We start from the raw sequence: 55,415 nt of genomic DNA on the forward strand, positions 1-55,415 counted from the left end.
TGAGTAGTTTGAGCCGCCATTACGATTGGTACAGGCCTTGACGGTGTCATATACCTGGGGAGCGAGTTTTTTTTCAGCCTCGCCCACACGCATCGATGCCTCATAGCAGATAAGGCCATGATTCTGTGGATTAGCATTGAGTATCTCCACGTTTCTATTTAACTCAACGTTAGAGAGCGCGCGTGGCGTTCTAGACGGATTGAGAGGCGACTCGTACAGGCTTCTGAAGTTTGAGCCGAGTATGCTATTTTTTTTCTGCCACTCGTCATTGTGATCAAAAACTTTGAATTCCAGCTTGTTGCGATCGGGGCTATGGGTTTTATACTTTGCACCTATGACCTTGTCATTAAATAATTTTTTTAAGCCACCCTCCATTGCGTCTGCACTCTTGAACTCAGCAACCCCATAGTTGGGGTCGTAAAAGTAAAAACTCTTGTCGGCGCCCTCGACTTTTACGCCTGCTGCCATCGCATGCCCAGGAGAGTCGATCATTAATGATTTTGAAACAGGGGAATCGCCCAACTCCTTTACCATGGTTTCATAGGTAACCTGTCGCGAAGGCATGCCTGCATGAAATGAACTTTGCCCGCCCACTTGGGTTTGAAGCCTGTGCAACGCATCCGCGAAGCTTTTCGAAGCGCTGTCCGTGGGAAAAGCAGCAGCGGCATACATATTTTTTATCAGCACCTGTTCTTTTCCCGACGCCATTGCGGTTGCCATGGTACGGGAGAGTGCAGCGCATTGCCCCTCGGACAGCTGGGCTGTCTTAGTCAGATAAATAACTTGCGGCATCGGCGTTACGGTGCCGAAACGAGGCTCTACGCTGTTAATAAACCGGGCGCTGCCAGCCCGACCCGCTTCATAAGCAATATCATCGTATCGTTTAACCAGTCCTCCTATTTGGGCTGATGTCAGGCTATCATTACTCGCCATTTTCATTAAATCTTCAACTTTCGTGGTGCGGGTCAGCCCTTTGCTACGCCCTAAACTTTCAATATTGTAGCCGTTGTCAAAGTCAGCCTTGTTCGGGCCATTACGATGAGTGCTCACTACCGACTTCCACTTTTTTACTATCGCTTCATCAATTTTTTTAGTGGAGTCGCTCGCGGTTGGCCATTTCTCCAGTTGGTCAGAATCCAAACGTACTGAAGGGGAGAAATCCTTGAGGGCAGGGCCATAGGGTTGGTTAGTAATTTGATCATAGGCGTACCATTTTTTGTTTTGAAGAACAGCGCTACGCTCAAGGACTTCTCCAGCATTCTTGAATGTTCCCCTGGCAACTGCATCGTACGTTTTACTCGCAGCGACAAGATCGTAATTCACGGTCGTTCCCCGCAGATGCCGCATGTCTTGAGCCGCATCGGAGATGACGCGTTTTCCGGCGCTCACCACACCACGCCCGCCCGCTCGCAATAAATCCACGGTACCGTCAAGCGGGTTCACCAGGCTGACCGCACCCAGCCCGATGGATTTTGTTATCCGTAAGGCCTTGCCTCCCGCGGAGGCGGCACTGGATGCCGCTTTCGCCACTTTACCAACCGTGCCAGCCCCGACTGTCAATACGCCAAATATATCGAGGGACAAGTCAATGATGCCTTCCCCGATATTGCCATTGATGAAGTTGTTGATAGCCGACCTGAACGGGATCAGGTTAAGCAGGATCTCACGCAGTTTTTTGTAGAACGGTATCTCGGACTCAAACGTCGTGAGACCACGGGCCTGGGCTTCGAGTGATCGCCATGTGCTGGTATGTTTGGCAACTGTTACGCCGATCAGCGTTGTTCTCAGGCTTGCGAAGCTATTCAATGCCCCTGCGCCATCCGCTGTTTCTTGCCTCAAGTCGTCGCGAATGGAAAGGGCGATGGGTTCCATGGACCTATAAGGCGTATTGGAGTTAAGTGGCACGCCGTCGTAAATACCAGGGCCGGGCTGGATGCCGGATGGAAAATCACCCAGGTCCAGGCGCTTTTCGAGCGTGTTTTTCTGAACATTGAGTTCATACGTGTGAGGGATTCCGTCGCGTATGACTTTCAACAGAACAGGCTTGCCCTCCTTAACCGGTTGTACTTTAGGCTCGTTACCCACACGTGCAATATCTTGCAGACCTCTCATCTCGCTGAAAGCAGAAATACTTCCCAACTCAATATTTTTGCGATCTTCCAGGGGCAACTGCGCAATCAAGTTTTTGACCTGGGTGACGACGCTTTTGTCCAAGGCAAGGCCAAAGGCTTTGTATTGAGTCGCAAACTCTGTGTTTATGTTCTTCAGGTTCCTGGTCTTACTCAGTACATCCTCAATCGTGAAGTTTGGCGTATTGGCCTCGGAGCGGCCACGGCCTCTGGCCGGCGGTGAATAAGAGGCGAGTCGCCAGGCGTTGGTCCCGTTGGACCTACCCCTTACCTTCGGTGCTTTTGGCGGGTTATGGAGCATGTTTTCCATGTACAGGTCCAGAAGCGAATAAGGGCCTTCACGATCCCTGTCGTATTTGTCGAGCACTATGCATTTCAATTCCAGGCGCACGTCATCCCCCAGCGCCTTGCGCAACTCTGCCAGGGCAATCTCCTTGCGGGAAGAAGGTGCAAGCGTACGTCGTGCTTCGGACGCGCTGCGCAACTCGGTTACTTGCGCGTTATAGGCATCGGTGATTGTTGCCATGTCCGCAGGCGACGTGACGCTTGTGACGATGCTGTTAGTAAGACCCCACTCCTTGAGCGCCTCGTACTGGCTTACGTATTCGATCTTGCGCTGGGCATCGGAGACGGGCGCAATGTCCCCCGACATCATCACGTCCGCATAACTCATCGTCGCCGTCGCACCAGGCGCCTGCGCCTCGATACGGGCCACCGCCGTGCTAAAACTCACATGGGCAGGAGAGCCGTGGGTGAGGGTCGGCGGAATATCCTTCACCAGTAACTCCGGCGCCGTCGAGGCCAATCGCAAATGTGCTTGAACCAGTGCTCTCTCGGGAGATGAGGCCTCACGTACGCGCAAGTACAAGTAGTCGGCCACTCGCTGGAGCGTTCCCGATAACGGCTTGCCTTTGAGTTGCTGGCCAGCGAGGTCAAAGCCCGAAATGTGCTTTTGCGGTAAGGCACGCTGGGTCAGTAGATCCCCTGCGTTCACGTTTAAGGCAGCCAATAACCAGTCGTTGATACTGCCTTTGACTGACAGTGTGTCGAACTTGGCCTGGATCGCAGTGCCCAGCGCCTGGCCCCTGGGTGACTGAATAAGCCGATCAAGCAGTTGTCGCGGCTTACGCAGTTCGGACGGATCTATGGCAACACCCTGCATCAATGCCTCCAGCACTCCACCGGTGGTCCCGACATTCAGATCGCCCACATTGCCGTGCAGCAAAAACGCCAACAATTGGCGCTGGCTGCCTGCATCAAGGGGTTGAGGCCAGGACAACGCTCCACCATAGTTGCCATTGATCGGGCTGTGGTGGGCGGGTGTCAGCAGGTACATTTTTAGGTTTTCCACCTCTTGAGCAGTCCCGGGAAGGTTGATCCCGTGGTACTCAAGTAAATCTTTAAGGGTGTTCAAGCCAGCTCCCGTGCGCCCCCAGTCTTGGGTGTATGAGGAGTCGGGATGAGCCTCGAAAGGGGTCTCACTCAAATACTGGGAAAGGGTGGAGGCTTCACGCGTGCCTGACTTCAGCTCCTCACCCAGTTCCCTTAACAACTTGGCGGCCGCGTGCCGGTCGTGAGTATTTCCCAGCAGTGTTTTCTGGCGGTTGAGCGCGTCTTCACTACGTTGCTCGTGGACACTGTAAAACGCGACCGGGTCTAGCGTAGAAAAGGACTTGTCGCGCTCCAACTCGGCAGCGCGTTGCTGGAAATCGGAAGGCTGCTCAAAATAAAAGCGCCCAACTAACCAGGCCGGTGCGTGTTCAATGTCCGTGGGAAGTGGAGGGCTGAAAGGCAGGTTTCTGCTGGAGAGTACGTTGCCAACTTCCATTAACGGCCCTCTGACCGCGCACCACTTTGAACTCTCGTCTCCAGCCACATCCAGTGTCGCGATACCTGTGCCAAGGGCCTTCGTTTGAAAAGTGATTCGCCCTGCACTCGGCAGTATCTTGATCGAACCGATCGCATTGTTGTCACGCCGCCACGCAATAAAATCCGGAGATTGCATGGCGTCACCCAACTGCTTCCACCACTGGCCGAACGTGGAGTGCGCCGGGACATCAACCATAATCGCATTGTCGTTGACGGGGACGCCTGTAAAGCCCCTCAACGCCTTGCCATAGTTTTGTGCCAGTAAACTATCGCCGTTGGCACGAGACGACCCATCGCCAGCCGGAGAGGGTACGTCTGCGCGTCTGGCTTCAGAGCGTGCTTGTGTTACAGGCGCCTCAGTATGAGTGGAGAGAGGCAACAGCGAGGTGCGCGATAAACTATTCGTAATCGTCATGGCATTTGGACTCGACCTTGGGAACTGAGGCCCACTGGGTACAGATTCTGATTACCCGTGGTAATCCTTCGTACCGCTATCCCCTTGATCGATTCCGGCCAAATGCGAAAACTCTATTACTTGTTATTGCTTTGCGCCTGCGGAGGATCTGCCTCTGTGTTGTGCGCCCGTATCATTTCCCGCACCTTCGCCGTCAACAAATCAAAGGTAAACGGCTTGGTGATCAACTGCATTCCCGGGTCCAGGAACCCACCCCGCACCGCCGCGTGTTCGGCATAACCCGTAATGAATAGCACCTTGAGGTCCGGGCGGATCTGTCGGCCTATTTCGGCGAGTTGCCGGCCGTTCATGCCAGGCAGGCCGACATCGCTGATCATCAGGTCGATGCGTTGCCCGGACTCGATGATCGGCACTGCGGTATCCGCATCGCCGGCCTCGACAAAGCCATAGCCCAACTCTTTGAGCACCGCGCTGACCAGTACCCGCACGGCGGGGTCGTCCTCGACGATCAGCACCGTTTCTCCCACATTGGCGAAAGGCAGCAGCGCCGCGTCAGCCGCGAGGTCCGCAACGATTTCCCCAATGAACCGAGGTAGAAACAGGCTGACCGTGGTGCCTTCGCCGACCTCGCTGTGGAGGGTGACATGCCCGTGGGACTGACGGGCGAAGCCATAGATCATCGACAGCCCCAGGCCGGTGCCCTGGCCGATGGGTTTGGTGGTGAAAAACGGATCGAACACACGCCCCATCAGGTGCTCGGGAATCCCGCAGCCGGTATCGCTGACGCTCAGTTCGACGTAGTCACCGGGCTTCAGGGTGCCGTAGGCGGCGGTGAACACGCTGTCGAGGTGGCGGTTGGTGGTTTCGACCACCAGCTTGCCGCCACCGGGCATGGCATCCCGCGCGTTGATCACCAGGTTGAGCAGGGCGCTTTCCAGTTGATTGGGGTCGGCTTCGGCAGTCCAGAGTTGGTCGGTCAGGCGCATGTCGAGGGCGATGCTTTCATTGATGCTGCGTTGCAACAGCTCGCCCATGGAGGTGACCAGTTGGTTGAGCGCCACGGGTTTGGAGTCCAGTGACTGGCGTCGCGAGAAAGCCAGCAAGCGGTGGGTCAGGCCAGCAGCGCGGTTGGCCGAGGTCACGCCGAGGTCGATCAGGCTGTCGAGATCGTCCAGTTTGCCGCGGGCAACGCGCCTGCGCAGCAGTTCCAGGCTGCCGATGATGCCCGTGAGCATATTGTTGAAGTCATGGGCGATGCCGCCGGTCAATTGGCCGACGGCTTCCATTTTCTGTGATTGGCGCAACGCCTCTTCGTTGCTGCGCAGTTGGGCGGTGCGCTCCTCGACCTGTTGCTCGAGGGTTTCCAGGGTGCGCTGCAGGCGCAGTTCACTTTCGCTGAGGTCGATCAGGCGGTCGCGGGCGTCGTATTGCCGTCGGCGCCCGCGCAGGGCAGCGCTCACCAGGCTGATCAGCGTCACCGGGTGGAAGGGCCGTTCCAGGAAGGTCACGTTGCCCAGCAGGCTGCTCAGATGGGATGAGCCATTCTGTTCGCTGCCGCCGTGGTGGGTCATCAGCACGATCGGCAGGTCCGACCAGGCCGGTTGCTGGTGCAGGTGCTCCAGCAACGGTTCCAGATCAACACCGCGCAGCGCTTCGGCCGCAATCACGAGCATGCCGGCGCCTTGCTCCAGCGCGTCGCAGAGCATCGTCAGGTTGCTGGCAATGATGCCGCTGTAGCCGGCCTCGTTGAGCATCATCAGCGCCAGCGACCCGTCACGACCCAATGGCGCCAGGATGATTGCACGCTCGGAGACGGGCGCAAAACCGGTCACGTTCCCTCTTCCTTGAGCAGGGGCGAGCCGCTGCCGGTGAAGGTCGGGATACCGCGCAACACGCCCTGGAAGTTATCCAGCGGCTCGCCGACGGTCATGCCCCGACTGCCGATGCGGTATTCGCGAATGGTCGACTCATGGGTGCCGGTGCGTTTCTTGATGATCGAAATGGCACGGCGCACCTTGCCCAGCGCCTCGAAGTAGCGCAGCAGAATCACCGTGTCGGCCAGGTAGGTAATGTCCACCGGTGCTTGCATGTCACCGACCAGCCCATGCTGGGCAACCGTCATGAACGTGGCGGCACCGCGACGGTTCAGGTACAGCAACAGTTCGTGCATGTGCAGGATCAGCGCGTTTTCTTCCGGCATGGCGGCCTGGTAGCCGTTGATGCTATCGATGACTACGGTCTTGATGCCGCGCTCGTCGACGCAGCGGCGTACCCGGTGGGAAAACTCGCCCGGGGACAACTCGGCGGCGTCCACTTGCTCGATCAGCAGGTTGCCGGTGGCTTGCAGCGCCGCGAGGTCGATGCCCATGTTGCGCATGCGCTCGAACAACAGCCCCAGCTCTTCATCGAAAATAAACAGCGCAGCTTTTTCACCACGGGCCACAGCAGCGGCGGCGAAGATCATCGAGATCAGCGATTTGCCGGTACCGGCCGGGCCGAGGATCAGGCTGCTGGAGCCGGTCTCGACGCCGCCGCCCATCAGCGCATCCAGTTCCGCGATGCCACTGCTCAGGGTTTCACGTACGTAGCCGCCACGATGCTCGGCCGCGACCAGGCGCGGGAATACATGAATGCCGTCGCCCATGATGGTGAAGTCGTGAAAACCGCCCCGGTATTTCTGGCCCCGGTATTTCACCACCCGAATGCGACGACGTTCGGCACCATAGTTGGGCGTCAGTTCTTCCAGGCGAATCACCCCGTGGGCCACGCTGTGCACGGTTTTATCAAGGGATTCGGTGGTCAGGTCGTCCAGCAGCAGCACGGTGGCGTCGTAGCGCACGAAGTAATGCTTGATCGCCAGGATCTGCCGACGATAGCGCAACGAACTCTGGGCAAGCAGGCGGATCTCCGAAAGGCTGTCGATCACCACGCGGGTCGGCTTGACCCGTTCGACCACTTCGAAGATCTGGCGGGTGGCTTCGCCCAGTTCCAGGTCGGAGGAGTACAGCAGGCTCTGCTGGTGCTCGGCGTTGAGCAGGCTCTCCGGTGGAGTCAGCTCGAAGATATGGATATTGTCGTCCAGGTCCCAGCCGTGGGATTTGGCGCCCTGGCGCAGCTCGCGCTCCGTTTCCGAAAGCGTGATGTACAAGGATCGTTCACCGTTTTTGGCGCCCGCCTGCAGGAAATGCAGCGCCACCGTGGTTTTGCCGGTGCCGGGTTCACCTTCCAGCAGGAACAGGTGGCTGCGCGATAGCCCTCCGGAAAGAATGTCATCAAGACCTTCGATTCCGGTGGCCGCCTTTTCACTGAACAGCTCTTTGGATGTAGACAAGAAGTGCCCTCAGGTCACGTACAAGTAGAGGGGCGCGCCACCTCAGGCGCGCCATAGACTCTTGACCGTACTGGCCTGTAGCGGTTCAACACTTCGTCATATTTGTATCGGGGCGGGCGCTTCAAAGTCCCTGTTGCAAGGCGGGATCGTCCGGGTTCTGCTGTTCAAGTTGCGCCAGCAGCACTTGAACGTTCTGCAGTTGGCCACTTTCCTTCCAATAATTGACCAGCAGAACCCGCGCCTTGCGATTGGCCGGATGGCGTTGGATGATTTCTTCCAGTTGGCGCTGGGCGGCTTCCAGTTCCTGCTGGGCATGCAGGGTGGTGGCCAGGTCGTAACGGTAATCCTGATTGTCCGGCTCCAGTTCTACCGCCTTGGACAGGCCGAGCAGGGCGTAAGGGCGTTCGCCATGGTGCAACAGCCACATGCCCAAGGCGTGTTGCAGGTAGGCCGATTCGGGATGCGCCGCCAGTTGGCGTGCCAGCAGTTGGCGGGATTCGTCGGTCTTGCCTTGTTTGTCCAGCAGTTCGATCTGCGCGACTACGGCTTGCAGGTTGTCCGGCTGCAAACGCATGGCCTGTTCCAGGGCGTTTTGCGCATCGGGCAACAGGGCGCTGTGGATGTACAGGCGCGCCAGTTGAATCCAGCCCTCTGCGGTTTCGGGCTGGGCCTTGAGCTTTTTCACGAACTCATCCAGCACCTGCTGCAAGGGCCCGAAATACAGGCCCAGCGTGTCGGGCGACAAGCCCAGCAAGGCATTCGCGGCGGCGAAGCGCACTGCTTGCTCAGGGTCATCCAGCACCGGGCCGAGCAACAGCGTGCGCTGACCGGTCGGCACCAGGCCGACAATGCTGTGGATCGCGGCCTCGCGCACCTGCGGCGAATTGCTGCTCAGGTCCTTGTCCGCAAGCTTCAAGGCCTGTGGGCTGGGGTAGTTGGGCAGCTCGGCATGCAGGGCGGCCCGGCGCTCGGGCGCCAGGTCCGGGCGACCCAGTTGCTGGTACAGCACGCGTGCGGCGCCGGGCTCACCGTTACGTGCCTGTTTCAAGGCCTTGGAGTAACCATGGGCAATGGCGGGCGGTACAGCCACCGGGGTGGAGCGGGAGAAAAACCAGGTGATCAGCACAATCAACAGCAGGGCGCACAGGCCGATGATGGAGTAACGGCGTGACTTTGACATGCAGGCGTCCGAAAGCTTGGGCAGCTAGTACAAAGCCATCAGCTTCGGTCAGACCACGGCGAGTGTCAAACCCGTGTCAGGTGAGCACGTATTCCACCGGTTCCAGCGCTGGCGGCAACTCGGTTTCGCCGAGGGCGGCGAGTACTTCGCGTTCCAGGGTGCGCAGGATGGCATTGCAGGGCAGGTCGTTCTCGTCAAAGCCGAACGGGTCCTCGAGGTCATCGCCGATTTCATCGAGGCCGAAGAAGGTGTAGCTGACGATCGCGGTGAACACTGGCGTCAACCAGCCCAGTGGCTCGGCCATGGCAAACGGCAGCAGGATGCAGAACAGGTAAATGGTGCGATGCAGCAGCAGGGTGTAGGGGAAGGGCAGCGGCGTGTGCTTGATCCGCTCGCAGGAGGCCTGCACCTGGCTCAGGCTGACCAGCCGGGTTTCCAATTGGGTGTAACGCCATTCGCTGATCACGCCTTGCTCGGCCAGCACGGAAAACCTTGCGCCCAACTGTTGCAACAGGCTGTCGGGGAGGTTCGGGTGGTGTGGCGGGACCTGGCCCCAGGGCTTGATGGCCAGGGCTTCATCCTCATGGCGCAACCGTGCGATCAGGCCATGGGCGAAGCCGCACAGGCTGCGCAGCAAGCCCGCGCGTTCGGCCGGGTCACTGAGCACCTGGGTTTCGCGAATCAACGAACGTACATCGATGATCATCTGCCCCAGTTGCTTGCGGCCTTCCCACCAACGGTCATAGCAAGCGTTGTTGCGAAAGCTCATGAAGATCGACAGCGACAGCCCGAGCAGGGTGAACGGCGTGGCATTGACCTTGGAGAAATACGCCGGGTGCAGGGTTTCCACCAGCACGATCACCGAAGCCAGCAGGGTCACCAGCAGGCTGCGCAAGGCAATGCGCTTGGCGATCGAGCCCTTGAGGGAAAACAGGATGCCCAGGAGGTTGGGCTTGGGGCGGACTATCATCGATGAGGGGCTTCTTTTCGTGGAGCAGTTGGGGTGGCGCAGGCCTACAGGTTAGAAGCCCCGGCCAGAGCCGTCCAATCGCTTGGGCTGACCGGTTGATCGGCGAGGTCGATGACTGGCCAAAACAGTCAGGCAGGTTGAAAGCTTTGACCATTGCCGCTGCTGCGCTGCGGGGCGACTATTTCGACGATTCGGACCGTTCAAGGAAACAACAATGCAGATTGAAAACAAGATCTTCCTGGTCAGCGGCGGAGCGTCGGGCCTCGGCGCGGCGACTGCCGAGATGCTGGTCGCCGCTGGCGCCAAGGTCATGCTGGTGGACCTGAATGCCGATGCCGTGGCAGCCAAGGCCAAGCAGCTCGGCGATAACGCCCGCAGTGCCGTCGCGGACATCAGCCAGGAAGCGGCTGCCGAAGCCGCCGTGCACGCTACGGTCGCCGCATTTGGTGGCCTGCATGGGCTGGTCAACTGTGCCGGCGTGGTGCGTGGCGAGAAAATCCTCGGCAAGAACGGCCCCCACGGCCTGGCGAGCTTTGCCCAAGTAATCAACGTCAACCTGATCGGCAGCTTCAACCTGCTGCGCCTGGCTGCCGCCGCCATCGCGCAAACCGAGGCGAATGCCGACGGCGAGCGTGGCGTGATCATCAACACCGCCTCCGTGGCCGCATTTGACGGGCAGATCGGCCAGGCCGCGTATTCCGCGTCCAAGGGCGCCATCGCCAGCCTCACATTGCCGGCTGCGCGCGAACTGGCCCGCTTTGGCATTCGCGTGATGACCATCGCCCCCGGCATCTTCGAGACGCCGATGATGGCGGGCATGACCCCGCAAGTGCGCGACTCCCTGGCCGCCGGCGTGCCTTTTCCGCCGCGCCTGGGCAAACCCGTCGAATACGCCGCGCTGGTGCGGCACATTATTGAAAACAGCATGCTCAATGGTGAGGTGATCCGTCTCGACGGTGCCTTGCGCATGGCGGCCAAATAAGGAGCCACCCTCATGACCGATCCGATCGTTATTGTCAGCGCCGTGCGCACGCCCATGGGCGGCTTCCAGGGCGACCTCAAGGGCCTGACGGCGCCGCAACTGGGTTCCGCCGCGATACGTGCCGCCGTCGAGCGTGCCGGTATCGCCACCGATGCCGTGGATGAAGTGTTGTTCGGTTGCGTACTGCCCGCCGGCCTCGGCCAGGCGCCGGCGCGTCAGGCCGCCCTGGGTGCCGGTCTGGACAAGGCCACACGTTGCACCACCCTCAACAAAATGTGCGGCTCTGGCATGGAAGCGGCGATCCTGGCCCATGACTCGCTGCTCGCCGGCAGCGTCGACGTGGTGATTGCCGGGGGCATGGAAAGCATGTCCAACGCGCCCTACCTGCTCGACCGTGCGCGCAGCGGCTACCGCATGGGCCACGGCAAGGTGCTCGACCACATGTTCCTCGACGGCCTGGAAGACGCCTACGACAAAGGCCGCCTGATGGGGACGTTTGCCGAAGACTGCGCTGTGCATAACGGCTTTACCCGCGAGGCCCAGGACGCGTTCGCTATCGCTTCGCTGACCCGTGCGCAAGAGGCCATTTCCCATGGCAGCTTCGCCGCTGAAATCGTCCCGGTGCAGGTCACCGTGGGCAAAGAGCAGAAAACCATCCTGCACGACGAGCAACCGCCCAAGGCCAGGCTGGACAAGATCAGCAGCCTGAAACCGGCCTTCCGCGAAGGCGGCACCGTGACAGCGGCCAACGCCAGTTCGATTTCCGACGGTGCGGCGGCCCTGTTGCTGATGCGCCAGTCAGAGGCACATAAGCGTGGGCTCAAGCCCTTGGCGGTCATCCACGGGCATGCGGCATTTGCCGATGAACCGGGACTGTTTCCGGTGGCGCCGGTGGGCGCGATTCGCAAACTGATGACCAAGACCGGCTGGAACCTCGACGAGGTCGACCTGTTCGAGATCAACGAAGCCTTTGCCGTGGTGAGCCTGGTGACCATGAGCAAACTGGAGATCCCCCACGACAAGGTCAATATCCACGGCGGCGCCTGCGCCCTGGGTCATCCGATCGGCGCCTCCGGTGCGCGGATTCTGGTGACCCTGCTCTCGGCCCTGCGCCAGAAAGGCCTCACGCGCGGTGTCGCCGCGATTTGCATCGGCGGTGGTGAAGCCACGGCCATGGCCGTCGAATGCCTGTACTAAGGAGCCCAGATGCTGCCCAATGACGAACAACTGCAAATCAGCGACGCGGCCCGGCAATTTGCCCAGGAACGCCTGAAACCCTTTGCCGCCGAATGGGACCGCGAACACCGCTTCCCCAAGGAGGCCATCGGTGAAATGGCCGAGCTGGGCTTTTTCGGCATGCTGGTGCCGGAGCAGTGGGGCGGTTGCGACACCGGTTACCTGGCCTACGCCATGGCCCTGGAAGAAATCGCGGCCGGTGACGGTGCCTGCTCTACCATCATGAGCGTGCACAACTCGGTAGGTTGCGTGCCCATTCTCACATTCGGTAACGACCAACAGAAAGCGCAATTCCTCAAGCCCCTGGCCAGCGGTGCCATGCTCGGCGCCTTTGCGCTCACCGAGCCCCAGGCCGGCTCCGATGCCAGCAGCCTGAAAACCCGTGCACGCCTTGAAGGCGACCATTACGTGCTGAACGGTTGCAAACAGTTCATCACGTCCGGGCAGAACGCCGGGATTGTGATTGTGTTTGCCGTGACCGACCCGGCGGCGGGCAAACGCGGAATCAGCGCGTTTATCGTGCCCACCGACTCGCCGGGCTACAGCGTGGCGCGGGTTGAAGACAAACTCGGCCAGCATGCGTCCGACACCTGCCAACTGTTGTTCGAAGATGTGAAGGTGCCGGTCGCCAACCGGCTGGGCGAGGAGGGCGAAGGCTACAAGATCGCGCTGGCCAACCTCGAAGGCGGCCGCGTGGGCATCGCCTCGCAATCGGTGGGCATGGCCCGCGCCGCCTTTGAAGCGGCCCGCGACTATGCCCGCGAGCGCGAAAGCTTCGGCAAGCCACTGATCGAGCACCAGGCCGTGGCCTTTCGCCTGGCGGACATGGCCACGCAGATCGCGGTCGCCCGGCAGATGGTGCATTACGCTGCCGCCCTGCGCGACAGCGGCAAGCCGGCGCTGGTGGAAGCCTCGATGGCCAAGCTGTTTGCTTCGGAAATGGCCGAGAAAGTCTGCTCGGCCGCCTTGCAAACCCTGGGCGGTTACGGTTACCTGAGCGACTTCCCCCTGGAGCGGATCTACCGCGATGTGCGGGTCTGCCAGATTTACGAAGGCACCAGCGATATTCAACGCATGGTCATCTCACGCAACCTCTAAGGAGCCGATACATGAGTTACGAAACCATTTTGCTCGACGTCCAGGGCCGCGTCGGGCTGATTACCCTCAATCGCCCACAGGCCTTGAACGCCCTGAACGCGCAACTGGTCAGCGAACTGAACCATGCCTTGGACGGCCTGGAAGCCAACCCTGAAATCGGCTGCATTGTGTTGACCGGCTCGAAAAAGGCCTTCGCCGCCGGCGCCGACATCAAGGAAATGGCCGAGCTGACCTACCCGCAGATCTACCTCGACGACCTGTTCAGCGACAGCGACCGCGTGGCCAACCGCCGCAAGCCAATCATTGCCGCAGTGAATGGCTTCGCCCTGGGCGGCGGTTGTGAACTGGCATTGATGTGCGACTTCATTCTGGCCGGTGACAGCGCCAAGTTCGGCCAGCCGGAAATCAACCTCGGCGTCCTGCCGGGCATGGGCGGTACTCAGCGCCTGACGCGTGCGGTGGGCAAGGCCAAGGCCATGGAAATGTGCCTGACCGGGCGCTTTATCGACGCCGTGGAAGCCGAGCGCTGTGGGATCGTGGCGCGTATCGTGCCGGCCGATGAGTTGCTGGAAGAAGCGCTGAAAGTCGCCACCTTGATCGCCGGTAAGTCAGTGCCTATCAGCATGATGGTCAAGGAAAGCGTGAACCGCGCGTTTGAAGTGAGCCTGTCGGAAGGCGTACGTTTTGAGCGTCGGGTGTTCCATGCGGCGTTTGCGACGCAGGATCAGAAGGAAGGCATGGCGGCGTTCGTGGCCAAGCGCGCGCCTGAGTTCAAAGACAAATAAGCACATCCTGACGGAGTCGGCTTGCCGGCGATTGCAGCACCTCGGTGCAACAGATAAACCGAGTTGGCTGCATCGCCGGCAAGCCGGCTCCTACGGGTTGGGTTTACAGCGGGTAGTTCTTCAGTTCCCGCGCAATCACCATCCGCTGAATCTCGCTGGTCCCTTCGTAAATCTGCGTGATCCGCGCATCCCGGTAATAACGCTCCACCGGGTAATCTTCCAGATACCCGTACCCACCGTGAATCTGCATCGCTGACGAGCAGACCTTCTCCGCCATTTCCGAGGCGAACAGCTTGGCCTGGGACGCTTCCGACAGGCATGGCTTGCCGGCGCTGCGCAGTCGCGCGGCGTGCAGGATCAGCAAGCGCGCAGCATTCAGTTGGGTTTGCATGTCGGCCAGCAGATTGGCGACGCTCTGGTGCTCGATGATCGCCTGGTTGAACTGCACGCGGTCGCGGGCATACGCCAACGCCGCCTCAAACGCCGCACGGGCGATTCCCAAGGCCTGGGCGGCAATGCCGATGCGGCCACCTTCCAGGTTGGACAGGGCAATCGCCAGGCCCTTGCCACGTTCGCCCAGCAGGTTGGCCTCGGGCACGCTGCACTGGTTCAAGGTCACGGCACAGGTGTCGGAAGCGCGGATGCCCATCTTGTGCTCGGTGCGATCCACCACGAACCCCGGGGTTGCCGTGGGCACCAGGAAGGCGGAGATGCCTTTCTTGCCCAGATCAGGGTCGGTGACCGCAAACACGATGGCCAGTTTGGCGCGCTTGCCGTTGCTGACAAACTGCTTGGCGCCATTGATCACCCATTGGCCGTCACGCAATTCGGCGCGGGTGCGCAGGTTATGGGCTTCGGAACCGGCCTGCGGTTCGGTCAAGCAAAAGCAGCCGATCGCCTGGCCGCTGGCGAGGTCCGCCAGCCAGGTTTGTTTTTGCTCATCTGAGCCGTAGTTGAGGATTGGCCCGCAACCCACTGAATTATGGATACTCATCAGTGCGCCAGTGGCGCCATCGCCCGCCGAAATTTCTTCCACGGCAAGGGCATAGGCGACGTAATCGACATAGGTGCCACCCCATTCTTCCGGTACCACCATACCCAGCAGGCCCAGTTCACCCATCTTCGCCACCAGGGCGTCGTCGATCCACCCGGCTTTTTCCCAGGCTTGGGCGTAGGGCGCGATTTCACCACGGGCGAAGTCACGCGCCATGTCGCGGATCATGACTTGTTCTTCTGTATATTCAATGTCTTGCATGGCTTAGTTCGCAACCTTCTCGAAGTGGTGAAAGAAACTCTCCACGTGACTGAGGGCCAGCCCATGCAGGGTTGGCGGGTTCCAGAGCGGGCTCTTGTCTTTGTCGATGATCAAGGCACGCACGCCTTCGATCAGGTCGCCGCGCTCGAACCATTGGCGGTCCAGGTGCAACTCCAGGGCGAAACATTGCTCCAGGGGCAGGTGGCGGCCGCGGCGTAACATCTCCAGGGTGACGGCCATGGCCAGGGGCGAGCGTGTCTGCATCAGGCTGGCGGTGGTGAGCGCCCATTCGTGACTGTCGGCCACGGTGACTTGCTGCAATTGCTCGACGATGCTCGGTACATCCGGCAGCGCGAAGAAGTGATCGATGGCGGGGCGCAAGGCAGCCAGGGGCGGATCGGGCAGTTGCTGCACCGCCAGCTTGGCGAGAAGGCCCTGCAGGTCCTTGAGTGGCGAGTCGTGCCATTGCAGGCGATCGAGCTTCTCGTCCAGGTCAGCGAGCTTGTGGCTGTCGAGGTACCAGTCAGCCAACCCGCAGTACAGCGCATCGGCTGCGCGGATCTGCACCCCGGTAACGCCCAGGTAGATCCCCAGTTCACCGGGGATACGCGGCAGGAAGTAGCTGCCGCCGACGTCAGGGAAGTAGCCGATGGCCACTTCCGGCATCGCCAGGCGGCTACGCTCGGTGACCACGCGCAGATCGGCGCCTTGCACCAGCCCCATGCCGCCACCCAGGACAAAACCGTCCATCAATGCCACGATCGGTTTACGGTAATGGTGGATGGCCAGGTCCAGGGCGTATTCCTCGATGAAGAAATCCTGGTGCAGGGTGTCGCCACTCTTGAAGCTGTCGTACAGCGAGCGGATATCACCGCCGGCGCAAAAGGCCTTCTCGCCGGCGCCACGCAGGACCACGGCATGCACCTGCGGGTCGTCCGCCCACGCCTGCAGCTGGGACGCCAGGCTGCGCACCATCGACAGGGTAATGGCATTCAAGCCTGCGGGGCGATTGAGGGTGAGGTGGCCGATGTGGTTGCGGACCTCGGCGAGGACTTCGTCCTGAAGCGTTCCGGCGTGGCTTGCCTCGGTTGAAACCTGAGCAGTCATCGATAACTCCCTGCTTTTATTGTTCTTTATCAAGATGTTCGCGGACGAACCATCTCGCGATCGTACCAGTGCAAATTTGCCCAGTACAACCCGGAATCATGCAGGTCGTTTTTGCATTTATGCAGGGAGTGAAAGAGCGACTCAGGGAACCCGGCTTGCCAGTACTTCGCCAATGCTACGGCGCCTGGCGTGGGTCTGCGCAGTGTGGATCAGTTGCTCCAGCGCCGTGGGTTCCACGTCGTAGAATTGCTCCATGTCGGCGAGCGCCAACTTCAAGTCGGCGGCGGTGATTGCAGGGTCGCGGCCGGCTTCAGGGTCCGCCACGATAGCCGGCGGCGCGTCAGCAGCACCTTTGGGGTAACGCGTGCGCGTGGCATTGTTGTAAGCCAGTGCGCAGCTCAACAGGGCGCCAGCGCCGAACAGCACTGCGCCCAATTCATACCAGCCCAGGGCGACGGAGGCAGGATCGGCCAATACCAGCGTCATGGCCAAGCCACCGGCCGGTGGATGCAGGCAGCGCAACCAACACATCAGCACCACCGTCATGCCCGCCGCCAGGCAGGCGCCACCCAGGGACGGCCCGAGCACGCGTGCGACCAGCAACGCCACCACACCCGCGCACAGGTAGCTGCCAATGATCGACCAGGGCTGCGCCAGGGCACCCGATGACACCGCGAACAACAACACGGCCGACGCGCCGAGAGGGCCGAGCAGGTGCAAGGCCACGTCCATGCCAAAGACCTGGGCGCATAACCAGACACTGAACAAGGTGCCCAAGGCCATGCCGATCGCGGCACGGCTCCATTCGGTGGGACGGGTGTTGATAGCAGCGGGGAACCAGCGAGCGAGCATTGACGGCGAATCCATACACAGCGGGCAAAAAAAAGGCTTGTCTGGTTGCCCGGAAAAGCCCTTTGAAAGTTCCAACATTTGGGGGAAGGAACCTCTGCAGTGTGCCCAGCTTGTTAGAGAGGCGCCAATGCATATTAATGAAGGTTGAGTACAAAAATAATGAACTGAAACGATTTTAACCGGAAAGCGAGCAGCAGATCTTGCCCAGTACGCGGTTATGGACGTCTTCATTCAGAAAGCGCCTTTGCAGGCTCTCCCGTAGTTCTGGCTCACTGGCCAGCGGTCCGTTCAACGCCACCAGGGCGTCGCGCAACCCCATCAGTCGGTCCAGCGACGGTACAGGCACGTAACCGACATGCACCTCATCACAGGCTGACGAAACAGGGGGATCAAGCGAGGCATCATCTGGCACGGCGTTCTCCTCCAACGTCCTTGTTGTCTGTGGCGGTACATGAATACCGCACCCCGGCGAGTTTACAGGCGGGTTTTGCACGCAGGAAAGGGAAAGGGCGCCAGCCATTACGTAAAGCTGTGTAGGCGTTTTCTGCGCCGGGAGCACCGGCGCAGGGCTCAGGGTTGCGAGTTCCTGGCCAGGTGCAGCAACACGTAGGGGTTACGGTCGAACTCACCGGCGAGCGTCGGGGTGATGCTGCGAAAGCGCGGGTCCTGCAAGCCTTCGTAATCTGCTTCGCTCATTACCAGCCAGGCCGGCCCTTGGATCGGCTTCAGGTCAGCCGCTTGCTGGGTGAACAACGGCACCTGGTCGCAGTCGAGGTTGACCATGTATTTGATCGCCTTGGCGTCTTTGCCCAGACCGTGCAATACCACCGGCGCCCGTTGTTGCATCACCTGTTCATGCACTTGCAGGGTAAAGGTGCGGGTGTCGTAGACACTGCGTTCCAGCGGCTCGACCACCGAAATATAGGTGGCCCATACCGCCAGTACGGCTGCCAGGGCGGGCCCGACCGGGCGCAGGCGCGCTTTGCACAGCGTCAGCAATGCCAGAACCTGTAGCGCGCCAAGCAGCGCGAAAACTACGCCGAGATGGCTCAATTGCTCCGGGTAGCGCGGACGTGCCAACAGCAACCCGGCTATCAACAACGCCGGCAACACCGTCCAGATCCCCAGCATCAGCCCACGCAGCCAGGCAAAGAACCTTCCGTGTGCAACCTGGAACGGATACGCCGCGATGATCGCCGCCATCGGCAACATCGGCAGCACATACCGGGCCTTTTTCGCCTGGGGAATCGACAGGCCCACCATCACCAGCACGCCGGCGGCCGCGCAATACCACACCAACTGCAACGCCGGCCCCGGTGCACGTCGCCCGCTGATCACCATCGCCAGCAGCACCAGCAGGGCCATCGGATAAGCCATGGCGTAGTTGCCCAGGGAACTGGTGAAGTAATACAGCACGCCGCTGGAACCTTCGCTGCCATCCATGCGGCCAAGGAACTGCATGCGGATCACGTCCTGCATGAAGCTTTCGCCGCCGCTCAGCTTGGCCATCAGCAGCAACAGGCCGACACACGCCACCAGCAACGCCAGCGCCAACAAGCCGAAGCTGAACAGTTGGCGCCATTGCCGGTTGATCAAGTAATAGCTGCACAGCACGCCGGTGGGCACCACTAGGCCGATCGGCCCGCGGACGGCAAACCCTACGATCAACAGCAGGTAAAGCCAGTGCAGGCGTTTGCCCGCCCCGAAGTGGTCATAGGCATAACCCAGGTAGAACACCGCCAGGGCAATGGCAGCCAGCATCTGGTCAAGGGACACCCCACGGGTTTCGCTGATAAAGCAACTGCTCAACAACAGCATCGCAATGCTCAGCAAGCCCCAGCGCGGGGAGTAGGGCGCCGTGAGGCGATACACCAGCATCACGATCGACGCCGAAGCCATTGCCGTGGGCAGCCAGGCGGTGAGACTGGTGACGTGGCCCAGGGGCAATGACAGCAGCCAGGTCAGCACCGTCGACGTCGCCAGGTAATCCGCGTAAGGCTGCCCATAGGTGGTGGGGAAAAACCCCGGCCCATGCCGCAGCATTTCCTGGGCGAACAGCACGAAACGTGAGTCGAAGCCAATGATCGCCTGGTGCCAGCTGCCGGCGATAAACAGCAACAGCGCCAGCAATCCCAAACCGAGGGATTGACGGCGGATCGTTGGCGTTAACAGGGGCGGTTGAGCTTTGTTCACGTATCAGGCTTCCACGACCTTTGCTGCCGGTTGGGCCACCCACTGCTGCTGGGGAATCGGCAACTGGCAGGAGTCGCCACGGCCGATCGGGTAGTACTGGAAGCCTTTGCGCGCCAGGCGCTCGCCGTCGTAGAGGTTGCGGCCGTCGAAGATCACCGGGGTTTTCAGGCGCTGGTGGATCAGGTCGAAGTCCGGCGCCTTGAATTGCTGCCATTCCGTGCAGACGATCAGCGCGTCGGCACCGCCCAGGGTGGATTCCGGCGTGCCCATCAGCATCAGCCGTGGATCATCGCCATAGATACGCTGGGTTTCCTGCATGGCTTCGGGGTCGAACGCGCGCACATTGGCGCCGGCAGCCCACAAGGCTTCCATCAGCACACGGCTGGGCGCATCACGCATGTCGTCGGTGTTGGGCTTGAACGCCAGGCCCCACAGGGCAAAGGTCTTGCCGCGCAGGTTGCCCTGGAAGAACGCATTGATCCGTTCGAACAGCTTGCTCTTCTGGCGCTGGTTGATGGCTTCCACTGCTTCAAGCAGGTCGCTGGAACAGTTGGCCTGCTTGGCGCTGTGGATCAGGGCGCGCATGTCCTTGGGGAAGCACGAACCGCCGTAGCCGCAACCGGGGTAGATAAAGTGGTAACCGATGCGCGAGTCGGCGCCGATGCCCAGGCGCACGGCTTCGATGTCCGCTCCCAGGTGTTCGGCCAGTTCGGCGATCTGGTTGATAAAGCTGATCTTGGTGGCCAGCATGCAGTTGGCGGCGTATTTGGTCAGCTCGGCACTGCGCAGGTCCATGAAGATGATGCGGTCATGGTTGCGGTTGAACGGTGCGTACAGGTCGCGCATCACATCGCGCACTTCTTCGCGCTCACAGCCGATGATGATGCGGTCCGGGCGGCGGCAGTCGGCCACGGCCGAACCTTCCTTGAGGAATTCCGGGTTGGAGACGATATCGAATTCCAAGTGCCGGCCAGCCAGGTGCAGGGCCTTTTCGATATGGGCGCGCAGGGTGTCGCCGGTACCGACGGGCACGGTGGATTTTTCCACCAGGATCACCGGTTCCTTGCGGTGACGGGCCACCGCATCGCCCACCGACAGCACGTACTTGAGGTCAGCCGAACCATCCTCGTCCGAAGGCGTGCCTACGGCGATAAACAGCACTTCACCATGCTCGACGGCCAATTGCTCATCAAAGGTGAAATGCAGGCGCCCACTCTCCAGGTTCTCCTTCACCATGGCCGCCAGCCCCGGCTCGAAGATGCTCACATGGCCTTGCTGCAGCAGCTTGACCTTGTTCTGATCGACGTCCATGCAGATGACATCGTGACCGACCTCGGCTAATACGGTGGCCTGCACCAGACCGACGTAACCACTACCAAATACACTGATTTTCATGGGGCATTCCTGGGACTTGTAGCGCTAGCACGACGAGAGTTGATTACCAGCACACCGAGGATGACAAGCGCCACCCCCAGGGTTTTTGAAACGGAGAAATCTTCGTTGAACACCGGCAGGCTGGCCGCCAGCAGGTACACCAGGGCATAGCTGATGCTCAACAGCGAATAGGCACGGCCCAGCGGCAGGTGCTTGAGCGCGCCGAGCCAGCAGAGCATCGACAGCGCGTAGGCCACGATCGCCAGGCTCACTACGCCGAGGGCGCCCAGGTCGATGCTGTTGTGGGTGAATGCGGCCAGCCATTCGCTGGGCAGCGGCAAGCGCGTCATGCTCCAGCGCATGCCCAATTGGGCAGCACTGACCAGGCCGACGCTGCCCAGGGCCAGGGCAAAGCCTTGGAGCCGGCTCATACGTGGCGCCCCAGCAGCACGACACCGGCGATGACCAGCGCCACGCCCAGCCAATGACGGTGGTCGACGGGCTCATGAAAGACAAACCGTGCCACCAGGGTGACCAGCACAAAATTCAGGCTGAGCATCGGGTAGGCAATGCCCACTTCCAGGCGCTGCAGCACCAGCAACCACACCAGCAGGCCCAGGCCCAGGCACACCAGCGCCGACCACAACCACGGCGAACGCAGCTTCAGCGCCCAGCCATCCGGGCGCTCGCGCCAGCTTTCCACGGCGAATTTCTGCGAGACCTGGCCCATGCAGGTCAACAGGCAGGCGGCCAGCAACAGCAGCAGGGTGATCATGGCGCCACCTGCGGGAAGATCAGGATCACGATATTGCCTTGCTCATAGCGCTGGCCGTCGTTGGGCAGCAACGCGAGCTCGGCGCGTTCATCGTCACCCTTGACCCGCATCACCACCCCGACCGGGCCTTGTTGACGCGCATCGCTCATCCACTGCTGGACCTGAGTGATATCCACCTTGTGATGGCCGGCATCCGGGTAGGCGAGGCCGTATTTGACTTCGCCGATGGTGTTGTAGAGCGTCACGTCCGGGCGCGCCAGGCGCCACGACAGCGCCGACGCCGCGCCCAGGTCATTGCTCAGCAAGGCGGTGGCGGGTTGCAGTTCCGGCAGGTGGTCGATGATGAATGAGTCAGGGGTCTTGTTGTAGACCACCGAGTGCGGCAAGGCCGCCGGCAACAATGCCACCATCAGCCAACTGCCGAGGACCGGCGCCGCCCACAGCCGTAACGGCTGTGCGGCCTGCAGCAGGTTGGCCAGGATCCAGCCGAACAGGAAGGTGAACACCAGCAGCAGGCTGAGGGTTTCCTGACCGTGTGCGTACACCGGTTTTTTCAGTTGGAACCAACTGAGCGCGAGCAGTACCACCACGCCGATGACCAGGTTCAACCAGCCGTTGATGCGCAAGGCCCGGTAACGGCCCTGGACCAGTTTGTCGGCCAGGGTGTTGCCCATCAGCAGGGCCAGCGGCAGCAGGCACGGCATGATGTAGGAAGGCAGCTTGCCCTTGGCCAGGCTGAAAAACGCCAGCGGCATCAGCAGCCACAGCACGACAAAGCCGATTTTTGCGTTGCGTTTGTTGTGCCAGGCCTGTTTCAAGGTGGACGGCAACAGGCCCACCCACGGCAGGCTGAAGGCAACCAGCAGCGGCAGGTAATACCAGAACGGCTCGGCGTGTTGGGCATCGTCGCCGGCAAAGCGCTGGATGTGTTCGTGCCAGAAGAAGAAGTTCCAGTAGTCAGGCTCTTGCAGGTGGACCGCCAGTGCCCATGGCAAGCTCACGGCAATCGCCACGGCCACGGCGAGCAGGCCGTAACCCAGCAGTTCACGAAAGCGCTTCTGCCAGATCGCGTAGGGCAGGGCGATCAGTACCGGCAGCAACCAGGCCAGGAACCCTTTGGTCATGAAGCCCATGCCGCAGGCCAGGCCGAGCAGCGCCCAGGCGCCCAGGCGAGCGCTGCGAGTGGTGCTGTCGAAGCAGAACCACAGAGCCACGCCGGTCAGGTTCACCCAGAACGTGAACTGCGGATCGAGGTTGGCATACCCGCCCAGCGCCGCGACGCTGGCAAAACTCATGTAGAGCACGGTGCTGGCCAGGCTCTTGCGCGGGTCATTCCACAAGCGGCGGCTGATCAGGTACACCAGCAGGATGCTCAAGCCAGTGCTCAAGGCCGACGCAAACCGCACGCCGAACAGGTTTTGCCCGAAGATCGCCTGGCCCAGCGCGATCATCCAGTAGCCCGCCGCCGGCTTTTCGAAGTAGCGAATGCCCATGAAGTGCGGCGCGGCCCACTTGCCGGTCAGCAGCATTTCCTGGCTGATCTGTGCGTAGCGGGTTTCGTCCGGAATCCACAGGCCGTGAGTGGCCAGCGGCAGCAGGTAAAACACGCCAAACGCCAGCAGGAGCAGGGGCAGGGTCCAACGCCGAATCATGCCTGTTGCACTCCAAGCCAGCCTTCGCGGCCGCTCAAGGCGCCGCGCACCAGCTGCTGCCGGGGCAGGGTGGTCAGGTCGGTGGGCAACAGGTCGCCCAGGGGCTGGAAGTCGATGCCGCGCTGCCCTGCCTGGGCGAGCAGTTGGCGAAAGTCATTGGCCATCAGAATCCCTTCTACTTCTGCGTGGATCGTGTAGACGTTGAGCTTCGACGCGGCAAAGCGGTCGAGGATGAACCCATTGAAGTCTTTGGCAGCCACCACCGGCCCGACGACTTCGTCGAAGGTCGGCAGGTCGACCGGAATTTGTGGGGTGCCCGCACTGCCATCGGCCAGGGTAGGACGAAACAGGCTGGTGCCCCGGCAATCGCTGTTGTAGCGAAAGTTGAAACCTTGCTTGGCTTGCACGACACGTTCATCGGCGCGCCAACCGGCGGCGGCGGAACAGTCGACACGTTCGCCGAGGATGTCGCTCAGGGTGTCGACACCACGGCGGATCTGCTCGACCAACTGTGCTTCGCTCCAGCGCCCGGTGTTGGCCTGCCAGCCGTGGTGGTCCCACGCGTGCAGGCCGACCTCATGCCCGGCCGCCTTGGCCTGGCGCATCAGGTGCCCCAGGTCACGGCCAATCGGCTTGCCCGGCCAGGCGGTGCCGGCCAGCAAGATATCCCAGCCGTACAGCCCGGCGGCGTTGGAACGCAGCATCTTCCACAGAAACTGCGGGCGGATCAGGCGCCACAAGTGGCGCCCCATGTTGTCCGGCCCGACACTGAAGAAGAACGTCGCTTTCACCCCGGCTTCGTCCAGGGTGTCAAGCAGCCGCGGCACACCTTCACGGGTGCCACGGTAGGTGTCGACGTCGATGCGCAAGCCTGCCTTCATTATTTGGTTTCTTCGGCAGACTGGGCGATTTCGAGCATGGCTTCACGCAGGAAGAAGTCCAGCGTGTTGCCGATGGTTTCGCTCATCTCCACGGTCGGCTCCCAGTTCAGCAGGCGTTTGGCGTTTTCGATACTTGGCTTGCGGTGCGCCACGTCCTGGTAACCGGTGCCGTAGAACGCCTTGCTCTCCACATCCCGGAAACCGGCGAACGGCGGGAAGTTACCGCGCAGCGGGTGCGCTTCGAACTGGCGCAGCAGCTCTTCGCCCAACTGACGGATGCTGGCTTCGTTTTCCGGGTTGCCGATGTTGATGATCTGGCCGTTGCACGCATCGTTGTCGTTATCGATGATGCGCGCCAGGGCTTCGATACCGTCGGCGATGTCGGTGAAGCAACGTTTCTGCTCACCACCGTCGAACAGACGGATCGGCGTGCCTTCCACCAGGTTCAGGATCAGTTGGGTGATGGCGCGGGAGCTGCCGATACGTGCCGAGTCCAGGCGGTCCAGGCGCGGCCCCATCCAGTTGAAGGGACGGAACAGGGTGAAGTTCAGGCCCTTGGCGCCGTAGGCCCAGATCACGCGGTCCAGCAGTTGCTTGGAGACCGAGTAGATCCAGCGCTGCTTGTTGACCGGGCCGACCACCAGGTTGGAGGTGTCTTCGTCGAAGTACTGGTCCTGGCACATGCCATAGACTTCGGAGGTCGACGGGAAGATCACGCGCTTGTTGTACTTGACGCAGTAGCGCACCAGCTTGAGGTTTTCTTCGAAGTCCAGCTCGAACACGCGCAGCGGGTTGCGGGTGTATTCGATCGGCGTGGCGATGGCCACCAGCGGCAGGACCACGTCGCACTTCTTGATGTGGTACTCGATCCACTCGGTGTGGATGCTGATGTCGCCTTCCACGTAATGGAAGTTCGGGTGGCTGCGCAGGCGCTCGATGGCGTCGGAGCCGATGTCCAGGCCGTAGACTTCATAGCGGTCGTCACGCAGCAGACGCTCGGACAGGTGGTTACCGATAAAGCCGTTCACGCCCAGGATCAGCACACGGGTACGCCGCGGCTTGCGACCGGACTCGGAGCCGCGCAACACGGAACCGTCGACCAGGCCCAGTTCGTTGGCCAGCGACGGACCGGCCAGGTACAGGCCATTGTCGTTGCGCTGGCCGAACGTGATCACCAGGGAGTCTTCGCCACAGGCTATGCGCAGCGGGTTGGCACTGATCACGCGGCCCGGTGCCAGGCCTTCGTTACCCTTGACCACCTCGGCCTGCCACACGATCAGCTTGTGCTCGCCCACGGCGCAGAAGGCACCCGGGTAAGGCTGGGTCACGGCGCGGACCAGGTTGAACAGTTCTTCAGCGGGTTTCTTCCACTCCAGCTTGCCGTCGGCGGCGGTGCGGCGGCCAAAGTAAGTGGCCTGGCTTTCGTCCTGGGCGGTTTCAGCCAGTTTGCCCTGGGCCAATTGCGGCAGGGCATCGCGCAACAGGTTGCTGGCGGCGTCGCGCAGTTTGGCGTGCAGGGTCAGGCCGGTGTCGCTGCGCTCGATGATGACTTTCTGTTGGGCCAGGATCGCGCCGGCATCCGCACGCTTGACCATGCGGTGCAGGGTCACGCCGGTTTCGGTTTCGCCATTGACCAGCACCCAGTTGGCCGGTGCGCGGCCACGGTATTTAGGCAGCAACGAGCCGTGCAGGTTGAACGCACCTTTGCGCGCGGTGGCCAGCAGTGGCTCGCTCAGCAGGTTGCGGTAGTAGAACGAGAAGAGGTAGTCCGGGTTCAGCTTGGCGATGCGCTCGATCCACAGCGGGTGGTTGGCGTCTTCCGGGGCGTGCACCGGGATACCGTTGCGCGCGCACAATTGGGCAACGGAGCCGTAGAAGTTGTTTTCCTTCGGGTCGTCGGCATGGGTGAACACGGCGGCAATTTCGTAACCCGTACTGAGCAGCGCTTCGATGCCTGCACAACCAATATCGTGGTACGCGAATACAACAGCTTTTGAACTCATGATTGGACCTGATCAGCAGAAGTAGAGGTATGGGAGGACACCAGGCCGTCAACGACGACCACGGGAGCCGGTGCTGCCGGTTGGTTGCGCAGCACTTTTTCGATAAAGAAGCGCGGGCGGGCGCGCACGTCGCTGTACATGCGACCCAGGTATTCGCCCAGAAGGCCCATGCCGATGAACTGGCCACCGGTGAACACGAACAGCACCGCGAACAGCACGAACAGCCCATCGCCGGCCCAGTCGGCACCGAAGGCCAGGCGCATGACGATCAACGCGAAGGCAAACAGCATGCCCAGCGCTGCCAGGCTGAAGCCGACGATGGACAGCAGGCGCAGTGGGGTGGTGGTCATGCACGTCAGCAGGTCGAACATCAGGCTGATCAGGCGCATGGCGCTGTATTTGGATTCGCCGTGCTCACGCTCGGCGTGGTGCACCAGTATCTCGGTGGTGTGACGGGCAAAGCCGTTGGCCAGGATCGGGATGAAGGTGCTGCGTTCGCGGCAGGCGAGCATTGCATCGACGATGGTGCGGCGGTAGGCGCGCAGCATGCAGCCGTAGTCGCTCATGGCCACGCCGGTCGAGCGCTGCACGGCCAGATTGATCAGGCGCGAAGGCCAGCGGCGAAAGGCCGAGTCCTGGCGATTGTTGCGCACCGTGGCAACCACGTCGTAGCCCAGGGCGGCCTGTTCCACCAGGCGCGGGATTTCTTCGGGCGGGTTTTGCAGGTCGGCGTCGAGGGTGATCACCACTTCGCCCCGGCACTGCTCGAAACCGGCCATGATCGCCGCATGCTGGCCGTAGTTGCGGTTGAGGATCACCCCCACTACGTTGCTGCCGTCCTCGGAGGCGGCGTCTTCCAGCAATTGGGCCGAATTGTCGCGGCTACCGTCATCCACCAGGATGATTTCGTATTCGTAGGCCAGTTGCTTGCAGGCTGCCGTCGTACGACGCAGCAATTCAGGCAGGCTCTCTTGTTCGTTGTAGACCGGGATAACGATCGACACACAATGAATAGGGTAGGGTTTCAAAGATTCATGACCTCGGGGTTAGAACAACTTGGAGCGTGGCAACAGCAGCAATCATTGGGCAAAAGTCCAGGCCGCAGGTTAAATAACGGCGCCAAAGGTGAAGCATAATCAAGAGGTTAGACGATATAGCGCGGTTTGCTATGAAGTGCTGCATTAAAGATTAAGCGCAAAAATGTGGAACCGATATGAAAGCCGGATGAAAAACTCGTTTATTTGACAGGTAGACAGCTAGGGTTCAGCTAAGCAACTAAGGGGCTACAGGCTTTAGTTGCCTGGCGAAATAGGAACGGTCTGTAAGGCATTTGGTTCAACTTGGCTGCCTGCGCGCAGTGACGGAATTTAAGTGAAGAATCTTCTCTGCAATGCCCCCCAAGTGCCGGTAAAGTAAGGCGTCTCTTGCCAGGGTGATCGGATGAATAGCGTGCAGCTTTTACGCGGCCAGTTGCGGCCTGCTTTGATGGGATCGTTGATGGGGTTGTTGATGAGCGTGACGTGGGTCACGACCGTACAGGCCGATGACGGGGTGGCGCTCACCAGCATCGACCAGGTGCCGGAGGGTGTGGAAGTGCGCGGCAAGCAGATCGCCGCCTATACCTGGGACGATCGCCAAGGCAAAAACCTGCTGGTGCTCGCCGAACAAGTCAGCGAGCGTGACGACGACGGCACCCAGTCGGCGTTCGTGTACGCCGCCCAGTACCTGACCGACGGCAACCGCCCCAAGCGCGTGTGGATGCTCTACGACGATGTGCAGCATTGCGAATTCGACGCCGCCCTGCGCTTCGACAGGGCGGCCACCAAGGTCACCGACCTCACCGGCGATGGCATCACCCAGGCCACCGTGGGTTATTCGCGCACCTGCACCAGTGATGTCAGCCCCAACGAATTCAAGCTGATCATGCATGTCGGCAAGTCGCAGAAGTACCGTCTGCGCGGGGTCGATCGCGTCGGCGCAGCGTGGTGGGACGAAGAGGCCGGCGCCTTGCGCGGCATGCCGTTGCCCAAGGACTGCAGCGTGGCCGGGCAGCAGGCGCTGGTCAGCCAGTACAAGGAGCAGGGCACCGAGTTGCCATTGCCGGGGTGTTATGGCGACGAGAAGGACTTCGCCAAGGCGCCGGACGCGTACCTGACGTTCATGCGCCAGCACTGGTTCGCGCTGATGCAGAAGCAGGACAGCGAATGGAGCCAGACCCAGGTGCAGCCGCAGGAGCCCACCGAGGAAGACGATACGGCCCCGTGACTTTGTGCGAGGGCCGGTGCTGGGTTAGACTCGGCCTTCGCCAATTCACTAAATAGCTCGATTAAACAAAGGCTTGTTCGAGTTATTTAATCCAAAGGCTGATCTACCTTGACTGAGTCTATTCGCAACCCGCTGACCCTTTACCTCACCCGCCTGGCCCCCTCCAGCCAACTGACCATGCGCTACGTGCTGCAAGACGCGGCCGACCGCCTGGGCTTCGAGGATATCAACCTCGAAGACATCGACTGGCACCTGCTGCAACCCGAACACGTCATCGCTCTGGTCGCGGCCTTGCGCGAAGACGGCTACGCGCCGAACACCTCTTCGCTGTACGTGAATGCCGTGCGTGGGGTGATGAATGAAGCCTGGCGCCTGAACCTGATCAGCCAGGAGCACCTGTTGCGCATGCGCACCGTCAAGGCTGCGCCGGGTACGCGCCTGGGCCAGGGCCGCAACCTGCGACGCAGCCTGATTCGCGAAATGATGGAAGTCTGCGCCGCCGACCCGCGCCCCCAGGGCCTGCGGGACGCCGCAGTGATCGGCATTTTGTATGGCTCCGGCATGCGCAAGTCGGAATCGGTCAACCTCGACCTGGCGCAGATCAACTTCGAAGAGCGCAGCCTGCGGGTCATCGGCAAGGGCAACAAAGAACTGATCAAATATGCTCCGGACTGGGCGTTCGCCAAGCTGCAGGCGTGGCTGGCGTTTCGGCGCGAGCAACTCAAGGAAGGCGAGGAGGATGACAGCTTCCTGTTCAACCGCATTCGCCGCGGCAGCCACATCACCCGCGAGCGCATCACCAAGCATGCGATTTACTACATTGCTCGTCAGCGCGGTGAGCAGGTGGGCGTGAAGATCATGCCCCATGACTTCCGCCGCTCGTTCATCACGCGGGTGATCGAGGAACATGACCTGTCGATTGCGCAGAAGCTGGCACACCACACCAATATCCAGACCACCGCCAGCTATGACGTGCGTGACGACAACGAACGGCGGCGGGCGGTGGATCGGTTTGACCTGTAGGGGCAGGTTCAGAGGATCGGTTTGCCGCCGGTTACTGCATAGCGCGAACCGGAGATGTAGCTGGCTTCATCCGAGGCCAGCAGCACATAGATCGGCGCCACTTCCACCGGTTGGCCCGGGCGGCCCAGCGGGGTTTCGCTGCCGAAGCTCTTGACATCATCATCCGGCATGGTCGCCACAATCAGCGGCGTCCAGATCGGCCCCGGTGCCACGCTGTTGACCCGGATCCCTTTGCTGCCGAGCAACTGCGCCAGACCACCGGTGAAGTTGGCAATTGCGCCTTTGGTAGCGGCATAGGCCAGCAGGGTCGGCTTGGGCATGTCGGAGTTGACCGAACTGGTGTTGATGATCGAACTGCCCGCTTTCATATGGGGCAAGGCTGCCTTGCAGATACGAAACATCGCCGTGATGTTGATATCGAACGTCTTCACCCATTCCTCATCCTCGATTGCTTCGAGGGTTTCGTGGGTCATCTGGAACGCCGCGTTGTTCACCAACACATCGATGCGGCCGAACTGCTCGACGGTTTTGTCCACCAGCGCCTGGCACACGCTTTTCTGCGCAATATCACCCGGCAGCAACAGGCATTGGCGACCGGCTTCCTCCACCCAGCGCGCGGTTTCCTGGGCGTCCTCGTGCTCGTCCAGATACGCAATGGCGACATCCGCGCCTTCACGGGCAAACGCAATGGCGACCGCGCGACCGATGCCGCTGTCGGCGCCGGTGATCAGCGCGATCTTGTTGGCGAGCCGGCCGGAGCCCTTGTAGCTTTTCTCGCCGCAATCGGGATACGGGTCCATTTTCTTCTGCGCACCAGGTACGGCCTGGGCTTGAGGGGCAAAGGGTGGGCGTGGGTAGTCAGTCATGTCAGTCTCCATAGCGCTTCAAGGGTGCTAGGACGTTAGGTGTTTACGCGGTCACGATAGTTGTAATGGATGTCCGCGAGGCCCGACGAGTGGTGTCAGCCGCCCAAGTCGAGGGTGTCGAATACTTGCCGCGCTCTATATATGGGCTGGTTTCAGGCTGCATGGCCGCCAGCCAGCGGCGCAAGTCGCGACGGTCGGGGGAGGGGTGAATCAGTTCGGCATGGGACAGGTCCGCGCCGACGTGGCCCGGTGCACAGATGGGGATCAGCCATTCATCAAGCAGCTTGTGTGCCTGCAACGCGCACTGCACACGGCCATCTGCATCGAATGAGGTCGGGCACTCGGTTTTCGCGGTTGTCCGCTGAGCCTAAGTGCCGGCAATGCACTGGTCGCGGCGCTGGCGGACGAGCATGCAATCCTGGCGCAAATGAGCAGCGATCAGGAGGCGGGCGGGGCGCTCGCCAAGTGAGCCGGCAGGCGGCGCAGCGTCCACAGCGTGGTGAGCATCGCCGCGACGGCGCACAGCGCGATCCCCACCAGCATCGGCGCGGGTGTGTGATCGGCGAACACGCCGACCAGGGTCATCGACACCGCAGCGGTGATCATCTGGATCGCCCCGAGCAAGGCCGAAGCAGAACCGGCCACCGCACCGTGATCCTCCAACGACAGGACGCCGGCCGCCGGCAGCAGCAAGCCGAGAAAACCGAAGCCGATGAACAGCAGCGTCATCATCAAGGCCAGGCTATCGACCCATAGCGTGGTGGCCGCGAGCACAACCATGACCGTTGCCACGGCGACCACCGACCAGCGAATCAACGGTGCCAGACCAAAGCGCGCAGTGAGGCGTGCGGTCAGTTGGCTCATGGCGAAAAACGACGCGGCATTCAGGGCAAAACCCAGGCTGAACTGGGTAGGCGTCAGGCCGTAATACTCGATGTACACGAACGGCGCGCTGCCGATAAACACGAAGAACGTCGCCAGGCCAAAACCGCATACCACCGACAAACCGATGAATACCGGGTCACGCATCAACGCGCCATAGCTGCTGAACGCGTTGCCCAGGGTCTTGCCCAACCGACGTTCGGCCGGGTGGGTTTCAGGCAGTTGCACGATGGTCATCACCAGGCACGCCACCGCAACCACCGCCAACACGGCGAATACTTCACGCCAGCTCCACAGCGAGATCACCAGGCTGCCGGCGAGCGGTGCCAGGATCGGCGACACGCTCATCACCAGCATCAGCAACGCCATGAGTTTCGCGGCTTCATGCCCGGTGTACAGGTCACGCACGATGGCCCGCGGAATCACCATGCCCGCACACGCGCCGAACGCCTGCAGGGCCCGAAAGGCGATCAGTATTTCGATGGTCGGCGCCAGGGCACAGCCGACACTGGCCACGGCAAAAATCACCAGGCCGGCATAGATCGGTGGCTTGCGTCCGAACACATCACTGATCGGTCCGTAGAACAACTGGCACACGCCCACGATCACGAAGAACACTGTGAGGCTCATCTGCACCAGCGCCGGCGAGGCATGCAGGCTCGCGCCCAGGGTCGGCAAGGCTGGCAGGTAGATATCGATGGCAAAGGGGCCGACGGCAGTGATCAACCCCAGGAGAAGGGCGAGGTGGGCGATGCTTCGAGACATGAGCGGTTCCGGGTGGAGCAAGGGGCGGTCAGCTTAAGGGATCCACACAGATCCGCAAAGACGCACGGGTGTCCACGCCGGGCAGGCAAGCGGGCGAACGACTTCGACGTTAACTGATTGATTTGACTCAACCAGACAGTGATCTGGTTGAGTGGGCCATCAGGGCAGGGGGTCAGGCGCGGGAGAGGGCAGACGCACGTCGTTCGGCGATGCGCTCGACCGTCTGCATATGTTCCGTACCCCACTGGCACAGCGCGCCCATCGCGGTGGCCAGGGACTGACCGAAGGGGGTCAGCGAGTACTCGACCTTGGGCGGTATTTCCTGGAAGTCCACCCGCGCAATGATTTCGTCGCGTTCCAACTCCTTGAGTTGCTGGATCAGCACCTTGTCGGTCACGCCGCCAATTGCGCGCTTTAATTCGCCATATCGATGGACATTGCGTGCCAGATTGAACAGAACCAGGGGCTTCCATTTGCCGCCAATCACCGACAAGGCAGCTTCCAGACCACAGTTGAACGAGTTATTGGCCATGAAAATGCGGGCTCCAATGGGGTACTTACTAAAAGGTGCATACTATTCAAAATAATAGCGTAGTTCTACAGTTGGGCCTCAACCTTCTTCGGAGTTCATCATGAGCAGGCTCAACGGAAAAATTGCAGTGGTTACCGGCGGCAACAGCGGCATCGGCCTGGCAACCGCCATTCGCTTCGCGGCTGAAGGCGCACAGGTGGTGATCGTAGGGCGTCGGCAGGAAGAACTGGACAACGCGCTTCAACTGATCGGCCATGACGCCATCGCCATCCAGGGCGACATCTCAAACCTGGACGACCTGGCGCGCATTTTCACTCAAGTCAAAGCCGATAAAGGCCGAGTGGACGTGTTGTTCGCCAACGCGGGCCTGGGGGAGTTCCAGCCAATCGGATCGATCACCGAGGAATCGTTCGACCGTACATTCGGCATCAACGTCAAAGGCACGCTGTTCACCGTGCAAAACGCGTTGCCGCTGATGCACGCCGGCAGCTCGGTGATCCTGACCGGTTCAACCACCGGCACCATGGGCACGCCGGCATTCAGCGTCTACAGTGCCACCAAGGCCGCACTGCGTAATTTCGCCAGGAGCTGGGCACTGGACCTGAAAGGCAGCGGCATTCGCGTCAACGTACTTTCACCCGGCCCGATCTCGACACCAGGCCTGGACCTGGCGCTTTCAAGCACAGGGCAAAGGGATGCAATCATCGACGACATGACCGCGCAGGTTCCATTAGGGCGCATCGGCAAGCCTGAAGAAGTCGCCGCCGCAGCATTGTTCCTGGCATCGGATGAAAGCAGCTTCATGACCGGCAGTGAAATGTTTGTCGACGGGGGCTTTGCGCAGGTTTGAGCCCGACAGGGGTTTTGCCTGTTGAAATCTGACGGGCCACCAGGATTACCCGGTTGTTGGTTACAACCGGGTTTATGCAAAAACGACTCGCCCTAAATATAACTCAACTAAATAGTCATTTAGTTCAGTTATATTTAATGGTTATTAAAGAAGGAGAGCAGTTCATCCTTCCCACCTTTCTTTCCTGTCAACCCAGCGGGCTGAAAGTTGTGTATTCAAGTCACTGACCACACCATGGCGCACCGACTTTCCGGGGCGAATCCGTGCGCGTATTCCTCGCTCAATATCGCTGCCAGCCGCTGATCCAGCGCTGTGGCGACTTTAGTCTCAAAGCCTAAGCGGGCGTAAAACGGTGCATTCCATGGCACGGTTTTGAATGTCGTAAGCGTTACGAAACCAAGCCTGCTTGAGCGGGCATAATCCTTTGCAGCCTCAACCAGACGCCGCCCGATACCTTGACCTTGCATCGATTGCATCACTGATAGCTCATGGATGTGAAGATCATTGCCATGGCGCTCAGCGCAGAGAAATCCCTGCGGCCGATTTCCGGCATCAAGTGCAACCCAGCATGTCGATAGTGCGATGAGTTGGCTATGACGTTCGATGGACATCGGAGGCGATTCAGCGAGCCAACTCAACTCATCAATCAGGCGAAATTCTTGAGCAGCGGAAATTTCAATGGCGGGCAAGAGTTGTGCATCTTCCGGTACCGCAAGGCGGATAATCGCAGGCATGTGTTGTATTTTGGTGAATGGATTTGGAAAAGGCTAACAGATGACAGAGCCAATTTACGATGATGACCCGGCAGACACGCTGGTGGATTCAGAGACCGCAGCTGTCTTTCTGGCCGACGCTCACGACACGGGTGATGCGGCGTTCATTGCAAAAGCGATGGCGGTTGTCGCACGTGCCAACATTCCCATCGAGGCAGATGCGGATGGCCAAGCCCATAAGTCGTCCTGAGCGGGTGTTGCTAGTAGCAACACCTGAGCGCTGATTACCTCGTGAAAAGCAGCCTGGCAGAACCTCCAGTCCTGCATATGGCGTTACGCATAATGTATATTATGTTAAATCGTATGTTATATCAGATATGTTCACGTAGTGTCAGTGGTACCTAAAAACTGGAGATTCAGACCTAAAAAACGTTGTGTAATAAATCATTGGCTTGCAACCCTATCCTCAGATGATCTCTCACAGGTAGCTCTCCATTTCTCAGACTTAAAAATTGTAGAGGCTTCGCCCCGTAAGCCTCCAGGCCGGCCAAACGAGCTTTTCTAGAGGGACACCTGACTGCTCGAATCCCACGCCGACAGTCACTCAAGTGTAGTCAATCAAAGCACCTTTCGCGTCAACGCTTGTTGCAACCAGATCGAACGCCTGCGGCTCTTGTTGCTGCCTACGGCCCAGACACCTTCGGTATCCATGCATTCATCAAGGCCTTTAAGACTGATGGCTCTGAAGGCCCATGGGGTCTTGGTATCTGCCCAATACTCACCGCCTCCTGATTCTAGATCCGATGGCAAACAGCGCGTACAAACGCCCAGCAGCCAATTCGGCAAATAACTCAAACGTCGCGCCTGCTTTCAGCTCATCGCCCCTGAGCTGAAGGCCCCCCGCGCGGAGCTGAGTCCCCGTTTTCACAAATCGGAGCCGCGACGCCATGAACACTGGGAAGACCCTTGAGGTCGGGCCTCGTGAGTGGACATCTGCGCCCACACAATCAATATCAGCCTCGAGTCGTACATGAGTGTAAGTCAGCGGAGTTTCAGCCAGCGCATAGCGAACTTCGCCTTTTCTCCATCCGATGACAGCGGGTCAATGCGAGCTGTCAGTGCTGGATTTGGCAGGCTTCGATGAAGATGATCAGTAAAAAGGCGGTAATAGGCTAAGCTTTGCGCCAGAGGTCTGTCGAATGCAGTCCTGATCACTCACTTGGCCCCCTAGCGTTTTGCCCTTGGCTGCGAAATCCTCGGGCTGCATGACGTTCATAACCTTGAGCTAGCCCCTGGCTATCCGGCAACAAACATTGGATGATGCACCTGAGGGATGGGCGTGGCTGTGGAGGTTCGTGGATCAAACTGGTGTGGGCCTGCTATGGCTTCCGGCATCCCCACAGGCTTGCGCCAGCGCTCGATCAAGGTGATCCAATTGCGGCATATGCACTAAATTGAGATTTTGGATTCAGTCGAAGCTTGGTGAATCTCAACGCTTGATTTCCGACCCGATGGAGCGTGCATGCAGCCACCTTCTCCGTTTCCCATTTTCCCGCGGTACGAGCAGTACTTGGCTGAGGGGGCGGCCTTCCCTTCCAACGTGAATGTGCGCACCAGGCTTGAAGCGCTGGAAAGCGCATGCGAGGCATTTGAGTGCTGCAGATACGCTTCGATGTTCTTGCAATCGAAGATGCTCGAACAAATCGATTTCGGGGCCGCGAACTATGCTCAGTACACCCCAAGCCTGGACAAGCTGCTGAATTGGAGCTTTAACCTGGGGAGAAAATCAGTTTTCGATTGGAACGATGGCGACCTTAAGGTGTATGTCGACTTTCTAGTCGACCCCCCGGCAAATTGGATTGCACCGAAACGATATCCTCGGTTTATCACGGACAACACAACCGTGCCGGCCCACTGGAAACTCCATTCGAGCTGGCGCCCTTTTGTTCGAACTGGGAGCGCGCCAACGGATACGCCGGTCTACAGAACCATTGTCCGTGGCTACCAGATACTGAGGGAATTTCTCAACTATATAGAATTGCACCCTCCACGCAATCGTAGCAGCTACACAGCACCGATCACCGTTGATATCCCGCCATTAGCCGACGTTCTGGCGCTGCAGTATGTACAACCGAATCGTCTTGATGCGTCGGAAAACCTGAAAGACCAGGAGATGGACTGGGTCTTCGACCAAGTCGCCAAGCTTGCGAAGGACGATGACGAGCGAGAGGTGATGTTGATCTCTCTGGCCAATGCGAGATTCACGAACATCCCTTTTCGCTCTTTGACCCGGGAGCGAGATAACGTTGGATACCTGAGTCAGTTTCAACGGCGGGGAGATGGGTCTTGGGTATTTGTCGAACGATCGGGCAAGAAGAACGCACTGATTCGAACGCTGGAAGGCGAGTTTACCCATCACCTGGAACGGTACCTGCGTCACCTGAAAATCAAACCCAGAGCCCCGCTACCGGATACCGATATATTGACCAGACGCAAAGCTCATCGAGGCTTTAGCCATGACCGAATCATGAATTGGCTGGAACAATACCGTGTGGCCATGGTTGAGATCATTCTAGAGAGCGAAAACGCCAATCTTCTCCCTAGCGCTTCAAAGATTGCCACTCTCACGCTCTCCTCGATACGCAGGTCCGCCAGGGCGAACGCTCAGGGATGATCAGTAAACTCCTGCACATCTGCGTTTGTGCCTGGTAAGTAGTGTGTGGTGACCACGCCACCACCGAAGCATACTCCAGCGGAATATCGTCAGCCCCCAGCGCGCGAATTCTGATCAGAGCCGCCACTACCTTCTGAAGTACAACAACACCACTTCCATACATGAGCATGGCTTCGGCAGTCAGGATGACGTCCGCGTAGTTGCTTGAGCTTAGCGAAGCTGCATCTGCGGCGTCCTCATCCATCAGAGCCCGTCAGCCCCGTAGCGGTACTCGCCTCCTCCTGAGACCTTGACCACCAACTGCATCGACTTCTCATCAAACCCAATATGCTCAAAGGCACGCTGCGGCTTCACGGCGAAAAGCTCCACGCCTTCTTTGAGGTCATACAGAGCGAGCTTACGCCCATCCTCAGTAGGGCTGTTTGCGGTGAGGCAGTACGCCAGGTGGCCATTGCGAGAAATCCCACTCTGCAGAATATTTGCGGTCAGCACCTTGGTAATTATCGGTAGCCCCTGAGAAGTGAAGACGTGAAATGTGCCGGACAGTGTGCTCCCGAAGTGCCAGTCTTCCAGGCAGAAGCTGCCGTTGTCCGCGACTGCGCCGTTGTTCGGACGGGGCATACGGGCATCAAATCACGATGGCGTTGTTGATGAGGTCGACCAGGATGTACCTACTCTCGCCCTCCTCTCGATGTCCGCCGCGTCGACCATCGGGCGTAGCGTCATTCCAGGACACCGCCCATGATTTTCTCCGCGCGTGCTTGCACAGCCCGTGGTAATCATTCGAGGGTGAAGAAAGAAATCCGCCCGCAATCTCAAAGCTCTTATCTGCGTGGGCCTTAGCGGGCTTATGGTCGCTGGGCTTATGCATGCGGAACAGCCAATCGAAAATACCATCAAGTTTTCTCCATCAGTCCAAGCACCTAACCGCAGAGGAGCTCTGATTAGCGCCATCCCCCGTAGTATGGTCGTCTGCATGTCCGCCTCGTGCCCCACCAGATGTGGGCTAAGCACCCGGTTCAACGGGACTGCAGAATGCTATCTTAACCACCTGTCATGGAGTAGGTGCCCGAGTGAACGACTACGACTTTTCGCGTCTGAACGACAAAGAGTTCGAGGTACTGTGTACTGATCTGATAGGCGCCGACAACGGCGTCCGGTTTGAACGGTTCAAGCCTGGTCGCGACGGTGGCGTCGATGGCAGATATTTCACGCGAAGTGGCACTGAATGGATCTTGCAGGCCAAGCATCGCCCGGGCACACCTTTGCCTCAACTAGTCACCCACCTACGCAACTCTGAGGCGCCAAAGGTCATTGCGCTCAACCCCGAGCGCTACATTCTAGTCGTCTCGCATTCGCTTACGAGGTTGAATAAACAGGAACTGGCCGACTCTTTGGATAGCCAGGCGTCTTGTCCTATTGAGGTCTATGGCCGCGAGGATCTGAACGATCTGCTTGCCACCCATACCCATGTTGAGCGCCGACACTTCAAGCTCTGGATAAGCAGCTCTGCCGTACTCGTTAGCATTTTCAATCATGCAATCAACGGCCGAAGCGAGGCCATGATGCGTGACATTGTTGAGAAGTCCAAAATCTTCGTCCACACCACTAATTTGGACTCGGCAGTGGACAGGCTCAACAAGCTCGGTACGGTGATCATCACCGGCCAAGCGGGCATTGGGAAAACGACTTTGGCTGAGCAACTCATCCTTCTTCACGCCAGCGATGGCTTTGAGCTCGTATGCATCAGTGAGCACATTCAAGAGGCTGAGCAAGCGTACTCCCCCGATGAGCGCCAGCTCTTCTATTTCGACGACTTCCTGGGGCGGAACTATCTCGAAGCCTTGTCAGGGCATGAGGGCAGCCAGATCGTCAATTTCATGAGGCGCGTAGGCCGAGATAAAGCCACCAAGGGATTCGTTCTAACGTCCCGTTCGACGATTCTGAATCAAGGCCGGATCCTTAATGACGTCTTTGAACATAACAACGTTCACCGAAACGAGATGGAGATCAGACTTGAGTCGCTTTCAGGCTTGGATAAGGCGCAGATTCTCTACAATCACATATGGCATTCAGGGCTTTCCCCGGAACACATCGACGAGTTTTACAATGGAAAGCGCTACCGTAAGATAATCACTCACCGGAACTTCAATCCTCGGTTGATTCAATTTATTACGGACATTCAGCGACTGGATGATGTGCCAGTGGCAGGATACTGGGCCTACATTCAAGAGCTCCTAGATAACCCCGCAAAAATTTGGGCGCATCCTTTTGATGCTCAGTTGGATGACTTCGGCCGATTCCTTGTGCTATTGGTGGCCTTCAACGGGCAAAATATCCTCGAGCATGATTTGGCTAAAGCGTATGCCAGCGGCTTGCTCATGGCGGGACATGCTAATTTTTCGGGCAAGCGTGACTTCCACCACGCCATCCGACACCTGTCGAATTCACTGATCACACGGGTGGTGGTAGGTGATTTCGTCTATTACAAATTGTTCAACCCATCCTTAGGAGATTTCTTACTGCATCGTTACTCGCCGTCACCAGATTCACTTAAAGGTGTGTTCCAGAGCCTCCGCAACGTTAACGCCCTAGATGTGCTGGTTGACATGTCAGACAACGAATTGATCGCCCGCAAAACAAAGGGCGAACTGCTTCTCTCGCTCCTGGAACATGAAGAGAAATCGAACTTTCAGGGCGCTGATCCTGAATATCTAGCGAAACTCTATCTGCTAACAGTCTCAGCCCACCCTTCTCTAGCAGCTCAGCGATCGCACAACCGGAAAGCGGTGAATCTTTTACGGATAAGAAATGTCACCCAAGTAATACTTGAAGGCCCTATCTGCCCAAAATACTTCAATTGCCTAACGTTGGTTAAAAGAGCTTTTGAAGCAGACCTCATCCCTCTCGATGATCTGGAGATATTCACCCTAAAAGTCCTCAGCGTGGGCGTAGGAGATGATGAGTTACCTGCTCTCGGTGAGCTCGTGGCGAAGCTCGAGATAGACAACGTCTTTGAGGCCAGTGAACCATTCTCAGATCTCGCTTATAGCTACATCTGCGATGGGCTGGACGATATGTTGCCGGAGGGGGACGTATTCACAAACGGCGATGACTACGACGCAGCGTGTAAAAAGCTGGGGGCTATGATCGAGGATAAGTTCGCGAGCTGGCAAATCGCGCCTAGCCGCGCCATGGTCGATGAGATCGTGGATGCGTTCGATGTGCGGGATCGGATGAGAAACTATTTTGACGACTCAAATTCACACTATACCTCGCGTGCGGCTGAGCCACGTTTGCTTGAGACGATGAGTATTGATGACCTTTTTTCTAGGGATCGGTAAGCGCTCCAGCTAGTCGTGGTTCCCGCTTGCTGCTCACTCATCTGGCTCCGCCGGCGAATAGGCTGCAGGGGCGCTACCCCCCCTGCACTCTCAAGCTCCTGCAGCAACCTCAGTCTCAACAGCGAGCCATGCACGTCCGAAAGCTCGACGCTAGGCCGATCAGCGCAGCCCAAACCCCATCCGTTTCAGCTCCTCGACAAGCTCTTCCCGCCCATGCAGGTTTGAAACACTGCGAAGCCGATTGACCACCTGCTCAGACCACCCGGAAGCCTTCATTCCCTCACGCTGGTAAAACGCCCCCAGGCGCTCATCGTATTCAGCTACCGCTTCCACATCTGCCGCTGCCGAGTAGGTCTCGTGGTGAAGCACCGCGCCTTGGGGCAGCCGTGGTTTTACCTGCGCCGGTCGCTCGGTAGATGGATAACCTACGCAGAGACCGAAAACCGGATAGACCTGTGGAGGCAGACCAAGCTCCTTGGCCACGCCTTCAATGTCGTTTCGTATGGCGCCGATGTACACGCTGCCAAGTCCCAGAGATTCCAGAGCGATCACGGCGTTCTGGGCGGCCAAGGCCGCGTCGATCGTGCCAAGCAACAAGCTCTCCAAGTAGGGCACTGCTTCGAGCTCTATACCCTGCAGCTCAGCAACGCGGGTGACCCTAGACAGGTCGGCAAGCCATACAAAGAACAGAGGCGCCTGCCGGATGTAGGCCTGGTTTCCTGCCAGTGCCGAGAGGCGCGCTTTCCGATCGCTGGCCTGAACGGCGACGACGCTCCAGACCTGCAGGTTTGACGAGGTCGACGCTGATTGTGCCGCGGCGACCAGGGTCTCTATGGTGCCGTCAGGCAGTGGCTGATCAGTGAAAGCACGAACGCTGCGATGGTCGAGCAACTGATCGATCGTCTCGTTCCAGCGCTTGAGGGGTGAGATGTCCGCGGCACCATAGCGGGCAGCCAGTTTTGATTGGGCGGTGACTGTCATTCGAGATCTCCAAATAGAGCCCGAGGCTACCAAATCGCCGGCAGTGCGACACGCTTCCGGCGCAAAGTTTCATATACCATGGGGCCCACACAGTCCCACAAAGGCACGTTTCGATTGTCAGCAAAATCGCTTACCGCCCGCGAGGCCTACCAAGTGCTCCGCGACATCGCCTTAGGCGTTCGCACCATGCGCCGCTTGGGTGAGAAGTCATGGACTGAAATGTACAGCGGCATGATGACCGTTGAAGCTGATGGCTGGGTCATCACGCTCTACAATGATTGCGAGACGCTGGATTACTGCGATAGCTGCTATTGCCCAGACGGTCGTGCGTACACTTTCGACTCATCGCAGCAATTTGGTACTGACCCTTTAGAGCTTCTTAGCACCTGGGAGCATGCTCAGCTTGAACAGTTGGTCAGCAAGCTTTAGCTGGCCGCCCGACGAGAACAGGGATCGCTGTCGGATGCCCCGACTTTGTCGACGTGTTGGCCCTTCGGGCCCATGAGCGTCCCTGCGCGCTCCGCTTGCTTTGTTATTTCAGGTCAAGGTTTCGCGGGCAGATATCATTTCATGTGTTGCGGCAACGTTATCTCCACAAGCATCATGAAATAAAACAACAATAATAAAGGCAGCGCCCGTGAACTCTCCGACCATTAAAACCTTCGTCATCGACCCACAGTTGGACGAAACCCCGAATATTCCACAGTCCTGTGACAAGCAGGACAGCCAAGGGGTATCCATTTTCCAGGCGATGGGTATCTCTTATTCGATCCTAGACAGGATGATTGCGCTCGACGCTGGCTGTGCAAATGCCGCAGCAGAATACTTCGTGACCACCCTGATGAAAGACGGTTGGTCATGGGACACCGCGCTTCTGTTGGTGAATGAAGCTGACTGGAAGAGCAGGATGTACCGCGCATGGCACGTTATAAACGCTGAGAACCGCGCAGACGCCGTCGCACTCGACTATGAGGTGTACCAGAACTATTGGCCTAATCTTGACTTCTGCGCGCATGGATTCGAAGCTGATTCGGCATGCTGGATCGCGGATCCTCTGAATGCTCAGAGGGCTAGATAACTTGCTTGGGTAGTCACTCTTGCCTCCAGCACTCACGGTTGAGTTCAGGCACCCTAATTTCCTGGGTTTCACGATCAGGTCGACCGAGATCAGTGGGTGGGATGTGGCCCCGTCGAGTGGCCGTGACTAGAAACCCGTGAGACACATCAGGGGTGCCGGCCGGATCCACCGGTGCCAGGTGCTGAGCCGGTATACGAAGCTTGCCTGGCAGCTCTTGAAATGTGACCACCTCGAAGTCCTCGCAGGCGTTGCGAATATCACGAAGCAGCGCCTCACTCATTCTCCAGCTGGTTTGGTATCAGCCCTTTCATTGCGCCGTCTGTTGAGTCCCTCAGTCCCTCAGTCCCCAAACCCGCCCTTACGGTGACTGCGTCTTGACTCAATAACCAGTTGCGCAAAGTGAACCAAATCCCGCACGGCTCCCCTGCCCGACCTATCCAGATGAAACCCCAGCATCCCAACTGCCCTGGGCCCATCTTGATCGCACTTCAGCGAATCGCCCACCATCGCGATCTGGTCATGCTGATCGCCGAATAGGTGTCCAGGCGACACCTGCAATGCATTGCAGATGGACTGGTAGATCACAGCGTCCGGCTTCATCGCACCGACCTGATAGCTAAAGGCGTAGCCATCGAGATCAGGAAACGCCTGCAGCACCGCAGCCCCATAAGGCTGGCAAAGGTTAGAACATATGCCCACCCGCACGCCCTCTCCGCGCAGCAGCGCCACAGCCTCGACGCCATCGGCGAATGGCCTGATCGATGCGATTTCGCGAGCTAGATCGTCCTCCAGCTCTTGCAGGCGAGTGGGCGATACCCAAATATCTAATTGATCCGCAGCCTCTTCTAGCGACCACGGGTTGCTCATGAGCACCCGCACATCACCAGGGCTCGCCCGGCGGCCAGCTTCCATCCCTTCCTTGAGCAGTTGTCTGAACGGATGAAGCTTGGTTTGGAGGTTGAGCACGGTGCCAAAGGCGTCGAAGACAACTGCTGAAATCATAGGCTACCTGTTCGGCTAGTCCGTGCGACACGGAGGATACGGCGCGTTTGCGACCGTATCACCCCGGTCGAATTTGTCCAGAGCGAGACGGCGGTCGGCATATACATCAGGCAAAACGCCCCCGTCCCCAAACACGCACTCCTGAAAAATCGAGAAGTCCTGCCGTCGTTCGGATGTGGCCGGTGCCAATTTTACCGTTCACTGTATATCTATCCAGTATCACAAGAAATGCTCCTATGAACCTAATTTCCCTACGCCAAATCACTGAATCCGAGCTGCCCACCCTCCTCCAGGTTCTATCAGGTCGCGCCTCGGGCGGCTTTCCTAGCCCTGCGGCCGATCACTACGAAGCCCCGATCTCCCTGGACGACCTGGTAGACCTCAGAGCCCCGCACGTCTGGCTGGGTGAAACAGAGGGTGACAGCATGTCGCCGGCAGGAATCTTGAATGGTACCAAGCTCGTCATCGACAGAGCATGGACGCCTCAGGTTGGGAATGTGGTCGTCGCTTACATCGACAATCAACCGGTGGTCAAACGTCTGGATCGACAGCTTAATGGTGGCTGGATGCTGAGCTCCGACAATCCCAAGTACCCCCCGATCCGGGGCCTAGAGGAGATCGAAGTCTTTGGAGTGGTGACCTGGAGCTTGACCCTCCATGTCCCCTAAGCGCCCCACCTATCCACTGGTGGACTGCAACAGCTTCTACTGCTCGTGTGAGCGGCTGTTCCGTCCCGAGCTTCGGCAAGTCCCGGTCGTGGTACTCAGCAACAATGACGGCTGCGTTATTGCCAGGACACCCGAAGCCAAGGCCCCCGGAATCAAAATGGGCGATCCGTTCTTCAAGATCCGGGATGCTTTGAAAGCAAAAGGTGTGGTCGCCTTCTCCAGCAACTATGAGCTCTACGGTGATATCTCTTCACGCGTGCAACGCACCATCGAATCCTTGGCCCCGCGTGTCGAGGTCTATTCAATCGATGAAAGCTTTGCGGATCTCACTGGCATTGCGGAGCCGCTTGGGGGCTTTGCGCGGCAGATCCAGGCGCGTGTCCGGAACTGGACGGGCATCCCGGTAGGCATTGGGATCGGTCATACAAAGACCTTGGCCAAGGCGGCGTAACATGCGAGCAAACTGTACAAAGAACGCACCGGCGGCGGGGTCGACTTGCGCGCAGACCATGCGGTCGAATGGCTCCTCAAACGGATGCCAACACAGGAGGTCTGGGGCGTTGGTCGGCGAATCTCGGTGAGGCTCGAGGCTGACGGAGTTACTACAGCCTGGCAGCTCGCGAATACCGATCCTAAGACGATTCGCCAGCGGTATGGCGTCGTGCTCGAGCGCACGGTTCGCGAACTTACGGGCGAGCCATGTATTGAGCTTCAGGAGGCAGAGCCTGACCGACAGGCCATCTGCACATCCCGAATGTTTGGTGAGCGTGTGACGACCCTTGAGGCCATGCGAGAAGCGGTGGCCAGCTACATGCACCGGGCGACCCAGAAGCTTCGCAAGCAGCAGTCCCTGACTGCGGTGTTCCGGGTCGCTGTACTCACATCGCCATTCGGTGACGGGCCGAAGTATGCAAACTCCGTGATGTGCTATCCACCCTACCCGACTGACGATGTCTTGCTGCTGACCCGGGCTGCGATGGAGGGTTTGGAAGTCATCTGGCGTGATGGGTATCGATACAGCAAGGCAGAGATTTTGCTGATGGATCTGCGTAAGCGTGGCGAGTTTACAGGTGACCTGTTTACCCCTCCACAGCCGGCCAGGTCGGATGAGCTGATGCGCGTTTTGGATCGTATCAACGTGAAGTTTGGCAAAAATGCTCTGCACTCTGGGCGGATGCCGATCGACGCAGCGTGGGCGATGAAGCGCGAGACGATGAGCAAGAGCTATACGACCAGTATCGACCAGCTCATGCGGTTTCAGGCTACTTAACCAGTCTGCCGTCGGTACCACTGAGATCAGCGGAGAGCCGGCGGTTCCTAAGGTTGGTCAACCAACGACGTTACTCTTGGCGGGCGATGTCAGTCGCATCCTCACCGTGATAAGAATACCCATAGACGTATTAAACGGGGGGCGCATGCAAAAATCCATTGAGGCTGTTTTCTACCAGTGCGAACACACAGGGGCTTTTCTCAAAGGCCCCGCGGCTGTCGTGAGCATTTTAGAATCACATTACGGTGAGAACTGTGGAGCCGCGCCCCACACCCTGAATCATTTCAGCTCGATTTTGGGCTATAGGTTTATCAGGGAGGGTGTCACCTGTTTCATACCGCAGAGCAAGACGCCTCCCTCTTCCAATGGGCCATTTCCGTTCGCGCCTCTGCTGGCAAGCAAGGATCTAATTGTTCCCCCGCTGCTGATGCCACGCCACATGATGCTGATTTGCGACGCGATCAGGGCGAACGAGACAAACCCCAGCGGCTTAACCGTAGATTTCTGCCTGGCCAGCATCTACACGCCCAGCGACATGGGCAGATACTTCGAGTCGCTATTCAGCGAGATCGATTCATTCAGGCCCTACATGCAGCACATTGACGAATGCATCCGAGCGTATCTGTTCGGCTATGTGTCCGTTGCGGTTTCCGGACTTATCCTAGCCTCCGAAGGCATATTGCGAGAGATCGGCGCGAAGATCGACAGCAGATTCGAAGGGATCACCAGCAAGGATCAATTCACAAACGTGCTGACGAAAATCGAAGACTTACTGGTGGCCAAGGCTTACCCAGGTGTAGAGGTGCCAGGGTTCATGCGGCTCAAAGAGTACATGCTGGGCTTTGACGAACAGCTTTTCTTGGTTGATAACTTCAAAGATTATTTCACTACCCGTCTTTACGAAAAGACCTCTGAGGTCGAGGGGGGTATCGATATGAACCGGCATAGCGTACTGCATGGTTTGTCCATGGATTTCAACAAGCCGATCAACTTTTACCGGCTGTTCATCATGTTGGTATTCCTTGCCTTCGTGAGCGTGCTTTTGGGGCACAGCCGGGCTTCGTCATTTGTTGCAGAAACAGATCGCTCCAAACTCAAAAGCGATTGCTATGACAAGCTCGCGGCGTTTGGTGCGTCAATGAAAGTGCGTTTTCCTCTATGACATCCCAAGCCTTCACGGCCCGGGCGCGAGTAATCGGGAGAGAGGCTGCAAGCTAGGGCCACCGAACCAAGCCCAGTTCCTTGAGCCGTAACGCCATGGCTGAGTCAGACACCCCAAACTGCGCTGCCAGCGAAACAACATTCAGATTATTGAAACGCTGGCATCGGGCTAGTGCAAGCTCCCGCTCCAGGGAGTCTGCAGAGGCGTAGAGCAATCCCTCGATATTGTGGGGATCAAGGTGGTAGGCGACCGTATCGTTGAAGTGCAGGCGGTCACCGCACAGGAATTGGCGTCTGAAACGATCAGCAACTAGCTTCGCCGGCATTAGGAAACAGGCGGCGAAAAAATCTGCTTCGCGCTCCTCACGGTTGCGCGGCCCGCTCACAGGGCGGCCGTCTAGAGCCCGATCCCTATGCATGACTTCACCCTGATGCAGAACGAGGTGCCCGATCTCATGCGCCCCAGTGAAGAGCTTGACCGTCGGCGAGAATTCCTGAGAGATGGCGATTCGATTGGCCTGGCGGTCGATCAAACCCGCAATTTTGGGGCCTGAACCACCTCGGATGAATTTGGGATCACCGAGATCGGGAAACTCACGATACTCAAAGTCGTAGGCTAGTGCTGCCTTCTTTGGATCACGCGCCTGAAGGGGAGTAATTTCCCGATCCCCCCACAGATGGTATCGGTCGCGCCACAGCATGCGCAGCAGCTCGGACGCTTCTTTTTCGATATTCATCATGTCCATGCAAATCACCGCATGTAGTGGCTACGAATTAATCATAACCCTAGATGTGGTGTTTACAAGTATTTTCTGACCCCTATTGCCGAGAGCAATCCGTACGCACCAGCTAGTCATCTTTATACTCGCTGGGCTCAGCGGATGCCTGCCGTCGCCCATCTGCTCGAGTGCGCCTTGTACAAAGCGTCAGTGCTAGCGGAAATTTGCCGTTTGCCAGCATCCCCGCCAATTGCTGGTGTGCGTGTATGAAGGTTGAGCCTTCCACGCTTCTGAGATTGGACGCGTATACGCTCTTGGTCACTTTCTCGGCGCTCTGGGGGATTTAACGCTTGATTTTGAAAGCGGAGATGCAGGCGCGTCTGCTACATGGCTTTCCGCGAGCTCACTCTCAATAGCCCGCTCACGCCGCAGTTGCTGATTCTCGGCCTGAGCAGAGGTCAGCAACAGCCTAATCTCAACTTCGCGCTCGCTACTTTTGGCTGCGGCCTCAATGAGAGCCTTTGCGTCCTGCCTAAGCGCAGCAATCTGTTCCTGGAGCTGCTCGGAGATGCCGGCGGATTTCGCTTCGGCCAGCTTCAAACCTTGAATCTCTCCAGTCAAAGCCTGAATGCGGGCTTCATGTGCATGGAGTGTCTTGACCTGCTGACGGGACTCTCCCAACAAGCGCTCGTTGTCACGATTCAAACGGGTCAGGTCATCCTGTTTCAGTACCAGGGTTTCCTGAAGCTTGCGCTGCTCCACCTGGGACTCATGTAGCTGGGATTCATGGCGTCGTTGATCTTGATCGCGCTGTTCCTTCACGGACTCCCGATAATGCTCCAGAGCGCCACGCGCATGAACATGCTTCTCCTCGAGGGATTGGATCTGTTTATCCCTGTCACCGACCAAAGCTTCAAGATCAGTACAACGCTGGCTGATCCCGGCGTTGCGCGTCAGCTCGGCCTGGAGCGAAGACTGGGTTGTTTGAAGGTCAGCTGTTTGAGCTTCGATAGCTGCTTGCTGAGCGTCCAGCTGACGACGTGCAGCGGTCAATTCAGATTGCAGGCCAGAGATCTGCGCCTCAAGCCCCACGCGCTGTAAATCGAAAGCTGATCGAGCCTGTTCGATCGACTCATCCCCCTCCTCCATCAGGCGATCCAGAAGGCTTCCAACCATCGCTGAAAGCTCTTCTCCCATTCGCTCCCGGGACGACGGCGGGCGCGGATCAAAGGACTCGATCTCCTTCAAATAGCGCGAAATAGTGGTTTTTGAACCGGTATTTCCAAGCTCAACGCGCACGGCGTCAATGCTCGGGTACATGCCCTTGGCGAGCAAGGCCTGCCTTGCTTTTTGCACTACAGCCTTGTTTATGCCGCCGCGAGCCATGAGATCTCCTACTATTTCGTTGTGTATTACGTGTCACGTAATTACGTATCATGATAGGCGAATTTACAAACTTGTGAAAAGAAGTTTCTGTAAAGCTATAATAATGTCTTATGGCTTCTTGACCCTCAAAAAGGCATTTAGCTGCCGCTGAAAGTGTGGAATGCTGGAATCACCCAGATTTTGAAGGCAAAACGTGATGGACAAGGCTGACCGGTACCTCAAGGCAGGCACTCGGGAGAACACCCGCAAAAGCTACCGGGCTGCGATCGAGCACTTTGAAGTAACGTGGGGCGGTTACCTGCCCACCACAGGCGACGGTGTCGTTCGCTACCTAGCTGAATACGCCGACAAGCATGCGATCAGCACGCTCAAGCAACGTTTGGCCGCGCTGGCGCAGTGGCACATCACCCAAGGATTCCCAGACCCGACAAAGACGCCCAACGTGCGCCAGATGATCAAGGGCATCCGTGTCGTGCATCCCGCCCAGGTCAAGCAGGCCGCGCCCCTCTTACTCACGCATCTCGAACAAGCCGTAAAGTGGTTGGAAGCCGAAGCCGCCGCCGCGCTCGATCGCGGTGACTACAAGACGCTCCTGCGCCACCGCCGCTCGGTGGCAATGGTGCTGATCGGATTCTGGCGGGGATTCCGCGGGGATGAGTTGGCCAGACTCACAGTGGAAAACACCAAAGCCTATAGCGGTGAAGGCATCACGTTCTTCCTGCCGCACACCAAGGGTGACCGCCTGCACGAAGGGACAACCTTTCAAACGCCGGCGCTGACGATGCTGTGTCCGGTCGAGGCCTATCTCAACTGGATTACCGTTGCAGGTCTCGCGAAGGGCCCTGTCTTCCGCCGCCTGGATCGCTGGGGAAATCTTGCGGACAAGGCCATCCAACCTCACAGCCTGATTCCGATGTTGCGACGGGTCTTCAAGGAAGCAGGGCTGCCTGAAGAGCTGTACAGCGCCCACTCAATGCGACGGGGCTTCGCAACCTGGGCATCTGCCAATGGATGGGACATCAAAGGGCTGATGAGCTATGTGGGCTGGAAGGATATGAAGTCTGCACTTCGCTACGTCGATGCAAGCGTCTCCTTCGGGGGCATTGCGTTGCGCTCAAGCAGGCAGGTATCTGTGTCTGGGGCTTAGATAAAAGGTATGTTCTCAATGGCTTGAGAACATGCTTCCCTGCAGAAATAGACACAACTTGCGCCGTTGTCGTTCAGTCGAGCACGTGCAAGCTTGCTACCTACGACTCAGACTGCACCAGGTCACTCAGAAATCCATGAAAGTATTCATTGAGCGTGATAGCGCATTGTGAAAACTCATCTGCAGCATTTCTGATCTTCTCCACCGTCCAAAGCTCGCTAGCCCTAAAGAGCTTTGACAAGCCATCAGCAGGATCCATACCAGGCCTCCCATGCACGAGGCCATTGCGTTGTTCCACTAGCTCATCAAACCGCAAGGCTGCATTGAGCAACTTGGTTGTGTCTTCAGTGTCGCTCAACGACCCTGCCAGCGTAATGAGGCTCTTTGCAATGGTACCTGCGGTCTTTGGGTTCAAGGCTGCTAACGCACCAGGCCTGATACGCTCACAGATCCAGACGGCGTTCCACTCCAGTATGCTGAACGTATAGACAGCCTCGCCCAGTGCTTGGGAGTACTCCGGATCCAAAGGCTGTCGTAGTCGTGCGCTTTCCATATTCGCCTCATGCACCACAAGCCCCTTCAAGAAGGCCGCGCTTGCCCGGAACTCTGGTGCTGATCTAGTCTGAATGCCCAGAACCGGGGGCATAGTCTGTTGATGAGTGGGCCAGACACATACTTTTCCAGCGCCACCCCCTACCCCAGCTTTTCATAGCAGTGCCATCACAAACCGGGCACGCCCTTTCTGAATTCGCCGAGTGTTGGTCTAGATCTGACCGTATAAGCTACTCCAACTGCCTATTGATAGCACTGAACAGTGCCGAGAATCTTGCCTTGGTAGCGGCATCGACTTTGACGGATGGGCTTGTACTGAAAGTCGCCGCCACCGTGTAGTGGTTGAATCCACCGCTGGGTCTGAGCTCGATTCCTTTCGATACCAAGAACTTCTCGATCCGCTGCACGATGCGGTCTCCTGGAGGGAGGTCTTGCTCAGTAATGGAGACGCCATTGAGCTGCTTGGCAAACGCCTTGTTGAAATAGGTCAGGTACAGTTTCACGGTGAAGAGATCCTCAATATCGCTGGGCACCGTATCCTGGCCAACCTTTTTCATATCGCGAAATTGTGAAACGTTGAACACAGATTTCTTCTGTATCAGCTTCTGGTGGATGAGGCTTTCAAGCTTCTGATCCTGTCGGCCGCTGTAGTCCAAAAGCAGCGCGATCGAGAGCCCGTTGGCACCAAGCAATGATGTGAATGTTGCTACGTTACTAAGCCCACCCACAGGAACTACGGTGGTGTTGCCATCCAATCCGGTTTCCCCGCCAGCGCTGAGAATCGAGGACATCGTATGCAGGTAGGCAAGCTCTGATACGCCTTCGACCAGAAGGTTGGTTTTGCTGATAAACAGATTTTGGGCAACGCTCCATCCTAGGGCCGCTTGGAGGGGGAATATTGTGCGCGGGTCTGACCCTGAAAGGTTGTCTGAAACGGTAGTACCGACATCAGCCTTGTCTTCCACAATGCGTACCTGATGCAGTCGCTCCGACCTGACCATAAACGGTGAGTGCGTTGTGTAGATCACTTGATGAGCTTTTGAAAGCTCGTCGATGTAATTCAGAAAATCTTCTTGTGCCAATGCGTGCAAGGCTAGCCCAGGTTCGTCCAATAGAAGAATCAGGTTGCTCGAGGCATCAACACCCGATGACGTCAGTTGATCCCGAACGCTGTCGAACCACACCAGGAAACTGAAAAACCAGATGAACCCCCTGCTCCGTTGGTCAAAAGGCGTGGTTACGCCACGATGGCGTCTATTTTTGATCCTCAAATACAGATTCGGGCCGTTGTCAAAAGGAGTGACGTCGGTAGCGTCCGGCCTGATATCGACCTCAACCTCCAGATCCTCGTTTTGCTTCCAAAACTCCAAGACCTTGTCAGTTAGGTTGATTGAGACCCCTTCGACTTTAGCGCGCATCTCCTCATACGTTGTCTTGCCGTCGAAATCATCGAGATCGACGCCCGCAATTCTCAGCAGCGCGAGGATTGAGAGATGCTTAGGCTCGATTAGGGCTTTTTTGGACGGGTCATTTTTCAACGCAGTGACGCGAGACTTCAGATCGGCCAGATTCATCTTGCCTGGCAAGAGGTCATAATCGCTGAAGTACAGAAATTTGGGGATAGAAACAGAGAAGTGCCTCCAGATTTCGTAGCTCAATATCGAGCCTTGCCAAGGGCATGCATCGATTCGCTTCTTCAACGCCTCGGCAAAAGCACTGTCCGCTTCGGTTAGGTCGATCTGACCAAGCTTTGTGTGCGCCTCGCGAATCGTTTTAGATTCTGAGAGGGCTTTGCCAGCGTCAGAGGAAAGTCCTGGCTTGTTTCGCAATGCTGCTATGGCTGATGCCTCCGCAACCGAAATGGTTACCAGCTTGTTATTGGCGTAGTTATGAATGACCTTGAAAGAAAAATCGTCTGGCAAATCGCAGCTAAAGGTCTGGTTAGCTTTGTTGATTTCTGCTTTCGTAGGTCGGTATGTAAACTCTACCGCCGCTATTGGGTCGTCCTCATGCGAGCGCAGATACGTCGTCAAATGCCTACGGGGGTAATCGTCGGTGGGATTGAAGGATTCCTTCCCTTGCGCATCGTTTGCCTTATGGAGAGCTTTCAAAAAGACGGTCTTCCCGGCCTCGTTCATGCCCACCAAGACAGTAACATTGGGATCAATATCTACAGATTGAGCGGTATTGATGGATCGATACGGGCCGACCACAGCTTTCGTCAAAATCACTTAGCGTCTTCCTGTCAACAGTTTGCGTTGAAGGTTAGCTGAGGGCTGCGGAAGCTCAAGCCCGGATGTGTCATATTGATATCAACATAATGCAGCGATAGGGGGGCATCAGTATTCCCAATTTCGCTGCTCTATCCTAGCAGGTGCTGAACACCATGCCTGCTCTATGACGGAAACGTGCAGCAGAGCGTAGCCTTGCAATAAACGCCAAGCGCTAAACGCGCAATGGAGGCCGCTTGAGGCAATGTGTAGCAAATACCATTGGCGAGTTTGATGCGCTTATAGCGAGCTTCGGGTCGGATGTGTTGTTCCGTGGACAGACATCCCATTACGGCGAACCCGGCGCACCATCGGTTGGCACATCGTTCGACCGGAAAGGGTGCGTCCCTAGTGAGATGCTCAAATGGTGCCGATACTCCCAGAATGTCCTTGACACATTCATCGTCAAACACAGAGCTGATTTTGGTTTTCAACAGGCTTTGCTTCAGCACTATGGTTGGCGCTCGTTCTACGTCGACTGTACATCCAACCCGGGTGTAGCGGCCTGGTTCGCTAGCCACTCATACTCCGAGGCCGTGAATTTGGAGGTTAGCGAGGACTGCGATGAACGCGCTGTGTGGCTCAGAAAGCGCATGGCCAGCTATGCACCCGCGAAGGGTCAAGGCCATGTCTATATCCTGAGCAAGCAAGCCGCAGCGCAGGTGGGCTTGGTCGATCTGGCAACACTTTCAGTGGCAGGCTCAAGACCTAGGACGGTTGCACAGTCAGCTTGGCTGCTAGGCCCCCTGCATAATCCGATACCCCAAGATTGTTATCTGGCGCAGATAACTGTGCCCGTCGAAATACTTCAGGTTTATGCCGCCAGTCGCGGATTAACTGATACGAACACCCTCTTCCCGTCTCCCGCTGAAGATCCGATGCTGAAGGCACTGCTGGGCTTGCCGTGGGAAGAGATCAAAACTGCGTCGTCGCTCCCGGGTCTTCCCGCGTTCAAGCGAACTCTGGAACTACCTGAGTATCACCCAAGCTTCGTAAAAATAGCGCCTGCGCAGATTGCCTTCTACCGGGGTACCAGGATCCTGGATACGCAGGACTCCATAGATGGCGATTCTCAAGGGGGAATTTTCGTTGAGATTCCTGACATGGTGCTTTACGGCTCAATCCAGCAAGCAAGGCCCCTTCGCTTCCCAAGTATAGAGAAGCTGGTGGAGGAGAACGGTACAGTGGCATTCGAGGCACCCGTTCTGATCAAACATGCGAGCTTGGGCCATTTGCCGCTTTATCAAAAAGGGGTCGGTGTCATGCCAAGGGGGCCGGGCTTGTTTGAGGTATGTGAGCTGACAGTCGAACACCCAGGACTTGAGCTGACAGGCGCGGGCTTTATTAGAGGATGGACATATCGAAAACAGTCGAACGGAGTCTGGGCACGGGAGGCGAGGTCGTCTGACTGCACTTGTGACAATGCAATCGTTCACGATCAGCACATCAGTGCGTTGCATATCGCGGAAGATTTTTTGGATGAGCCGGAAGCTTTCGACTAGACCGGCTCAAGGGGATTCTGGAGGATAACGGCCCGCCCTACGACGGGCATCTGTGATCCATGCCTCCAGTTCCTCCTTTACGGTCATCGCCGGCACTTTAATATTCGAAAGCTCTTGAAGGGTCTTCAGCATTGCCCATGCTTCGAAGTCGTGAAACGGGTTGAGTCCCATAACATTACCCAAGGTCTCATCAAGCGGAACTGATGCGGAGACTATCCGGGCAAATTTCCCTACGGCAGTGTTTAGCTCCCAATGTGAAATGAACAAGAGCAAGGCAGCAAATGCCAAAACATACTTTATGTTCTTCAGACTTGTTAGTGGAGCATGATCGTTTCCCAGCTTGGCGAGGGGTGCGTGGTTGACGCAAATAAATTCAGCCAAATCTTGTGTCAAACCATAGTGCTCAGCAAGAGCCGTCGGATCAAAGACTGACTTACCCTGAAAATCAGTGGCCATTTTCTCTATCCTGGTACTCACACCGTGCAGGAAGATTTTTTATCAAACATTTCCTTCAAGACAGCTTGATACCTGAGTGTGAGCTCCGTCCTTGCTGCAGCTTTAAAATCGAAGGCTGGGATTTTAAAGACATCATCCGTAAGGGCAAAATGCCTGGCCGAGCGGCGCGGAGTCCAGTGGCAGTAGCGCCTCAGTGACTCCAACCAGGCAGGCAGTCCGGGCTCCAGTGTCACTACGAATTGGGACTGCTGCTTCTGCCGAAAAAACCACTCCCGCATTGCTCGAATATCCCGCTGCTCGAATATATGGAGCGCTATGCCCTTGCAAACCAGATCGCGAACAGCTCGCGAAACCCCATCCTTGGCAGTCGAGAACAACACCAGATTCTCGGGGATATGCCCTACCGGCACGTTGCCCGTGAAGTCACAAAAAGGGTGATGCCCTGTTGTCGCACCGCTTTTGCCAAATCGAAAATAAGCTTGGCGAACGACTTGCCCGTCTGCTTTTGACCTGCCGGCCCGAACGACTTCAGCACCGCGGCGAAAGCAAGATGGGCATTCGAGATCTGTCGGGATATGGGATTTCCATTCCTCAGGAATAGGCGAAGCTTGGGCCAGACCAATCTGAGCACCCTCTTCAGCCAGGCGCGCCAGAAGCTGTTCCACGTCGAGCTCCATTCCACGGGATGATGAAAAAGCGGTGATTGGCATCGTCGTTAGCTCGAGACTGCATGGGTTGCCCAGCAGCTTAGCCTAGCCTTTCATCTGATCGATAGCCGCGCTATGTATTTTGATTAGGCTTATGGTTAGGCAGGTGACTTTTCATCAATCCGCGTCCGTGGCACCGTCTGGGAGCGGGGAAGCATTCACTGTGGATGGAAATCTTAAAGGCCTGCCGTACTGGGCTACCTGATCATCAGGGATGATGTGTACTGTGCCGGTCACTTACGAAGCCAAACCTGTATATAGGAGCGCGGTGCCGCCACCATCGCATGTCACCTCTGGGGCGATTCTATGAAAGATATTCAAGCCGGCGTATTGAATGTGGCTTACTTGGACATCGGCCCAGCCGACGGCCCCGTAGCCGTCCTCCTCCATGGGTTTCCCTACGATGCCCACGCCTACGATGATGTTGCCGAGACACTGGCCGCGGCTGGGTGCCGATGCATCGTTCCCTATTTGCGAGGATACGTAAGCGTCTAGTAAAGGCATCTGGCCCGCTA

General features: G+C 58.2%; 48 protein-coding genes and 2 pseudogenes (1 of these 50 only partly in view). 18 read left to right on the forward strand and 32 right to left on the reverse strand.

The window, feature by feature from the left end; translation table 11 throughout:
- The 5 genes from BM70_RS0114995 to BM70_RS0115015 form a co-directional block, all read right to left on the reverse strand.
- Positions 1 to 4,413: the 5' portion of a YopT-type cysteine protease domain-containing protein gene (locus tag BM70_RS0114995; RefSeq protein WP_025856768.1), read on the reverse strand. Its footprint begins 381 nt before the window's first position; 4,413 of the gene's 4,794 nt are visible here — the first part of the coding sequence; the start codon lies at positions 4,411 to 4,413; its stop codon lies beyond the left edge, outside the window.
- 116 nt (positions 4,414 to 4,529) lie between these two features.
- The gene (locus BM70_RS0115000; RefSeq protein WP_025856769.1) at positions 4,530 to 6,245 is read right to left on the reverse strand and encodes an ATP-binding protein; all 1,716 of its coding nucleotides are present in this window, start codon (positions 6,243 to 6,245) and stop codon (positions 4,530 to 4,532) included.
- A complete protein-coding gene (locus tag BM70_RS0115005) occupies positions 6,242 to 7,744 on the reverse strand; it encodes an ATPase domain-containing protein (protein ID WP_025856770.1) in 1,503 nt (500 codons plus the stop codon). The genes BM70_RS0115000 and BM70_RS0115005 overlap by 4 nt, the downstream gene beginning before the upstream one ends.
- A gap of 121 nt (positions 7,745 to 7,865) precedes the next feature.
- Complete coding sequence (locus BM70_RS0115010; protein WP_025856771.1) at positions 7,866 to 8,924, reverse strand: tetratricopeptide repeat protein; 1,059 nt, start codon at positions 8,922 to 8,924, stop codon at positions 7,866 to 7,868.
- 76 nt (positions 8,925 to 9,000) lie between these two features.
- Positions 9,001 to 9,894, reverse strand: a complete 894-nt coding sequence (locus BM70_RS0115015) for a bestrophin family protein (RefSeq protein ID WP_025856772.1) — start codon at positions 9,892 to 9,894, stop codon at positions 9,001 to 9,003.
- Positions 9,895 to 10,108: 214 nt separating this feature from the next.
- Here BM70_RS0115015 and BM70_RS0115020 point away from each other — a divergent pair, with 214 nt between their 5' ends.
- The 4 genes from BM70_RS0115020 to BM70_RS0115035 are packed head-to-tail and all read left to right on the forward strand — an operon-like array spanning position 10,109 to position 13,995.
- Positions 10,109 to 10,876, forward strand: coding sequence for an SDR family NAD(P)-dependent oxidoreductase (locus tag BM70_RS0115020; protein WP_025856773.1), 768 nt, complete (start codon positions 10,109 to 10,111; stop codon positions 10,874 to 10,876).
- A gap of 12 nt (positions 10,877 to 10,888) precedes the next feature.
- Entirely contained in the window at positions 10,889 to 12,073 is a 1,185-nt protein-coding gene (locus BM70_RS0115025) for an acetyl-CoA C-acyltransferase (protein ID WP_025856774.1), read from the forward strand.
- A gap of 9 nt (positions 12,074 to 12,082) precedes the next feature.
- Entirely contained in the window at positions 12,083 to 13,210 is a 1,128-nt protein-coding gene (locus BM70_RS0115030; RefSeq protein WP_025856775.1) for an acyl-CoA dehydrogenase, read from the forward strand.
- 11 nt (positions 13,211 to 13,221) lie between these two features.
- Positions 13,222 to 13,995, forward strand: a complete 774-nt coding sequence (locus BM70_RS0115035; protein ID WP_025856776.1) for an enoyl-CoA hydratase — start codon at positions 13,222 to 13,224, stop codon at positions 13,993 to 13,995.
- 103 nt (positions 13,996 to 14,098) lie between these two features.
- Here the strand turns inward: BM70_RS0115035 and BM70_RS0115040 are convergent, their stop codons facing one another.
- The 12 genes from BM70_RS0115040 to arnC form a co-directional block, all read right to left on the reverse strand.
- Entirely contained in the window at positions 14,099 to 15,250 is a 1,152-nt protein-coding gene (locus tag BM70_RS0115040; protein WP_025856777.1) for an acyl-CoA dehydrogenase family protein, read from the reverse strand.
- Between the two features lie 3 nt (positions 15,251 to 15,253).
- A complete protein-coding gene (locus tag BM70_RS0115045) occupies positions 15,254 to 16,357 on the reverse strand; it encodes an enoyl-CoA hydratase/isomerase family protein (RefSeq protein ID WP_025856778.1) in 1,104 nt (367 codons plus the stop codon).
- A gap of 141 nt (positions 16,358 to 16,498) precedes the next feature.
- Positions 16,499 to 17,209 carry an HPP family protein gene (locus BM70_RS0115050; protein WP_025856779.1) on the reverse strand — a complete coding sequence of 237 codons (711 nt, stop codon included), beginning with the start codon at positions 17,207 to 17,209 and terminating at the stop codon, positions 16,499 to 16,501.
- 175 nt (positions 17,210 to 17,384) lie between these two features.
- On the reverse strand, positions 17,385 to 17,621 hold the full coding sequence (locus BM70_RS33095; RefSeq protein WP_371262155.1) for a hypothetical protein: 237 nt from the start codon (positions 17,619 to 17,621) through the stop codon (positions 17,385 to 17,387).
- A 158-nt stretch (positions 17,622 to 17,779) separates the two neighbouring features.
- On the reverse strand, positions 17,780 to 19,402 hold the full coding sequence (locus tag BM70_RS0115060) for a glycosyltransferase family 39 protein (protein ID WP_025856780.1): 1,623 nt from the start codon (positions 19,400 to 19,402) through the stop codon (positions 17,780 to 17,782).
- A gap of 3 nt (positions 19,403 to 19,405) precedes the next feature.
- Positions 19,406 to 20,797, reverse strand: coding sequence for a UDP-glucose/GDP-mannose dehydrogenase family protein (locus tag BM70_RS0115065; protein ID WP_025856781.1), 1,392 nt, complete (start codon positions 20,795 to 20,797; stop codon positions 19,406 to 19,408).
- Positions 20,794 to 21,207, reverse strand: coding sequence for a 4-amino-4-deoxy-L-arabinose-phosphoundecaprenol flippase subunit ArnF (gene arnF, locus BM70_RS0115070; protein ID WP_025856782.1), 414 nt, complete (start codon positions 21,205 to 21,207; stop codon positions 20,794 to 20,796). The genes BM70_RS0115065 and arnF overlap by 4 nt, the downstream gene beginning before the upstream one ends.
- Positions 21,204 to 21,551, reverse strand: a complete 348-nt coding sequence (gene arnE, locus BM70_RS0115075; protein ID WP_025856783.1) for a 4-amino-4-deoxy-L-arabinose-phosphoundecaprenol flippase subunit ArnE — start codon at positions 21,549 to 21,551, stop codon at positions 21,204 to 21,206. The genes arnF and arnE overlap by 4 nt, the downstream gene beginning before the upstream one ends.
- Positions 21,548 to 23,203 carry a lipid IV(A) 4-amino-4-deoxy-L-arabinosyltransferase gene (gene arnT, locus BM70_RS0115080; protein ID WP_025856784.1) on the reverse strand — a complete coding sequence of 552 codons (1,656 nt, stop codon included), beginning with the start codon at positions 23,201 to 23,203 and terminating at the stop codon, positions 21,548 to 21,550. The genes arnE and arnT overlap by 4 nt, the downstream gene beginning before the upstream one ends.
- Complete coding sequence (arnD, locus tag BM70_RS0115085) at positions 23,200 to 24,084, reverse strand: 4-deoxy-4-formamido-L-arabinose-phosphoundecaprenol deformylase (RefSeq protein ID WP_025856785.1); 885 nt, start codon at positions 24,082 to 24,084, stop codon at positions 23,200 to 23,202. Before arnD ends, arnT begins: the two co-directional genes overlap by 4 nt.
- Entirely contained in the window at positions 24,084 to 26,087 is a 2,004-nt protein-coding gene (arnA, locus tag BM70_RS0115090) for a bifunctional UDP-4-amino-4-deoxy-L-arabinose formyltransferase/UDP-glucuronic acid oxidase ArnA (RefSeq protein WP_025856786.1), read from the reverse strand. Before arnA ends, arnD begins: the two co-directional genes overlap by 1 nt.
- Entirely contained in the window at positions 26,084 to 27,115 is a 1,032-nt protein-coding gene (arnC, locus tag BM70_RS0115095; protein WP_025856787.1) for an undecaprenyl-phosphate 4-deoxy-4-formamido-L-arabinose transferase, read from the reverse strand. Before arnC ends, arnA begins: the two co-directional genes overlap by 4 nt.
- 412 nt (positions 27,116 to 27,527) lie before the next feature.
- Here arnC and BM70_RS0115100 point away from each other — a divergent pair, with 412 nt between their 5' ends.
- Both BM70_RS0115100 and xerC read left to right on the forward strand, forming a co-directional pair.
- On the forward strand, positions 27,528 to 28,352 hold the full coding sequence (locus BM70_RS0115100; protein WP_025856788.1) for a M949_RS01915 family surface polysaccharide biosynthesis protein: 825 nt from the start codon (positions 27,528 to 27,530) through the stop codon (positions 28,350 to 28,352).
- Between the two features lie 108 nt (positions 28,353 to 28,460).
- Positions 28,461 to 29,375, forward strand: coding sequence for a tyrosine recombinase XerC (gene xerC, locus BM70_RS0115105; RefSeq protein WP_025856789.1), 915 nt, complete (start codon positions 28,461 to 28,463; stop codon positions 29,373 to 29,375).
- A gap of 8 nt (positions 29,376 to 29,383) precedes the next feature.
- On the opposite strand, the gene BM70_RS0115110 is transcribed toward xerC, so the two are convergent.
- From BM70_RS0115110 to BM70_RS0115120, 4 genes are all read right to left on the reverse strand, one after another.
- Positions 29,384 to 30,241: an SDR family oxidoreductase gene (locus BM70_RS0115110; protein WP_025856790.1), complete on the reverse strand. Its 858-nt coding sequence runs from the start codon at positions 30,239 to 30,241 to the stop codon at positions 29,384 to 29,386.
- A gap of 43 nt (positions 30,242 to 30,284) precedes the next feature.
- Positions 30,285 to 30,551, reverse strand: coding sequence for a hypothetical protein (locus BM70_RS33100; RefSeq protein WP_155952163.1), 267 nt, complete (start codon positions 30,549 to 30,551; stop codon positions 30,285 to 30,287).
- Between the two features lie 128 nt (positions 30,552 to 30,679).
- Entirely contained in the window at positions 30,680 to 31,888 is a 1,209-nt protein-coding gene (locus BM70_RS0115115) for a multidrug effflux MFS transporter (RefSeq protein ID WP_025856792.1), read from the reverse strand.
- 172 nt (positions 31,889 to 32,060) lie between these two features.
- On the reverse strand, positions 32,061 to 32,420 hold the full coding sequence (locus BM70_RS0115120; protein ID WP_025856793.1) for a helix-turn-helix domain-containing protein: 360 nt from the start codon (positions 32,418 to 32,420) through the stop codon (positions 32,061 to 32,063).
- Positions 32,421 to 32,520: 100 nt separating this feature from the next.
- Here BM70_RS0115120 and BM70_RS0115125 point away from each other — a divergent pair, with 100 nt between their 5' ends.
- Positions 32,521 to 33,270, forward strand: coding sequence for a glucose 1-dehydrogenase (locus BM70_RS0115125; protein WP_025856794.1), 750 nt, complete (start codon positions 32,521 to 32,523; stop codon positions 33,268 to 33,270).
- A gap of 215 nt (positions 33,271 to 33,485) precedes the next feature.
- On the opposite strand, the gene BM70_RS0115130 is transcribed toward BM70_RS0115125, so the two are convergent.
- Positions 33,486 to 34,004, reverse strand: coding sequence for a GNAT family N-acetyltransferase (locus BM70_RS0115130; RefSeq protein WP_025856795.1), 519 nt, complete (start codon positions 34,002 to 34,004; stop codon positions 33,486 to 33,488).
- Between the two features lie 40 nt (positions 34,005 to 34,044).
- On the opposite strand from BM70_RS0115130, the gene BM70_RS0115135 reads away from it, so the two are divergent.
- Together BM70_RS0115135 and BM70_RS0115145 are read left to right on the forward strand one after the other, a co-directional pair.
- A complete protein-coding gene (locus BM70_RS0115135) occupies positions 34,045 to 34,233 on the forward strand; it encodes a hypothetical protein (RefSeq protein WP_025856796.1) in 189 nt (62 codons plus the stop codon).
- Between the two features lie 1,272 nt (positions 34,234 to 35,505).
- Positions 35,506 to 36,657: a hypothetical protein gene (locus BM70_RS0115145; RefSeq protein ID WP_025856797.1), complete on the forward strand. Its 1,152-nt coding sequence runs from the start codon at positions 35,506 to 35,508 to the stop codon at positions 36,655 to 36,657.
- A gap of 243 nt (positions 36,658 to 36,900) precedes the next feature.
- Here BM70_RS0115145 and BM70_RS33620 read toward each other — a convergent pair whose 3' ends face one another.
- Positions 36,901 to 37,278 (reverse strand): hypothetical protein, encoded by a 378-nt coding sequence (locus tag BM70_RS33620; RefSeq protein ID WP_256220911.1) that lies wholly within the window; start codon positions 37,276 to 37,278, stop codon positions 36,901 to 36,903.
- A 452-nt stretch (positions 37,279 to 37,730) separates the two neighbouring features.
- On the opposite strand from BM70_RS33620, the gene BM70_RS31330 reads away from it, so the two are divergent.
- Positions 37,731 to 40,001, forward strand: coding sequence for a restriction endonuclease (locus BM70_RS31330; protein ID WP_256220912.1), 2,271 nt, complete (start codon positions 37,731 to 37,733; stop codon positions 39,999 to 40,001).
- 159 nt (positions 40,002 to 40,160) lie between these two features.
- Here the strand turns inward: BM70_RS31330 and BM70_RS0115170 are convergent, their stop codons facing one another.
- On the reverse strand, positions 40,161 to 40,982 hold the full coding sequence (locus tag BM70_RS0115170) for an NADPH-dependent oxidoreductase (RefSeq protein ID WP_025856798.1): 822 nt from the start codon (positions 40,980 to 40,982) through the stop codon (positions 40,161 to 40,163).
- A 114-nt stretch (positions 40,983 to 41,096) separates the two neighbouring features.
- Here BM70_RS0115170 and BM70_RS0115175 point away from each other — a divergent pair, with 114 nt between their 5' ends.
- On the forward strand, positions 41,097 to 41,411 hold the full coding sequence (locus tag BM70_RS0115175) for a hypothetical protein (protein ID WP_025856799.1): 315 nt from the start codon (positions 41,097 to 41,099) through the stop codon (positions 41,409 to 41,411).
- 208 nt (positions 41,412 to 41,619) lie between these two features.
- Entirely contained in the window at positions 41,620 to 42,060 is a 441-nt protein-coding gene (locus tag BM70_RS0115180) for a hypothetical protein (protein WP_025856800.1), read from the forward strand.
- A gap of 339 nt (positions 42,061 to 42,399) precedes the next feature.
- Here the strand turns inward: BM70_RS0115180 and BM70_RS0115185 are convergent, their stop codons facing one another.
- Complete coding sequence (locus BM70_RS0115185) at positions 42,400 to 43,062, reverse strand: HAD family hydrolase (RefSeq protein ID WP_025856801.1); 663 nt, start codon at positions 43,060 to 43,062, stop codon at positions 42,400 to 42,402.
- 236 nt (positions 43,063 to 43,298) lie between these two features.
- Between BM70_RS0115185 and BM70_RS0115190 the strand changes: the two genes are divergently transcribed.
- The 3 genes and pseudogenes from BM70_RS0115190 (at position 43,299) to BM70_RS0115205 (ending at position 46,162) form a co-directional block, all read left to right on the forward strand.
- On the forward strand, positions 43,299 to 43,730 hold the full coding sequence (locus tag BM70_RS0115190) for a LexA family transcriptional regulator (RefSeq protein ID WP_025856802.1): 432 nt from the start codon (positions 43,299 to 43,301) through the stop codon (positions 43,728 to 43,730).
- A pseudogene (locus BM70_RS33105) lies at positions 43,720 to 45,000 on the forward strand (Y-family DNA polymerase). The gene BM70_RS0115190 and the pseudogene BM70_RS33105 overlap by 11 nt, the downstream one beginning before the upstream one ends.
- A 145-nt stretch (positions 45,001 to 45,145) precedes the next feature.
- Positions 45,146 to 46,162 (forward strand): hypothetical protein, encoded by a 1,017-nt coding sequence (locus BM70_RS0115205; protein ID WP_025856805.1) that lies wholly within the window; start codon positions 45,146 to 45,148, stop codon positions 46,160 to 46,162.
- Positions 46,163 to 46,214: 52 nt separating this feature from the next.
- Here BM70_RS0115205 and BM70_RS0115210 read toward each other — a convergent pair whose 3' ends face one another.
- Positions 46,215 to 46,907: an ImmA/IrrE family metallo-endopeptidase gene (locus BM70_RS0115210; protein WP_025856806.1), complete on the reverse strand. Its 693-nt coding sequence runs from the start codon at positions 46,905 to 46,907 to the stop codon at positions 46,215 to 46,217.
- A 291-nt stretch (positions 46,908 to 47,198) separates the two neighbouring features.
- Positions 47,199 to 48,266: a DNA-binding protein gene (locus BM70_RS0115215; RefSeq protein WP_025856807.1), complete on the reverse strand. Its 1,068-nt coding sequence runs from the start codon at positions 48,264 to 48,266 to the stop codon at positions 47,199 to 47,201.
- Positions 48,267 to 48,462: 196 nt separating this feature from the next.
- Between BM70_RS0115215 and BM70_RS0115220 the strand changes: the two genes are divergently transcribed.
- Positions 48,463 to 49,413 carry a tyrosine-type recombinase/integrase gene (locus BM70_RS0115220; RefSeq protein WP_025856808.1) on the forward strand — a complete coding sequence of 317 codons (951 nt, stop codon included), beginning with the start codon at positions 48,463 to 48,465 and terminating at the stop codon, positions 49,411 to 49,413.
- Positions 49,414 to 49,513: 100 nt separating this feature from the next.
- Here the strand turns inward: BM70_RS0115220 and BM70_RS31890 are convergent, their stop codons facing one another.
- Together BM70_RS31890 and BM70_RS0115230 are read right to left on the reverse strand one after the other, a co-directional pair.
- Complete coding sequence (locus BM70_RS31890) at positions 49,514 to 49,966, reverse strand: hypothetical protein (RefSeq protein WP_025856809.1); 453 nt, start codon at positions 49,964 to 49,966, stop codon at positions 49,514 to 49,516.
- A 229-nt stretch (positions 49,967 to 50,195) separates the two neighbouring features.
- Positions 50,196 to 52,196, reverse strand: a complete 2,001-nt coding sequence (locus BM70_RS0115230; protein ID WP_025856810.1) for an AAA family ATPase — start codon at positions 52,194 to 52,196, stop codon at positions 50,196 to 50,198.
- Between the two features lie 302 nt (positions 52,197 to 52,498).
- Here BM70_RS0115230 and BM70_RS33625 point away from each other — a divergent pair.
- A pseudogene (locus BM70_RS33625) lies at positions 52,499 to 52,753 on the forward strand (FRG domain-containing protein); the annotation flags it as partial.
- 75 nt (positions 52,754 to 52,828) lie between these two features.
- Complete coding sequence (locus BM70_RS0115235; RefSeq protein WP_256220913.1) at positions 52,829 to 53,737, forward strand: hypothetical protein; 909 nt, start codon at positions 52,829 to 52,831, stop codon at positions 53,735 to 53,737.
- A gap of 6 nt (positions 53,738 to 53,743) precedes the next feature.
- Here BM70_RS0115235 and BM70_RS31895 read toward each other — a convergent pair whose 3' ends face one another.
- The 3 genes from BM70_RS31895 to BM70_RS33460 form a co-directional block, all read right to left on the reverse strand.
- Positions 53,744 to 54,193, reverse strand: coding sequence for a hypothetical protein (locus BM70_RS31895; protein ID WP_051556766.1), 450 nt, complete (start codon positions 54,191 to 54,193; stop codon positions 53,744 to 53,746).
- Between the two features lie 17 nt (positions 54,194 to 54,210).
- Positions 54,211 to 54,858 carry a hypothetical protein gene (locus BM70_RS31900; RefSeq protein ID WP_051556767.1) on the reverse strand — a complete coding sequence of 216 codons (648 nt, stop codon included), beginning with the start codon at positions 54,856 to 54,858 and terminating at the stop codon, positions 54,211 to 54,213.
- A 279-nt stretch (positions 54,859 to 55,137) separates the two neighbouring features.
- Positions 55,138 to 55,415, reverse strand: a 278-nt coding sequence (locus BM70_RS33460) for a hypothetical protein (protein WP_025856812.1), incomplete at its 5' end; no start/stop codon positions are given.

The sequence above is a fragment of the Pseudomonas sp. CHM02 genome (genome assembly GCF_000612585.1).
Classification (GTDB): domain Bacteria; phylum Pseudomonadota; class Gammaproteobacteria; order Pseudomonadales; family Pseudomonadaceae; genus Aquipseudomonas.

What these genes read in the sequence shown, in the direction of transcription:
- BM70_RS0115010 (WP_025856771.1), bottom strand. Translation starts at nt 8,924, where the DNA reads ATGTCAAAGTCACGCCGTTACTCCATCATCGGCCTGTGCGCCCTGCTG.
- BM70_RS0115015 (WP_025856772.1), bottom strand. Translation starts at nt 9,894, where the DNA reads ATGATAGTCCGCCCCAAGCCCAACCTCCTGGGCATCCTGTTTTCCCTC.
- BM70_RS0115020 (WP_025856773.1), top strand. Translation starts at nt 10,109, where the DNA reads ATGCAGATTGAAAACAAGATCTTCCTGGTCAGCGGCGGAGCGTCGGGC.
- BM70_RS0115025 (WP_025856774.1), top strand. Translation starts at nt 10,889, where the DNA reads ATGACCGATCCGATCGTTATTGTCAGCGCCGTGCGCACGCCCATGGGC.
- BM70_RS0115030 (WP_025856775.1), top strand. Translation starts at nt 12,083, where the DNA reads ATGCTGCCCAATGACGAACAACTGCAAATCAGCGACGCGGCCCGGCAA.
- BM70_RS0115035 (WP_025856776.1), top strand. Translation starts at nt 13,222, where the DNA reads ATGAGTTACGAAACCATTTTGCTCGACGTCCAGGGCCGCGTCGGGCTG.
- BM70_RS0115040 (WP_025856777.1), bottom strand. Translation starts at nt 15,250, where the DNA reads ATGCAAGACATTGAATATACAGAAGAACAAGTCATGATCCGCGACATG.
- BM70_RS0115045 (WP_025856778.1), bottom strand. Translation starts at nt 16,357, where the DNA reads ATGACTGCTCAGGTTTCAACCGAGGCAAGCCACGCCGGAACGCTTCAG.
- BM70_RS0115050 (WP_025856779.1), bottom strand. Translation starts at nt 17,209, where the DNA reads ATGCTCGCTCGCTGGTTCCCCGCTGCTATCAACACCCGTCCCACCGAA.
- BM70_RS0115065 (WP_025856781.1), bottom strand. Translation starts at nt 20,797, where the DNA reads ATGAAAATCAGTGTATTTGGTAGTGGTTACGTCGGTCTGGTGCAGGCC.
- arnF (WP_025856782.1), bottom strand. Translation starts at nt 21,207, where the DNA reads ATGAGCCGGCTCCAAGGCTTTGCCCTGGCCCTGGGCAGCGTCGGCCTG.
- arnE (WP_025856783.1), bottom strand. Translation starts at nt 21,551, where the DNA reads ATGATCACCCTGCTGCTGTTGCTGGCCGCCTGCCTGTTGACCTGCATG.
- arnT (WP_025856784.1), bottom strand. Translation starts at nt 23,203, where the DNA reads ATGATTCGGCGTTGGACCCTGCCCCTGCTCCTGCTGGCGTTTGGCGTG.
- arnD (WP_025856785.1), bottom strand. Translation starts at nt 24,084, where the DNA reads ATGAAGGCAGGCTTGCGCATCGACGTCGACACCTACCGTGGCACCCGT.
- arnA (WP_025856786.1), bottom strand. Translation starts at nt 26,087, where the DNA reads ATGAGTTCAAAAGCTGTTGTATTCGCGTACCACGATATTGGTTGTGCA.
- BM70_RS0115100 (WP_025856788.1), top strand. Translation starts at nt 27,528, where the DNA reads ATGAATAGCGTGCAGCTTTTACGCGGCCAGTTGCGGCCTGCTTTGATG.
- BM70_RS0115110 (WP_025856790.1), bottom strand. Translation starts at nt 30,241, where the DNA reads ATGACTGACTACCCACGCCCACCCTTTGCCCCTCAAGCCCAGGCCGTA.
- BM70_RS0115115 (WP_025856792.1), bottom strand. Translation starts at nt 31,888, where the DNA reads ATGTCTCGAAGCATCGCCCACCTCGCCCTTCTCCTGGGGTTGATCACT.
- BM70_RS0115120 (WP_025856793.1), bottom strand. Translation starts at nt 32,420, where the DNA reads ATGGCCAATAACTCGTTCAACTGTGGTCTGGAAGCTGCCTTGTCGGTG.
- BM70_RS0115125 (WP_025856794.1), top strand. Translation starts at nt 32,521, where the DNA reads ATGAGCAGGCTCAACGGAAAAATTGCAGTGGTTACCGGCGGCAACAGC.
- BM70_RS0115130 (WP_025856795.1), bottom strand. Translation starts at nt 34,004, where the DNA reads ATGCCTGCGATTATCCGCCTTGCGGTACCGGAAGATGCACAACTCTTG.
- BM70_RS0115135 (WP_025856796.1), top strand. Translation starts at nt 34,045, where the DNA reads ATGACAGAGCCAATTTACGATGATGACCCGGCAGACACGCTGGTGGAT.
- BM70_RS0115145 (WP_025856797.1), top strand. Translation starts at nt 35,506, where the DNA reads ATGCAGCCACCTTCTCCGTTTCCCATTTTCCCGCGGTACGAGCAGTAC.
- BM70_RS33620 (WP_256220911.1), bottom strand. Translation starts at nt 37,278, where the DNA reads ATGCCCCGTCCGAACAACGGCGCAGTCGCGGACAACGGCAGCTTCTGC.
- BM70_RS0115170 (WP_025856798.1), bottom strand. Translation starts at nt 40,982, where the DNA reads ATGACAGTCACCGCCCAATCAAAACTGGCTGCCCGCTATGGTGCCGCG.
- BM70_RS0115185 (WP_025856801.1), bottom strand. Translation starts at nt 43,062, where the DNA reads ATGATTTCAGCAGTTGTCTTCGACGCCTTTGGCACCGTGCTCAACCTC.
- BM70_RS0115190 (WP_025856802.1), top strand. Translation starts at nt 43,299, where the DNA reads ATGAACCTAATTTCCCTACGCCAAATCACTGAATCCGAGCTGCCCACC.
- BM70_RS0115205 (WP_025856805.1), top strand. Translation starts at nt 45,146, where the DNA reads ATGCAAAAATCCATTGAGGCTGTTTTCTACCAGTGCGAACACACAGGG.
- BM70_RS0115210 (WP_025856806.1), bottom strand. Translation starts at nt 46,907, where the DNA reads ATGGACATGATGAATATCGAAAAAGAAGCGTCCGAGCTGCTGCGCATG.
- BM70_RS0115215 (WP_025856807.1), bottom strand. Translation starts at nt 48,266, where the DNA reads ATGGCTCGCGGCGGCATAAACAAGGCTGTAGTGCAAAAAGCAAGGCAG.
- BM70_RS0115220 (WP_025856808.1), top strand. Translation starts at nt 48,463, where the DNA reads ATGGACAAGGCTGACCGGTACCTCAAGGCAGGCACTCGGGAGAACACC.
- BM70_RS31890 (WP_025856809.1), bottom strand. Translation starts at nt 49,966, where the DNA reads ATGGAAAGCGCACGACTACGACAGCCTTTGGATCCGGAGTACTCCCAA.
- BM70_RS0115235 (WP_256220913.1), top strand. Translation starts at nt 52,829, where the DNA reads ATGGCCAGCTATGCACCCGCGAAGGGTCAAGGCCATGTCTATATCCTG.
- BM70_RS31895 (WP_051556766.1), bottom strand. Translation starts at nt 54,193, where the DNA reads ATGGCCACTGATTTTCAGGGTAAGTCAGTCTTTGATCCGACGGCTCTT.